This window comes from Bradyrhizobium sp. URHC0002 (assembly GCF_054059515.1).
Genome location: NZ_JBSSCF010000001.1, coordinates 523,154 through 579,688, shown reverse-complemented (window position 1 = coordinate 579,688; position 56,535 = coordinate 523,154). Strand labels below are relative to the sequence as shown.

Below are 56,535 nucleotides of genomic sequence, written 5' to 3'. Positions count from 1 at the left end.
CTCGCGATCTGCTTTGCGTTTCACTGGCTGCTCGGCGTCACCGCTCTGGCCGGCGCCGTCATTCTGGTGACGCTGACGCTGATCACCGAGTTCCTGTCGCGTACGCCGGCGAAAGAGGCGATGACGCTGGCCGCGCGGCGCAACGATCTGGCCACCACCAGCCGGCGCAACGCCGAAGTGCTGGTCGCGATGGGCATGTCCGGACGCCTGACCAGGCGCTGGAGCGAGGCCAACGAGACCTATCTGGCGGGCAACCAGCGCGCCAGCGACATCGCGGGCGGCTTGGGGGCGGTCGCAAAAGTCTTGCGCATGATGCTGCAATCGGCGGTGCTTGCGGTCGGCGCCTATCTCGTGATCCACCAGGAAGCCACCGCCGGCATCATCATCGCGGGCTCGATCCTGAGCGCACGGGCGCTGGCGCCGGTCGATCTCGCCATCGCCCACTGGAAGGGTTTTGTCGCCGCGCGCCAGAGCTGGCATCGCCTCGCCAAGCTCCTGCAGCAAGTGCCGGCGGCGAATGAACAGACGCTGTTGCAAGCGCCGTCGAAGCGGCTGTCGGTCGAGGCCGTCAGCATCGTGCCACCGGGTGACCAGCGCGTCATCGTGCAGGACGTCAATTTCGCCGCCGAGGCCGGTACCGGCATTGGTGTCATCGGTCCGAGCGGATCGGGTAAATCGTCGCTGGTTCGCGCGCTGGTCGGCGTCTGGATGCCGGCCCGCGGCAAGGTACGGCTCGATGGCGCGGCGCTCGACCAATGGTCGTCGGACGTGCTCGGCCGCCACATCGGCTATCTGCCGCAGGATGTCGAATTGTTCGCCGGCACCGTGGCGCAGAACATCTCCCGCTTCGATTCCGAAGCGAAGTCGGAAGCGATCATCGCCGCCGCCAAGGAGGCCGGCGTGCATGAGATGATCATCAAGATGCGCGAGGGCTACGATACCCAGATCGGCGAGCAGGGCACGGCGCTTTCCGCCGGCCAGGCCCAGCGCGTGGCGCTGGCCCGCGCGCTCTACGGCAATCCGTTCCTGGTCGTGCTCGACGAGCCGAACTCCAATCTCGACAGCGAGGGCGACGAGGCGCTGACACGTGCGGTGCGCGGCGCGCGCGAGCGGGGCGCCATCGTGGTCGTGGTGGCGCACCGGCCGATCGGCATCGAGGCGGTCGATCAATTGCTGGTCTTGAAGGACGGCCGCATGCAGGCGTTCGGGCCGAAGGAAACCGTGCTCGGCCAGGTGCTGCAGCGCGTGGCACCCCCGACGCCGATCAAGATCGTGTCCGAAGCGGGAGCTGCGAAAAAATCATGACCGCCGAGCTGAAAGGCGCGCATCGCTCGATACGCGGGCATCTGATCGTCGGCCTCTCGCTGATGCTGGTGCTCGCCGGCGGATTCGGCGGCTGGGCGTCGACGGTGCAGATTTCGGGCGCGCTGATTGCGCCGGGGTCTGTGGTGGTCGATTCCAACGTCAAGAAGGTGCAGCACCCGACCGGCGGCGTGGTCGGCGAGGTCAGGGTGCGCGACGGCGATATCGTCAAGGCCGGCGACATCGTCGTGCGGCTCGACGAGACCGTGGTCAAGGCGAGTCTGGCCATCGTCGTCAAGACGCTGAACGGATTGTGGGCGCGCGCGGCGCGGCTGGAGGCCGAGCAGCGCGGTCTCGACCAGATCAAGTTTCCCCCACAGCTGACCGATCGCGTCGACGACCCCGATGTCCGTGACGTCATGGCGAGCGAAACCAAGCTGTTTGAGGTCCGCGTGTTCGGGCGCGCTGGGCAGAAATCGCAGTTGCGCGAGCGGGTGGCGCAGCTCAACGAGGAAATCGCGGGGCTGACGGCGCAGGAACAGGCCAAGGACAAAGAAATCGCGCTGGTGGAAAAGGAACTGATCGGCGTCCGCCTGCTCTACGAGCAGCGGTTGATCCAGATCTCGCGCCTGACGGTGCTGGAGCGCGACCTCGCCCGGCTGGCGGGCGAGCGTGCGCAATACATCGCCTCGCGTGCGCAGGCACGGGGCAAGATCACCGAAACCGAACTGCAGATCATCCAGGTCGACAAGGACGTGGTCAGCGAAGTCTCCAAGGATCTGCGCGAGACCAACGACAAGATCGGCGAGTTCGTCGAGCGCAAGGTCACCGCGGAGGATCAATTGCGCCGCATCGACATCCGCGCGCCGCAGGACGGCGTCGTGCTGCAGTCGACGGTACACACCGTGGGCGGTGTGATCACCGCCGGCGACGCCATCATGATGGTGGTGCCGCGGGCCGACGACCTCTCGGTCGAGGCCAAGGTCAATCCGCAGGACATCGACAAGCTGCAGATCGGCCAGAAGACGCTGCTGCGGCTATCCGCCTTCAACCAGCGCACCACGCCGGAATTGAACGGCGTCGTCACCCGCGTCTCTGCCGACGTCACCACCGAGCAGCGCACCGGCCAGAGCTACTACACCATCCGCGTCTCGCTGCCGCCGGCCGAAGTCGCCCGCCTCGGCGACAACGTCAAGATCATCCCGGGCATGCCGGTGGAAGCCTTCGTGCAAACCGGCGACCGCACCATGATGTCCTATCTCATGAAGCCGTTCAGCGACCAGTTGATGCGTTCGTTCAGGGAGAGGTGAGGGCGTCCGCCGCTGTTAAAGCAGCTCTCCGCTGTCATCACCCGCCTTGTGCGCAATTGCGCACTGGGGCGGGTGATCCAGTGTTCCAGAGCCGGCAGCTATTGAATCGAGGGGCCGCGGCGTACTGGATACCCCGCCTTCGCGGGGTATGACGGCCGTTGTATGGGAAGCGACGATCCCTACCTTCTGTCATATTCATCCGGCCCCATCGCCCACGCCCACTGCTCATGGCCGGGCGCGTAGGTGCGGTTGGTCTCGGCCGGGCTGCGGTTGACCAGCGGCCGCATGAACATCGGGTGCGTGGCGCTGCGCACCTCGTGCTCGACCGTGAACAGATGCCTGCCGCCATCGAGGTCGATGATGTCGCGAAAGCGGTATTGATACTGGTTGTCCTCCTGCGAGATCAGGCCGCGCTCCCGCAGGCGACGGTAGGGGCCCGAAAAGTCCGTGATGTAGATCTGCACGTGATGCCCGTCGAACTCCGGCTGGCGCTGGTCGGTCTCGCGGAACTGCAGATACTGATCCTTGCCGACCGTGACCCGCGCGACAGTGCCGTCGCCGTTCAGGAGTTCGGCCTGCATCCCCATGATCGCGGGATAGAAGGCGCAGATTGCTTTCGCGGTACCTGCCGGCACATCGAACTCGACATAGGGAATGCCGAGCGTGATGCGCCCGAAGCGCGCGGCGTCCGGCTCATAGCAGCGCACGCGGTTGCCCCAGGGGCAGATGGCCTCGACGTGGTCGTTATGCTCGGTGAATGCGAAGGCGGTGCCTTCGAGTTTCTTCGCGACCGACGCCAGCCGCTCCAGCAGCGCCTCGCGGCCGGCGATGACGATGCCGGTATGGCCGCGCAGCACCTGCGGCGCGCCGTCGGGCAGATGAAACTGGCTCCTGCCGACATTGACCCACATGTTGGTGTCCGACACCATCAGGTAGGGATCGCGGGTCAGCCCGAGGCCGGCGATATAGAACAGCGTCGCCAGCCGTTGATCGGGGATGGTGACGTTGACATGCTCGAAATGGATCGAGTTGCCGAGATCCTCGGCGGCGCGGTCGAATTGTTGCATGACGATTCCTCGACATTCGTAGGGTGGGCAAAGCGTAGCGTGCCCACCATTCATTCAACGGATCAAGATGGTGGGCACGCTTCGCTTTGCCCACCCTACGAATCTACTTCGACAAATTCTCCAGCAGCAGGTTCAGTGCCGTCTTCGCAAATGCCTGCATGTTGGCTTGCCGATCATTGTTGCCGGTTTCCAGTGTGAACACCGTTAGTGACGGCCCTGCCACCGCCATGCAGCTATGCCCGGCGGCGTCGCCGTAACGGTTGCCGGTCGGGCCCGTCGCGCCCGTCTCCGATAATCCCCAATCCGTCGCAAATCGCTGGCGGACCTGGCCTGCCAGCAGTTTCGCGTAGGGCTCCGACGCCGAACGGATGCCCTTCATCGCTTCATCCGGAATATCCATCAGCAGCCGCCGCGCGTCGCGGGTATAGACCACAGCACCGCCGAGGAAATAGGCCGATGCGCCCGGCACCGACAACAGCGCCGCCGAGATCAGGCCGCCGGTTGAGGATTCCGCAACTGCAATCGTCTGTTTGCGCGCGATCAGCTTTGCGGCAATCTTTTCGGCGATGGTCACAAGCTCATTCATGTTCTTTCAACCCCGGCGCAGCATTCGTTTCAGCACTGTCTTCTTGTCGGTATTGTCCGCGAGCGAATGATAGACGACGCGAATAAAATTCTTGGAGGCCAACTCCGTCGGCGCCCATTTCTTGTCGAGATCGGCGAATGGCTTGGCCGCCACCACATCGTCTTCGCTCTTGCCTTGCTTCACCAGCGCCGCCATGCGGTCGCGCGCGGTAATGAGCATGGTGCGATATTCGGTCAGCGTCGCCTTGTCGGCGATCGGGCCGTGGCCCGGCACGATGCGGCTCTTGGCGTTGGTCAGCTTGAGATAGGCGTCGGTCGCCGCGATCATGCCTTTGATGTTGCCGCCATTGGCGAAGTCGATGTTGGGATAGCGGCCGTTGGTGAAGGTGTCGCCGGTCGCCAGCACATTGGCGGTCTTGAACCAGACGTAAGTGTCGCCGTCGGTATGGGCGTTCGCGATGTGGTGGAGATCGGCGACGCGGCCGGGAAGCCTGATCTTGAACATCTTGCCGGCATAGGTCTTGGTCGGCAGCGCGCCTGCCGCGGCCGGTGGCGTCTTGACGCCGGTCAGTCCGTTGGTGGTTCCCTCCGCCAGGCGATTCTTCACGTTAATGTCGGAAACGACGACGGCGCCGTCCTTGGCAAAGCCTTCATTCCCGCCGGTGTGGTCGCCGTGATAATGCGTGTTGATCAGATATTTGATCGGCAGGTTCGAGATGGTTGTTATCGCGGCCTTGATCTTGTCGTGCAGCGGCGCGAACTGGCCGTCGACCATGATAATGCCGGCTTTCCCCACCGCCACGGTGATGTTCCCGCCCTGGCCTTCGAGCATGTAGACGTTGTCGCCGAGGTCGGTGGTCTTGATCTCAACCTTGGAGAAATCGACCGGCGGGGGCGCTGCGGGCGGGGCTGGGGGTTGTTGCTGCGCGAATGCGCTGCCGGCCAGCAAGAGGGTTAAGACAATCGCCGTACGTCCCATCCTATTCATCGAAAATCTCCCCAAAGCCCTTACCCATGTTTTCCTAGCACAGGGGACCAGCGTTTGCCGAGTTGCGGGCTGCAGACCAGCCTGCTTGAATACGGTTAGCGAACCAAGCGGCGAGGTCTACAAGATGCCGTGAGACCGCGCTCGCGAACGAGGAAACATCATGACGTCGCCGCTTCCCGGCGGCGTGGATTGCGATCTGCATCCCGCCGTTCCTCATCTGACCAGTCTGTTGCCCTACATGAACGACTACTGGCGCGACCAGGTGACGACGCGCGGCATGACCGACCTGGTGTCGCAATCCTATCCGACCAATTCGCCGATCTCGTCACGGCCGGACTGGCGGCCCGGGCAGGGCAAGCCGGGTTCAGACCTCGCCGACATGCAGAAGCAGGCACTCGACCGGTTCGGCACGGCCTACGGCATCTGCAATCCCCTGTATGGCGTGCAGATGGTGTTCTCCGAAGACATGCAGGATGCGTTCTGCCGCGCCTTGAACGACTGGCTGGCCAGGGAGTGGCTCGACAAGGATGCGCGGTTGCGGGGTTCGATCGTGATCCCCACCCAAAGCGTCGAAAAATCGGTCGCCGAGATCGAGCGCTGCGCCGCCGACAAGCGCTTCGTCCAGGTGCTGATGCTGGTCATGGGCGACATGCCGCTCGGCAAGCGCGCCTACTGGCCGATCTACGCGGCCGCCGAACGGCTGGGGCTGACGATCGGCATCCATGCCGGCAGCGCCTATCACAACCCGCCGACCTCGGTCGGTTGGGGCTCCTACCATATCGAGGACTATGTCGCCCAGGCCACCGCGTTCCAGACTCAGTTGACCAGCCTGATCGTGGAAGGCGTGTTCGCCCGTCACTCTGGTCTGAAGATGGTGATGCTGGAATCGGGCTTCACCTGGCTGCCGGCCTATCTGTGGCGGCTGCACAAGTTCTGGCGCGGTATACGGATGGAAACGCCGTGGGTCGATCGCGCGCCGCTGGAGATTGTGCGCAGCAACATCCGTTTCTCGCTGCAGCCGGTCGATGCGCCGCCCGATCCGGCAACCCTGAACCGCCTGTTTGACCATATGCAGTCGGACGAATTGCTCCTATTCTCGACCGACTATCCGCACTGGCAATTCGACGGCGACGAGGTGCTGCCGCCGGGGTTGTCGCCCGATCTTGTGCGCAAGATCATGATCGACAATCCGCTCGCGACCTATGGCCGCCTCGGTCAGGCGGCGATGAAGGAGACGACGCCATGAATGTGCAGTTCCGTCCCGAGCCGTCAGCGTCCGTCAGCGTCAAGACCGCGATCGCCGATTGCGACATCCATCCGGCGCGCGCCACCAACGCCGAACTTTTTCCATTTATGGCCAAGCGCTGGCATGAGCACCTCGAGGTCTATGGCAAGCAGGCCTATCACGGCATGATGGAGGGCCCGCCCTATCCGAAGGCGCAGCCGAACGCCTCGCGCCGCGACGCCTGGCCGCCGGAAGGCGGACCACAGGGTTCCTCGCTGTCCTTCATGCAGAAGCAGCTGCTCGATCCCTACAACGTCGCCCTCGGCGTGCTCAATCCTCTCAACAGCGGGCAGGGGCTGCGCAACCAGGATATGGCCGGCGCGATCTGCTCCGCGATCAACGACTGGCAGATCGAGAAATGGACAGCCAAGGATTCCCGCCTGAAAGGCTCGATCGTCGTCGCCAATGAAGACGGTGTTTCCGCCGCCGCCGAAATCCGCAAGCGCGCCGGTGACAAGAACTTCGTTCAAGTGCTGCTGCTCAGCCGCAACGTCGAGCCGCTCGGCCAGCGCCGCTACTGGCCAATTTACGAAGCGGCGCAGGAGATCGGCCTGCCGGTCGGTATCCATGCCTTCGGCTTCGGCGGCAATCCGCTGACCCCGTCGGGGTGGCCGAGCTTCTACATTGAGGAGATGGTCGGGCACGCGCAGTGCCAGCAGACCGTCCTCGCAAGCCTGGTGCTCGAAGGCGTGTTCGAGCGCTATCCGAAACTAAAGATGGTCATGATCGAGGCCGGCTTCGGCTGGGCGCCGTCGCTCGGCTGGCGGCTCGACAAGAGTTTCGAGCGGCTGCACAGCGAGGTGCCGTATCTCAAGCGCAAGCCGTCGGAATACATCCGCGACCACATCTGGTGGACCACGCAGCCGATGGAAGACCCGGAGCGACGCGATCATCTGTTCCAGGTGATCGAATGGATCGGCTGGGACAAGCTGTTGTTCGCCACCGATTACCCGCATTGGGATTTCGATGAACCGTCGCGCGTGTTGCCGGCCGGTGTCAGCGATGCCAACCGCGAAGCGTTTTATCTCGGCAACGCGAAGAAGCTGTACGGGATATCTTGATGGTTCGACACGTCATTGCCCCGGTGGACGAGTTGCCGCCGGGGTCGCGAAAATTCCTCACCATCGACGACCGGCCAATCGCGATCTTCAACATCAAGGGCGAGTTTTTCGGCCTGTTGAACCGCTGCCCGCACCAGGGCGCGGCCTTGTGCGAGGGCCCGCTGATCGGGCTCGCGCAATCCTCCGATCCCGGCGAGATCGAATACACCAGACTCGGCGAGATCATCCGCTGCCCCTGGCACGGTTGGGAATTCGACATCCGCACCGGCCAATCCTATTGCGACCCCAAACGCTTTCGCGCCCGCGCCTATCCGGTTAATGTCGAGCCGGGATCGAGCGTGGTGAAGGGGCCGTATGTGGCGGAGACGCTCGCCGTGTCGGTCGAGAGCGATTACGTGGTAGTGGATTTGTAGCCGGGCGTCATTGCGAGATTCGCAGGGTGGGCCAAGGCCACGTCCGATTCACCCGAACTGGCCAGTGGCGCTGCCGCCAGTGCTGAATTGACTTCCGCTTTCGGTGACATGGCGGACATCGCCGGGCCTGTCGTCGACTCGCGCCTGTTGCGAATGATCCATAACGGAACCTCGAGACGGATCACCCGGAGTTGTGACCAAGCTCACATCAAACGCTCGACTTCTGGCGCAGTGTAATGGTGTTATTGATATCCGCGAGGTCCGGATGTACTGCACGAATTGCGCAGCCGAAGTCCCGGAGCAAAGGGAATTTTGTGGGCACTGCGGAGCGGCGGTGGTGCGGCGCTGTGCGGCCTGCGGCGCGGCAAACCCAGCCCTCAACAAGTTTTGCGGCGACTGCGGGACCAAATTGCGCGTCGATTCTCCCGCGGTAGTACCGACGGTGCGGGCCTCGCGCCCGATCGAGCGCCGGCAGCTTACGGTACTGTTTTGCGACCTGGTCGGATCGACTGCGCTCTCCGCGAGGCTCGACCCCGAAGACTTCAGCGCAATCATCGCCGGCTACCGGCGCTGCATCACTGAAACCGTTGCCCAGTTCGACGGCTTTGTCGCGCGACATCACGGCGACGGTGCGGTGGCATACTTTGGCTATCCCCATGCGCATGAAGACGACGCGGAGCGCGCTGTTCAAGCCAGCCTCGCACTGGTGCAGGCGGTCGCCGCCCTCCCCATGAAAGAAAAATTGAACGCGCGCGTCGGTGTTGCCACGGGCGTCGCGCTTGTCGGCGATATGTCGGACAGCGCGATTTCCGAGGAGCACGGCATCCTCGGCGACACCCCGAATCTTGCCGCCCGGCTGCAGTCGCTCGCACAACCCGGCGGCGTCATTATCTCGGATCGCACAAAGACGATCGCGGGACGACAATTCGAGTATCTCGATCTCGGTAAAGTCGAGATCCAGGGATTCGTAAAGCCAGTCGCTGCCTGGCAAGTCGCAGGCAGGACAGCAGTGACCAGCCGATCGCATGCGCTCCAAGGTAGCGATTTGCTGCCGCTGATCGGTCGTGATGAAGAAATAGAGCTGCTTCTGCGCCGATGGGAGCGGGCCAAGAGTGGCGAAGGTCAGGTGGTGCTGCTTTCCGGTGAAGCGGGAATCGGCAAATCACGGCTTACCGTCGCGCTGCTGGAGCAGCTTGCTCGCGAGCCGCACATCCGCCTGCGTTGCTTCTGCTCGCCGCAGCATACCGACAGTATGCTCTATCCGGTGATCGGCGAGATGTTGCGCGCCGCGCGCTTTGCTCACGACGACAGCCAGCAAGTGAAAGCGGACAAGCTTGACGCGCTGCTGGCGCAAAGTTCGACGCCGCCCCAGGATGCGGCGCTGTTTGCCGAAATGCTGTCGCTGCCCAACGATGGACGCTACCCTCCGGTTGAAGTTGAGCCGCAGCTCCGTCGCCAGAAGACGCTGAAGGCGCTTGATTCGCAAATCGAGGCGCTGGCGCGGATCAATCCCGTGCTGGTGATTTTCGAGGATGCGCATTGGGCGGATCCAACCAGCCTCGAATTGTTCGCGCGGACGGTGGACCTAGCCGTGAACCACCGACTCTTGATACTGGTTACTTTCAGGCCGGAATTCAGACCGCCCGTGATTGGACGGCCGCACGTGACCGAACTGAGCCTCCATCGGCTGGCGTCGAGCGACGTCCACTTCCTGATCGAGGGGGTCGTCGGCAGCCGATCGTTGCCGGCGGCGATCCGCCAGGACATCATCGAGCGCACCGACGGCATTCCGCTGTTCGCCGAGGAGATGACCAAGGCGGTGCTGGACGCGGAGGGCGAGAGTGACGCACAGCGCGTCTGCGCAGGGGCGCCGACGCCTGTAGTGGCGGTTCCGGCAAGCCTGCAGGCTTCGCTGATGTCGCGGCTCGATCGGCTCGGGCCGGCGAAGAACGTGGCGCAGGTTGGCGCGGCGATCGGCCGGGCATTTCCCCACATGTTGCTGGCCGCGCTTGTGCGAAAGCCAAAGGAAGAACTGGACTCCGACCTCGACCGGCTCATTGCGGCGGGCTTGCTGTTTCGACACGGCACCCCGCCTTACGCGAACTACCTGTTCAAGCATGCGCTGGTGCAGGACGTCGCCTACAGTACGCTGCTGCGGGAGCAGAGGCGCACGCTGCATGCGCGCATCGCCGAAATCCTCCAAAGCCAGTTCGCAGAAATCGCCGAGAGCCAGCCCGAGCTGCTGGCGCGTCACTACACAAAGGCCGACCTCATCGAGAAGTCAGCGCGCCTGTGGGGCAAGGCGGGACAGCGCTCACAGGAGCGTTCGGCGCTGGTCGAAGCCGCAGAACAACTTGGCCAGGCTCTGGCGCAAATCGCAACCTTGCCCTCTACGTCCGACCTGCGCCGCGAGCAGATCACATTACAAGTCGCGCTCTTGAACACGCTCATGCATGTCAAAGGCTATGGCGCGCCTGAAACGAAAGCTGCCGTAGCCCAGGTGAGAGCGTTGATCGAGCAAGCGGAACGGCTCGGAGAACCTCCCGATGACCCTTCGTTGCTGCTCTCAGCTCTCTTTGGCCAGTGGATCGTCAATTTCATCAACTTCAATGGTGACGTTGCGCGAGAGCTCGCAGCGCGGTTTCTGGCGCTTGGCGAGAAGCAGGGAGCGACGGTGCCGCTGATGATCGGACACCGCACCATGGCGAGTACGCTCGCGCTGATGGGGAACCTCGTTGAGGCCAGGGCGCACTACGATGAAGCGCTCGCCCTTTACCGCCCCGCCGAGCACCGGCGATTGATGACGCGATTTGGTCAGGACCTCCGGGTAACGTGCCTGGCCTTTCGTTCAATGGCCTTGTGGCTGCTCGGTTATCCCAAGGCTGCGCTCAGGGATGCCGACCGCGCACTCATGGAGGCGCGCCAGATTGAACATGCTGCCACTTTGATGTTCACGCTGAATTTCCCCATTCTTGTTAACACCTATTGCGGGAATTACCACTCGGCAGACGAACATCTCAAAGAGCTTGTTGCGTTAGCCGAGGAGAAAGGTGCCACGTTCCGAAAGGCGGAAGGCGTGTTGCGGCGGGGCTATATCCTGACCCTCACGGGGAAAGCCACGAAGGCGGTCGAGATCGTCACGTCGGGTATTGATTTATGGCGATCGGCCGGATCGACGATATTTACGCCGGAGCAGGAATTCATGTTGGCGATCGCCCACGCCGATTCAGGCCAATTTGATGACGCCTGGCGCTGCGTCGGCGAGGCAATGACGGCGATGCAGGCAACCAAGGAAAGATGGTGCGAGGCTGAGGCTCATCGTGTTGCCGGTGAAATCGCGCTCAAGTCGCCGCAGCGGGACGTCGCGAAAGCGCAGGCGTATTTCGAGCATTCCCTGAGCCTTGCGCGCGCACAGCGGGCAAAGTCATGGGAGTTGCGCGCGGCCATGAGCCTGGCGCGGCTCTTGGGCGAGCAGGGTAAACGGCAAGCGGCACGTGACCTTCTCGCCCCCATCTACGATTGGTTCACCGAAGGTTTTGACACAGGCGACCTTCGAAAGGCCAAGGCGTTGCTCGGCGAGCTTCATTGATCAGGCCATCCGGTGATGCGTCCTAGGCCGCTGCCACGAGCATCAGCCCTGCGCCGATCAGGCTGACGCCGATCCAGCCGCGCAGCGGCACCTTCTCCCCAAGGAAGAGCCAGGCGCTAGCCATCAGGAAAACCGGCGCGAGACCCTCGAAGGCGTAGAGTTGACTGAGCTCATATTTGCCCAGCAGATCCAGCCACAGGAAGAACCACAGGCTGAACAGCGCGATGCCGGCGAAGAGCCACAAGCCGGTCTGAACCCGTGATCGGTCTTGTCCGTCCATGCCGGCCATCGCATGCTTGAGCAGGAGGTTTCCGGCAACGACGAGGACCTGGCAGAACAGGCAGAGGAAAAGCGTGAAGGCGGTCATAGGCGTTCATCCGCAACTGCCGACGGCGCCGCCGCTAGGACGCGTTTGGTGATGTCCGCTTACGCAGGTTCGATTGGGCGGATGGCTCGTTGATGCATGCGGAGGTCGGAATAGACGGCGGGGCCGTGATGATCGGTGGCGGCACGGCTGAATTTCACACGCAGGGACGCATAAGCTTGTTCTGCACTACCGCTACCGTGAGCCAACGAAGAGATGTCAGACGCGCGCTGGAATTTGGTCGCTATCGGGGCATGGCGGGCATCGATCAAGCCGCATCAATCAGCCTCGATTAATGAGTGTGCGTCTGACCCGTTGTAGGCATCGCCTTACCGGCAAACACGCTCGGCGTGCAGAGCCGGCAACCGCGAGCCTGCCTATTGGCTTTCGTGTCCTTCCGCGGAGTGCTAGCGTTCAGGCCGAACCCACTCTTCTGGGGGGAACGTTCCACGAGCGGGTGGGCTTACTTTGCTGTTTCCGACGGATCTGACCTCGTTCCTCGACCTCATCCGCCAACACGGCGATGCGGCCTACAGCTTCATGTTTGCCTACGCGGCCTCGCATAGCCTGCTGCTTGCGCTGTTCGCGGGTTACGCGGCGCATTCGGGCGCGCTGGATCTTGGCACGCTTATCGTGGTGTGCTGGTTCGGCAGTTTCGCAGGCGATGTCATTCGCTTCTGGATTGGACGGCGCTATGGCGCTCGTTTGCTCAAGCGGTTTCCGCGGTTCGAGCGCACCGTGCAGACCGTCGTTCGTCTGACGGACCGTCACTATGTCTGGATGATCCTGTTTCATCGTTTCCCGCACGGTGTCCGCGGGCTGGCGGGGTTTGCCTACGGGATATCGCGGCTGCCCTGGTCCACTTTCCTGGCGCTCAACTTCGTGGCTGCCGGCCTTTGGTCCGGCGCCGTTGTCTCGGCCGGCTATGCCTTCGGTCAATTCTCGGAGGCATCCATCAACAATGCCTCCTCGGGCCTGGGCATCGTGATGCTGGTCGCGTTTCTGGGCCTGTCCTGGTTGCTCAGCAGGAAGCTCGATCAGATCGTGCAGCGATACTGAGCGGCTGCTGATAGCCGCAGGGTGGGCGAAGGCGCATCTGCGCCGCGCCCACCCTATGTCCGCTATTCCTCGATTGGGCCGGCAAGGGTGCGACGAAGGCGCTGCGTTTCGCGCCACGTCTCACCGACCTCTTTCCCAAAACGTGCGAGCTTGATTGCTACGTGGATGATGATGAGTGTGACCATGGCTATTGACCCGCCTTGACAAGCAAGCGGCTGATTTGTCGCTCTGCATCGTCAGACATCTTTTGCAGCCCGTGGGTGGCAATGTACTGCTCGACGACGCGGTCAGCCCGTCGCCGATTCGATTCGGCGTAGGCGCGCAATAATCGTGCGACTAATGAGGATTTTTTGTTCGGAGCAGAAAGCCAGGCCCCAGTGGTTAGTACGTTCGCCATTAGATGGCTCCTTTATCGGAGTTATCCTTGGGGCGAATTTCCTACCTGTATCACAGATAGGTACTGGTGAGCGCCAATGCGAGATCAAAAGCGCGCATTCGTGCATCAATTCGCACCCTGCGAAGCGCAACGCGGTCACGTTCCGGTGAGTCAAATTAGCGGCTGAGGAACAGATGTTGTTCGGCCTTCAGTCAGCCTGCTGCGAGTTTCATGATTTCGTCTGGATGGGACCCGGCGGACGGACATCCGGGGTTCGCTGGGGATCACGGTCAGTTACGCTCAGCGAGAAGTATTTTCTCGCGACGACATCGAGCAGCGTTGCTATCAACTCCTGGTCTGATTTTTCCTCGCGCTGTTTGGCTTCCAGTAAAACCTTTTCGACCTGCCCGTCGAAATAGGCGGCCGTGACCTCGTCAACCGCCGGCGCGATCAACGCCAGTCGCGCTCGCGCACGAGCGCGTTCGAATTTTGCATTGGCCATTGTCGCCTCGATGCTTACGGATTTCCGGACTTCTGTTTCGCTCTCTGAGATCAGAAACGCTCAGGGCTAACCGGGTGATTTTCAGTCCGTTCCGGCTGCAAACACGAAAACTGGGCCGTTGCCGAACGTTTTGCTGCGACTCGAAAGGGCCGCGAACGACGGCCCATGATGGTTAAGGACCGACATTCCGGACCTGCCGAGGTTCTGCGCCGACTTTGAGCCGTGAGGACGGCGCTTCATAGGAACCGGCCGATCGTGACCACGTTTCCCTCTCGGCCAGGGAGAGACCGGAAGATGGATAACCTGACGAAGAGAGATCAGCCCGATCGCAGCAAGATCAACATGAGCCAGAATTTCGAGGTCAAGTGTTGGCTGAAGGCGCTCGGTGTTTCAAAGGACCAACTGCAACGAGCTGTAGAGAAGGTCGGAAACTCGGCCGCTGCCGTTCGCAAGGAATTGGGAGTCTGACGAGCGAAGCTGTACGGCATGGGATACCGCGGGGCCGTTGTCGCTCGGCGGAGTGGGCGATCACGCCGGGAACGGGTTAGATGTCAGCGCGTACCGATGCGTTGATGTCGCAGCAAGAAGCCGGCAAAATTGCCGCGTTCATCATTCTCCGCTGTGGCCGGTTGTCACCCGGCATGAGCCGTTGCTTCAACGCGCGGACCGACGTTTGTTTCCTCGCTCTCCCGATGAGACGGTGGCTTGGCAGCAGAGGGACGGGCGCCATGACGAAAGCGTCAATCTCGTGGAACATTCATCATTCTGACCCGTTCTCCGAAAACACAGTCACTTTTTCTGGAGGACTAACATGAAGAATCTCGTTGCCGTCGCACTTCTCAGCACCGCGATCGTTGGCGGCGCGGCTTATGCGCAGACGGCCCAGCCTGTCGATCGTACTGCACCGGCCGCGACCACCAGCCCGGCTGCAAGTTCCGACAAGATGATGCTCAAGGGCAAATGGCGCGCGTCCAAGCTCATGGGCCTCGACGTCTATAATGAGGCCAATGAAAAGCTCGGCGACATCAATGAACTGATCCTGGACAAGGACGGCAAGGTGAACGCCGTGGTTATCGGCGTCGGCGGCTTCTTGGGGATGGGCGAGCACGACATCGCCGTTACCATGGACAAGCTGAAGTTTATCGAGGAACCCGTCCGCACCAGCTCCACCACGACCACGACACGCGAAACCACGACCGGCACAGCCACGGCGCCGGCCAGCACCACCGCGACCACGACGGCACGTGCGAACACGGCGAATGACTGGACTCCCGATCATGCCGTGATGAGCGGCAACAAGGACCAGCTCAAGGCACTGCCGCAGTTCAAATATTCGGACTACAACTAAGCTCGTCTAGCGGCTTCGTTGGAAATGAAAGGCCCCGTTGCGACGGGGCCTTTTTCGTGAGCCGCGGCATATTCAGCCGTCATCACCCGCGAAGGCGGGTGATCCAGTATTCCAGAGACAGCGATGATCGACCCGACAAGCCGCGGCGTACTGGATCCCCGCCTGCGCGGGGATGACGGTGGAGTATGCGTCGCAACTTCGCAATGACTTCGAGAGGCCGCCGGCCTTACTCGGGCGCCCCATGCATCGCCTTGCGCTCCCTCGCGTATCGCACCAGCGCGACGAAACGGTAGATGCCATGCACGAACTTGCCATAGGGCATGGTGATGAACAGCGAGAACACCACGCCGAGATGCAGTGCCAGCAGCGGGCCCATCACGGCCGTCTCGCGCAGGATCAACAGCGCCAGACCGGTCAGGCCGGTGAGAAGCAGCATGACGATAAACGCGATATCCATGCCGTAGCGGGCTTCATCGACCAGCACGGGATCGCGCTTCCATCGTTCACGGAGCAAGCCGATCGGGCCGATCAAGAGCCCGATGCCGCCGAGTGTGCCGAGCACCACGGGCAGATCCCACCATGCATACGGCGCCGCGCGCGCCAGCAGATAGTGATAGAGCGTCGCCACACAGGTCGAGGCGAAGCACAGCGCAAACCCGTAGAACGTCAAATGGTGATACAGCTTGCGACGATCGGTCGGGCGGTCGTCCTCGTTGAAGCAGCCGACCCCGCCACCATCGAGATAGCGCAATTCGCCGGCATCGCGGATCGCCTGTAGCAGCGAGCCCATATCGGTCTTCATGCCGACGGGCTCGCCGATATCGCGCCAGAACGCGCGCACGCCCATGATCAGCGCGACGATCGCATAAAGGAACGCCGCGCCGAACAGGGCAGCCATCGTGTTGTGTGGCATCAACTTGTAGAACGCGCCGGGGCCGGTATGCGTACCGAACAACACCTGCCGGTCGTGCAGAGCGGCAAAGCCGATGATGAACGCGGCGACGCTGAGCGCGGCAACGAGGCTGATGACGAGCCCGTTGCGCGCGAAGGCGCCCGCGAAGGCGCGGGGCCAGGCATAGGCCGCGTAGGACTCGGCCCGCGCCACTGCAAGCGTCTTCGGCACATTGACGTTGAATTCATGCGGCGGCGAGAACTGGCAGTCGGTGTAGCAGGCGCCGCAGGAATGGCAGAGATTGGCGAGATAGTTGAGGTCGCCGTCGGAAAACGCGCGGCGCATTTCCATCGCCGGAAACACCGCGCACAGCCCCTCGCAATAGCGGCAGGAATTGCAGACCGTCATCAGCCGGTCGGCCTCTTCCAGAATTCGCGTTCCGTGCATTCGCTGCTTCCTGCTCCGATCGACCCCGACTACTTCGTCAGCCCCTTGCCTTCGAGCCACTTCTGGATCAGGGCGGCGACCTCGGCATTGTTCTTGTCCATCATCACCATGTGCGAGTTGCCCTTGATGCCGGCCTGCGGCAGGTCGACGACATCGACGCTGCCGCCGGCGGCCTTGATGGCGTCCGCAAAGGCGATGCCGTTGGCGCGGATTTTCGGCCAGCGCGAGTCCTTCTCGATGTAGTCGCCGTAGACGATTAGCGTCGGGATGTTTTTCAAGACATCGACCTTGGCGGGATCGCCAAGGCCGGCCGGCTCGATTGCGATCAGCGCCTTGATCTTGTCGGGCCGCGCCTGCGCCACCTTGAAGCCAAAGCTGCCGGCCTGGCTGTGGAACAGGATGATGGAGGGACCGACGCGGTCGATCTCGGCGATGTAGGCGGCGATGATCGCGTCGTCGGTGGTGGTCCAGCGCGGCACGTTCTGCTTGACGAAATTCTCATAGCCCTCGTTCGGAAACTGGCTGCCCGGCGCCAGCTTGCGCTTGGCCGGATCGGGGTCGTAAGAGCCCGCGCCGTCGCCAATACGAAACCGCTCGAAGGGATTGGCGGTCGTGAGGAACACCGGCTCGCTCTTGAAGATGTCGGGGTATTGCGCCCAGCCGGCGCGGCCGCGCTCGACCGCGTCAGAATTGTAGACGGCCCAGCCCCTGCGCAGGAAATAGTTCAGCCAGCCCTCGCGTCCGTCCGGCGTCGTCTCATACGTCACACCGGTGAGGCCACCGCCGTGCCACATCAGAAGCGGATACGCGCCCTTCTCGTTGGCGGGCAGAAAATACTGCACGTACATCTGCTCGACCTGATAGGTGCCGTTGGGATCGACTTTTGCAGGCACGCCGCCGGGGGTGAAGGTGACTTCCTTGACCGGCTTGCCCGAGATTTCGACGAGGCGCCCGCCGACATGGAACGAGCCCATATCGCGCAGCGCGATCGGCTCGGCGGCGTGGGCCAGGGTTGCGCCCATCAAAACTGCCGCAGCAGAAACAATCGCAAGCCGCATCATCAATCCTCCCATCGTTGTTGTCTCCCGCTCCCCGCAAGCGGGGCGAGGTGATCCGAACTCCGCGTCAATTCTTCGCATTCCGCGCCGCTTCCCGTCCCGCCACCCGGCCGAACACGCTGCCGATGGTCATGCCGATGCCGGCCGCATAGCCCTTGCCGAGCACGTTGCCGGCCATGATCTCGCCGGCCGCAAACATGTTGGCGGAGGGCTTGCCGTCCTTCATCACCATGCGCGACTGCCTGTTCACGCGGGTGCCGAGATAGGTGAAGGTGATGCCGGGCCGCACCGGATAGGCGAGGTAAGGCGCCGTCTCGATCCTGCGCGCCCAGTGCGTCTTCGGCGGCGTGATGCCTGCGGTGCGGCAGTCGTCGAGGATGGTGTGATCGAAGGTGCCGGGCTGCACCGCGGCGTTGAATTCGGTGATGGTCTTTTCCAGCGCGGCCGGATCGAGCCCGAGCTTGCCGGCGAGTTCGGCAGGCGTCGCGCCCGCGATCGGCGGAAACAGCGTCGGCATGAAGCTCGTAACGACCGTCGAGTCGAAAATGATGTAGGCGATCTGGTCCGGCTGGGCTGCCACCAGCCGGCCCCAGATTGCATAGCGCTTCGGCCAGATGTCCTCGCCCTCGTCGTAGAAGCGCTCGGCGTGCTTGTTGACGACGATGCCGAACACCACCGAGTCGTGCCGCGTGATGATGCCGCCGTCGAATTTCGGCGCGCGGGCGTCGATCGCCACCGCATGGCATTGGGTGGGATCGCCGATGTCCTGCACGCCCTTGTCGAGCAGCATTTTGAGGATCGAGCCGCGGTTATAGGGCGTGCCGCGGATCAGGAAATTGTCGGCCGCCTCGCCCCAGTATTCCTTCAGCCATTCGATGTTGGCTTCAAAACCGCCGGCCGCCGCCACCAGCGCCGCGGCACGGATTTCGCTCGCGCCGTCGATCGGCTGTTTCAGCTTCGCGGAAAGGAACATGCCGTGCTCGATCTGAAGGTCGGTCACCTCGGCATCGTAAACGATCTCGACGCCAAGCTTTTCGGCGGTCAGGTAGAGCGCGTTCAGCATCGCCCGTCCGCCGCCGAGGAAAAACGAGTTGGTGCGGCCGAGGCTCAGCGTGCCGCCGAGCGAGGGCTGCCAGCGCACGCCCTGTTCGACGATCCAGTTCAGGATGTCCTTGGACTCGGCGATCATGAACTTCGCCAGTTCCTCGTCGGTCTGCCCGCCGGTCAGGCGCAACAGATCGTCCCAGAATTCCTCTTCCGTGTAGGGACCGGTGAGAATCTCGGTCGCCGCATCATGCGCGCAACGCATGTTGCGGGTGTGGCGGGTATTGCCGCCGCGATAGAACTTTGGCGCGCCTTCCAGCACCAGCACGGAAGCGCCGGCCCGCCGGGCGCTGATGGCAGCACACAAAGCGGCGTTGCCGCCGCCGATCACCACCACATCGAATTTTTTTGTCAGATCGGCCATGCGCTCTTGTTGTCGTTTGTTGGCCTGGAGATCAAACCGGCGCTCGGCCAGGAAAATCCATCCGCCCTGCGATTTTCTAGCCTGATGAAGCGGCCGCGTCACGCGTCTCGTGCTCGAACTTCGTCAATCAGTGCAACCGCATGCGACGATGTCGCATGCACTTCGCATCGCGGAATATCCGCGAGGTCAGGCCTTGCCCTGCACGGAGGCGAGCAGCCATTGCCGGAAGGCCGCCAGTTTGGGCGGGTCGGTTCTGTCCGTGGGCGAGACCAGATAAAAGCCTGCGTCGACCGGAAATGCGATGTTGAACGGAACGACCAGCCGCCCCTTGGCGATGTCTTCCTGCACATAGGCGGTGCGGCCCATCGCGACGCCGAGGCCGTCGATCGCGGCCTGCACGGTCATGAAGATCATGTCGAAGGTGACGCCCGGCTGTTTGGAAAAATCGGCCGGCAGGCCGGCCACCGTCAGCCACAGCCGCCAGTCGTCGTAGTTGGCGTTGCTGGTGTGCAGCAGCACGTGATCCCGGAGGTCTTCGGGGCATTTGAGCGGCTTGCTTCCCTTGAGCAGCGCGGGGCTGCACACCGGGAACAACTCGTCTGCCATCAGCCAGTCGGCGCGGACGCCCGGCCACTGTCCGCGACCGTAGCGGATTCCGGCGTCGACATTGTCGCGCTGGAAGTCGACCAGGTTGGTCGAGGTGGTGATGCGCACATCGATGCCGGGATGGGCTTCCTGAAACGCGGTCAACCGCGGCAGCAGCCATTTGGCGGCAAGCGAGGCCAGGGTCGACACCGTCAGCACGTGGTCGTCGTCCTTGCGCAGCAGGCGGTCGGTCGCAAGCCTGAGATCGTTGAACGCGGCGCGGATGCCGGGGAGATATTCCTGCGCCTGCTGCGTCAGCGTCAGCGAGCGGTTCTGGCGGACGAACAGGCGGACGCCGAGCTCCTCCTCCAGCCGCTTGATCTGGTGGCTGATCGCGGTCTGCGTGACGTTCAGCTCGGACGCCGCCTGGGTGAAGCTCAGATGCCGGGCCGCAGCCTCGAAGGCGCGCAATCCATTCAGCGACGGCAGCCTCGCAGTCATTCCACAATCCCCAAATGTATGAGTTTATATCATCCGAAACGGTACAAAGTGTCGCTTGTGGAAGGCTCAGATAGCGCAGATATTAGCACCAACAGAATACTACAGGAGCCGAAAATGTCCACTTACACCCATGAATCGATGATAAATCATCATGAATCCGGGATTTTGAGCCAGATTGGCGAGACCCTGCATGTCTGGCGGCAGCGCTACCAGGCGCGCCGCGAACTGGCGAGCTGGTCCGAGCGGGAGCTCCACGACATCGGAATCTCCTGGAGCGATATCGCCTACGAGACCGAAAAACCGTTCTGGCGGGCTTGATGGCAGCCAGGCTGGCGACGCCCGATCACGGGGACGCCAGCCGCTTTTTTCCAGCTCCGCGGGAGCGACCCATGACCACGATGCGTCTCGACGACCTCAGGCAATATTCCGACGTGCTGCGCGCGCGGAATGGCGAGGTGGTGACCGTGCGCTTCGTTGAGCCGCGCGATGCCGGGGCGTTGCAGAACTATTTCCGCTCGCTGACCACGGGGTCCCGCTACAACCGCTTCCTCGGTGCGATCCGCGAACTGCCGGCGTCGCTGCTTGAGGATTTCATCCATATCGGTGAAGCGGATCGGTTCAGCGTGATCGCGACCATGCTGGTCGACGGCCGCGAGACCATCGTCGGCGAGGCGCGCTATGCCTTCGACAGCGATACGGCCTCAATCGAATTCGGCCTGTCGATCGACGACCGTTGGCAGGGCCACGGCATCGGCAGGGCGCTGATGAAAAACCTCGAATGCCGCGCGGCTTCGTTCGGCGCGACGCGCCTGTTCGGCGACACGCTGCGGTCCAATGATGCGATGATCTCGCTCGCCCGCAAGGCCGGCTACGCCTTCACCAATACGCCGAACGACTGGAAGCTGACGCGCTTCCAGAAGCAGATTTATGTCGAACCGCAGGAAATCCCGTGCGCCAGTTGGCGGCTCGCCGCCGTCTCTCCCAGCGCAATGTCCTCGCTTGCGGTCTGACCACTGAGCCCGGTTCTGGCCGCACCAGAACCGGGCTATTTTCTCACCTCCCGCCACGGCGTTGATAATCCCCGTATCCCGGTCTAGCCTCCGCGTCACTGACGAGAGGGCCGGTCATGACAGTCGACGCGGGTTTCGTGCGGCGGATTTTCGCAGGTCTCGAGCATGGCGACGGCGCGGGCTTTTTCACCCACGTCGCCGATGACGTCGACTGGACCGTGATGGGCACGCATCCGCTCGCCGGCCACTACAAATCCAAAGCCGATTTCGTCGCCGGTACCTTCGCCAAGCTCGGCAAGGTGTTGCCGAACGGGGCACAATTGCACGTCGATAACCTGATCGTGCAGGACGATGTCGCGATCGTGGAGCTGCATTCCGAAGCGACCGCCAAAAACGGCTTTCGCTTCGACAATCATTATTGCTGGGTCTGCTACTTTGGAAATGACACCATCGTGCGCGTGCGCGCCTATCTCGATTCGGTGATGGTGGCGCGGCTGTTCGCGGAAAACCCGATCGGCTAGCTCAAAGATCCTGCAGATCAATTGCCCTTGAACACCGGCTTGCGCTTGTCGATAAAGGCTTGCACGGCCTCCCTGTGATCGGCCGTCACCTGGGCTCGGACCATGCGCTCGGCCTCATGATCGCGCGCGGTGGCGAAGTCGAACATCAAGGCTTCGTCCAGATTATCCTTCATGTAGCGGATCGCGATCGTTGGTCCTTCGGCAATCGATTTAGCGAGCGCGAAGGCTTCCGCCTGCAGCCTGTCGTCCGGGACCACGCGGTTCACCAGGCCGATCGCCTCGCACCTGGCCGCATCGACCCTCTCGCAAGTGAACATCAATTCCCGAGCCCGCGATGTGCCGACCAACCGTGTCAGGAGCCAGGCGATGCCGTAATCGCCGCTCAGGCCCACCTTGAGGTAGCCAGTGGAAAGGAATGCCGATTGCGCGGCGATACGCATGTCGCAGGCCATCGCCAGAGCTAATCCGGCGCCGACCGCTGGGCCGGGCAGGGCGGCAATGGTCGGCTTGCGCACCGAGACCAGCGCGCCGGTCAGGAGACGCTGTCGCTCCTGCAAGTCGGCGACCCGCTCGTCATGGGACATTGCGAGCTTTGTCTTGTCGCGATTGGCCCCCATGCCCTTGACGTTGCCGCCGGCGCAGAACGCCGTGCCCGCGCCGGTCAGCAGCAGTGCGCCGACATCCGGATTCTCGCCGCAGGCCTTGATCATGCTGCGCAGCGCCGGGGTCAGATTATCCGACATCGCGTTGCGGGCCTCGGGCCGGTTCAGTGTGATGACGGCGACGCGGTCGCGGATCACGCACAGCAGTTCGTCGGTGCCGGTGTCGATTTTGGTTTCGGTGGTCATCGTTCCCCCTGTTGTTGTTGTTTCGTCATTTGCGATGAACCGTAGGGTGGGCAAAGCGAAGCGTGCCCACCATCGGGCAACGCATTCGATGAGAGATGGTGGGCACGTCGCTTCGCTCCTTTGCCCACCCTACGCATCTACGCGTTCATGTCGTCAAAACTTCTCCACCCACGGCCGCAATTCGACCTCCCAGGTCCAGGCGCTGCGCGGTTGCTGCAGCACGCTCCAGTAGCTCAACGCAATGGCGTCGGGGTCGAGCATCGAGTCCGGCCTGTCGGCAGGCTCAGTACGGGCCGCACTACGGATGCCGCCGTCGATGACGAAATGCGCAACGTGAATACCCTGCGGCGACAATTCGCGCGCCATGCTCTGGGCCAGCCCGCGCAGTGCGAACTTGCCCATCGCGAACGGCGCCGATTGCGGATAGCCCTTGACGCTGGCGGAAGCGCCGGTGAACAGGATCGCGCCGTGCTTGTTGGGCAACATGCGCGTGGCCGCCTGCTGTGCCACCAGAAAACCGCCAAAGGCCGAAACGGCAATCGCCTGCGCAACATCCGCTGGAACCAGGTCGGTAAAGGCGCCGCGCGCCCGTCCGCTGGCGTTGTAGACCACGATATCGGGCGTGCCGATCTCGCGCTCGACCATGCCAAAGAGACGTTCGACATCCTCGGCCTCGGTCGCATTGCAGGCAAAGGCACGGGCGCCCGTCTCGGTGCAGAGCGCCCCGAGTTTTTCGATCTTGCGCGCGGCGAGCGCAACTTTGATGCCTTCGCGCGCGAACAGCCGCGCCAGCGATGCGCTCAATCCTTCGCCGGCGCCGACGATCAGGGCAATCTTGTATTTTGGCAATTCCATGGGCGAGATCCTCGGATGGTGGGACTCGGTATCTAGGAACCGGATTCCGCCTGGCAATCGTCCGCCATGGGGAGGCCCCTCCAATTATGCTTGTTGACGGCACCTCCGCCTGCGCTATCGGTAGTTGACCAACATCGGGCGGAACGAACAAGGGCTAAAAATGCAGCCACGCATGCATGATCGCGCGACAGGTTCGGCCAATCAGCCGGGATTGCTCGCGCCCGATACGACAGGGATGAATTTTTACCGGGCCGATCCGGCGCTGACCGATCTGCTGCGGCTGCATCTTCCCGATGCGCTGTTCCGCCATATCGAGCCGCATCTCGATCGCCTCGGCGAATTGGCCGGAGGCTATCTCGACGAATGCGCGCGGCTCGCCGACCGCCATACGCCGGTGCTGCATCAGCGCGACAAGTTCGGCCGCGATACGCAGCACATCGAATATCACCCGGCCTATCGCGAACTGGAGAAGGCCGCGTTCGGCGAGTTCGGCATTCACGCGCTGTCGATCCGCAAGGGTATCATGGGCTGGCCGGACAAATACCCTGTGGTTGCCAAGCACGCCTTCACGTTCCTGTTCAATCAGACCGAGTTCGGCATGGGCTGTCCGATCAACGTCACCGACGGCTGCGCCAAACTGCTCAACAATTTCGGCAGCGAAGCGCTGAAAGCCAAATATCTCGACGGCCTGACGCAGACCGACATGAGCAAGCTGACCCAGGGCGGCCAGTTCATGACCGAGAAGGATGGGCGGCTCCGACGTCGGTACGCTGACGACGAGCGCCGTGCAGGACGGCGAGCATTGGCGGCTCTATGGCGAAAAATGGTTCTGCTCCAATGCGGACGCCAAGGTGGTGATGCTGCTGGCGCGCCCGGAAGGAGCGGGGCCGGGCACGCGCGGCGTCGGGCTGTTCCTGATGCCGCGGTATCTCGACGACGGCTCGCAAAACCACTACCGGATCGTTCGCCTGAAGGACAAGCTCGGCACCCGCTCGATGGCGTCGGGCGAAATCAAGTTCGAAGGCGCGATCGCCTATGCCGTCGGCAAGCTCGACCGCGGTTTTGTGCAGATGGCCGAGATGGTCAATTCGTCGCGGCTCTCCAACGGCGTCAAGTCGACCGCGCTGATGCGGCGCGCGCACCATGATGCGATGACGGTGGCGCGAAACCGCGTGGTGTTCGGCAGCCGCATCATCGACTTGCCGCTGGCGCGGCGGCAATTGATGAAGATCATGCTGCCGACCGAGCAGGCGCTCTCCATGAGTTTTCTCACCGCGGACGCACTCGATCGTGCGGAAGCCGGCAGCCAGGATGCCGCGGCGCTGTTGCGGATTTTGACGCCGACTTTGAAATTCCGTGCGACGCGCGATGCGCGCAAGGTCTGCGGCGATGCGTTGGAGATGCGCGGCGGCATCGGCTACATCGAGGAATTTGCCACCGCGAGGCTGCTGCGCGATGCCCATCTCGGCTCGATCTGGGAAGGCACTGGCAACATCGTCGCGATCGATGCGCTGACGCGCGCGGTCGGCCGTCACGGCGCGGATGCGGCGCTGGCGGCAGATTTGCACGCCCGCCTCGACGACAGCGCCAACGTGCCGCAGGCCTGGCGCGACCGCTTGCGGGAATTGACCGACCACGCCGTCGGTTTCGCCCGCGAGGTCGCCAGCCGAAGCGACAATGAGGGCGATGCGCGGCGCGCCACCAGCCTGCTCTATCATGTCGCCAGCGCCGTCGCGTTGGCCTGGGAGGGCGGGCGTATCCACGAGATGCGCGGCGACGCCCGGCGGCTGTTGCTGTCGCGGATGGTAATCGATCATCGCGTCGCGGCGGGCGATCCGTTCCGGCTTGCGGAAAATGCCGCCCAGCGCGCCATCACCGATCATTTGCTCGGCGAGCGCAACGTCGGCATGGCCGAGGTTGGCGAATTGCTTGTCGCGGCGTAGGCTGGCTACAATTCCGGTTCAAAAAACATAAACTACAGGGAGTACCCGATGAAGGCCGCCGTCCTGCATGAAGTCAACAAGCCGCTCGTGATCGAGGATGTCAGCGTACCGAATCCCGGCCCGCGCGAAATCCTGATCCGCACGCGCGTCGCCGGCCTCTGCCATTCCGACCTGCATTTCATGGAAGGGCTCTACCCGCATCCGCTGCCGGCCGTGCTTGGGCATGAATCCGCCGGCGTGGTCGAAAAAGTCGGCTCCGACGTCACCTATGTAAAACCCGGCGATCACGTCGTGACCTGCCTGTCGGTGTTCTGCGGCACCTGCGACAACTGCACCACCGGCCGCACGGTGCTGTGCACCGACACGACCGTGAAGATGCTGCCCGGCCAGTCCAACCGGCTGTCCTGGGCGCGCGAGGAGAAGCTCCATCAGTTCCTCAACCTCTCGTCTTTCGCCGAGCAGATGCTGGTGCACGAAAACGCCATCGTCAAAATCCGCAAGGACATGCCGCTGGAGCTGGCGGCCTTGATCGGCTGCGGCGTCATCACCGGCTATGGCGCGGTGGTGAATACGGCCAAGGTTCAGGCGGGCGAAACCGTCGCCGTGATCGGCTGCGGCGGCGTCGGCATGGCGGCGATCAATGGTGCTGCGATCGCAGGTGCCGGCCGCATCATCGCGATCGATACCAACCCGGTGAAACTGCAGCTTGCCACCAAGCTCGGCGCCACCGACATCGTCGATCCCGCCAGGGGCGACGTGGTGCAGCAGGTGCGCGAACTCACCGGTGGCGGCGTGCATCACTCCTTCGAGGTGCTGGGCCGCAAGGAAACCGCCGAGCAGTCCTTCTCAATGCTGGCGGCCGGCGGCACCGCGACCATCGTCGGCATGATCCCGTTCGGCCAGAAGATCGAGCTGCACGGTTTTGACTTCCTGCGCGAGCGCCGCATCCAGGGCTCATCGATGGGCTCCAACCATTTCCGCGTCGACATGCCCCGCCTCATCGAATTCTACATGCGCGGCAAGCTGCATCTGGAAGACTGGATCTCGGCCAAGCTGAAGCTAAGCGAGATCAACGAAGGCTTTGCCAACATGAAAGCCGGCAAGACGCTGCGCAGCGTGATCATGTTTGATGCGTGAGGTGTAGTTCAAGCGTAGCCATATCCGTCGTCCCTGCGTTCGCAGGGACGACGTCGTGAAAGCTTCTCTTACCGCGACACATGCGCCGAGACCGCGAGCCACTTGCCGTTCTGCTTCGCCCAGCAGTCGGTATAGCGGCCGTGGGCTTGCTGACCGTCGGTCGTGGTGTAGCTGGTGGCGGCGTGGATGATCGCGAAGTCGCCCAGCACGCGGATCTTCACGTCGTGTGCGGTGAGGTTCCTGATCGTTACCGGTACTGCCGTCTGTTTCAGGAACGCCGCGCGGTCGACCAGCGACTTGTCGGGGTTCGAGCAGTAGAAATCTTGCGCCAGGATTTCATCGAAGCGTTTGACGTCGGAGTTCTGGACTGAGTCGACGTAGTCGCGATTGAGCGCGGTCAGCTCTTCGATATCCTTGCTCATGGTTGTCCCTCCGGTCTGGCTTCCCCGCCATTTCGAGGAGCGGGGCGGCGAAGCAATCCGCTTCATTTCTGAGGTGATTATGGATTGCTTCGCGTCACACGCAATGACGTCGCGGGTAAGTTTCGCCTCTCAATCATCAAACATCGGCGGCGGCTTGAAGCCGCCGAATTCGCGTTCGATCAGTTCGGCCAGCCTCAAGGGCGTACGGTCTTCCAGCCAGGGGCCGACGATCTGCACGCCGACCGGCAGTCCATCCGGCGAAAAGCCGGTAGGGATCGCGGTGGAGGGCAGGCCGGGCAAGGTGGCGATGCTGGGCCAGGAGAGCTGATCGGTATAGACGTGATCCTTGCCGTCGATCCTGATGCGGCGCGTCTCCTGGTCCTCGGAGTGATCGTGCGGATAGGCCGGCGTCGGCATGATCGGGCAGATCACGGCGTCGTAGGTCTTGAACAGCTCGCGCCATTGCGCGCGCAGGCGGGAGCGTCCGCCATCGGCCATTAACCAGTCGCGGTGACTGAGCGCGATGCCGCGCAGGCGCTCGGCGGCGAGGCTGTTGTCCCCGGCCGGCAGCGCGGCCGCGGCGGCCTGTGCGCCGGCATAGGTTTCGGGCGCAAAGGAAGCCGCGAGGAACGACATCAGCATCCGCATATAGAGCCGGCTTGACGCTGCGAAATCGGGCAGCAGCGGACTGGTGCGGTCGACCTTGACGCCGGCCCTGGTGAGATTTGCGGCAAGCGATTCCAGCGTGCCGCGCACCACGCCGTCGGTCGGCATGACCGGATCGGTATCGATCAGGAGCACGCGAAAGTTCTTCAGCTCCGTGTGGCGCGGCGGTGGTAATGCGAGGCTATAGGCCTTGCCGGATTCGAGCGGATCGGGCCCCGCGATCACGTCGAGCAGCAGCGACAGATCGGCCGCGCAGCGCGCCATTGGCCCGATCACGCTGAGATCGCGCGTGGAAGGCAGCGGCGGCATGGGCGGCGGCGTGTGGCCGCGCATGGCGACGAGGTCGAACGTCGGTTTGTGGGCATAGATCCCGCAATGAAACGCGGGCACACGCAGCGAGCCGCCGATATCGGAGCCGAGCGACAGCGGGCCATAACCAGCCGCGACCGCCGCCGACGATCCGCCGGAAGAGCCGCCCGGCGTGCGGCCGAGATCGAAGGGGTTGTTGGTGGTGCCGTAAATCTCGTTATAGCTCTGCCAGTCGGCGAGCCCGAGCGGGACGTTGGTCTTGCCGAGGATGACGCCGCCGGCATCCTTAACCCGCGAGACCGGCAACGCGTCTTCCTTCGGCGTAAAATCCTTCTGCGCCGGAATGCCCCAGGTCGTCGGCAATCCCGCGATATTGTAGGATTCCTTGAACGTCACGGGCAGGCCGAGCAGCGGCTTCTTCACGCCGCGCGCGAGTTCGGCGTCGGCGGCGCGGGCGGCCGCGAGGCCGCGCTCGAAATCGCGAACACAGATCGCATTGATCTTCGCGTCGTGCCGTTCGATCCGGCCGATCGCGTCCTCGGCCAGTTCGACGGCGGAAACTTTTTTGGCAGCGAGGGCTGCCGACAATTCAACGGCGGTCTTGAAACTCCATTGCGACTTGGCCAAGGCGTACTCCCGATCTGTCCTTCGATGCGGCGCGGATGATGCTCAGTTTGGGCGCGCGCGGCAAGAGCAATGGCTGTACAGCGGCGATCCCGTGATGTTGCCAGCCGCTTGGCGAAGCGCCGGTTGGGCGCTAATCTTCCGATCAACAAAAATGAAAACAGCGCGGGAGGCTCCGATGAGAGCGGCGTGGATCGCTGGCGCGGTGATTGCCGTCGCAATCGGCGGCCCAACGGCGACGGCCGGTGCGGCCGAGATCAGGTTGGCCGAGCAGTTCTCGATGGGCTACCTGCAGTTCAACGTCATGAAGCGTGACAGGCTGATCGAGAAATACGCTACCCAACGCGGCCTGAAGGATTTCAAGGTTTCCTGGCAACGCTTCAACGGCCCGGTGGCGATGAACGAAGCGCTGCTGTCGAATTCGACCGACATCGTCAGCGGCGGCGTGCCCGGCCTCATCACGCTGTGGGACAAGACGCAGGGCACCTCGTTCGAGGTCAAGGGAATCTGCGCGCTGAGTTCGCAGCCGTTCCTGCTCAACACCGCCAATCCTGACATCAAGTCGATCAAGGATTTCACCGAACGCGACCGCATCGCGGTGCCCTCGATCAAGGTATCGGTGCAGGCGGTGTTGCTGCAGATGGCGGCAGCGGCGGCCTATGGCGAAGAAAACTACGCAAAACTCGATCCGCTCACGGTGTCGATGTCGCCGCCGGATGCGACGATTGCGCTCCTGAGCGGCGCGGGCGGCGTCAGTTCGGCCTTCAGCGTGCCGCCGTTCCAGTTCCAGCAACTGGAGCAGAACAACATCCACACCGTGCTGTCGTCATTCGACGTGCTCGGGCCGCACACCTTTACGGTGGCATGGACCTCGGCGCGGTTTCGCAAGGACAATCCCGAACTCTACGGCGCTTTCCTCGATGCGGTGAAGGAGGCGACCTCGATCGTCGCGGCCGATCCGAGAGGGACCGCGCAAAGCTGGATCAACGACAGCAATTCCAAGCTGCCGCTCGAGATGGTGACCAAGGTAGTGACGGCAGCCAATGTCGAGTGGACCATGACGCCGGCCGCCACGATGAAATTTGCAAAATTCATGCGCCGGGTCGGCACCATCAAGCACGAGCCCGCGTCGTGGAAGGACATGTTCTTCCCGGAGATCGGTGGGCTCAACGGGAATTGAGATCCTACGCCCCGCCGATCAATATCCCGACCGCGAGCACGATGCCGCCCCCGAGCACGATCTGGAACGCCGCCTGCAGGAACGGTGTGTCCATGTACCGCGCGCGAATATAGGCGATGGCCCAGAGTTCGAAGAACACCACGATGCCCGCGATCCCCGTCGCGATCCAGAACGCGTTCGCCCAGGAATCCGGCACCAGATAGGGCAGGGTGTGGCCGAGGCCGCCGAGCGCGGTCATGATGCCGCTGGCGGCGCCGCGCAGCCAGGGCGAACCGCGCCCGGTCAGCGAGCCGTCGTCCGACAATGCCTCGGCAAAGCCCATGCTGATGCCGGCGCCGATCGAGGCGGCTAGTCCGACCAGAAACGTCGGCCAGTTCTGATGCGTGGCAAAGGCGGCGGCGAACAGCGGCGCCAGCGTCGAGACCGAGCCGTCCATCAGTCCGGCTAACCCTGGTTGCACATATTGCAGCACGAACATGCGCCGCCGCGTCTTGTCCTCTTCGGCGCGCACGTCGGGGCTTAGAATTTCGCCGGTCAGCTTGGCCGCGAGTTGTTCGTGGCCCTTTTCTTCCTCGGCGAGGTCGCCGAGCAAGCGGCGTACGCCGACATCCTCGGCCTGCTCCGCGGCCTTGATGTAGAATTGCTCGGCCTGAAGCTCCATCGTCTCGACCTCCTTGCGGATGGTGTCGAGCGACAGGTTCTTCGTCAGCCAGATCGGGCGCCGCTTCAGGAATCCCCTGACGTCCTCGCGGCGGATCGGCGGCAGATGCGCGCCGAACCGCTGCTCGTACATTTCCAGCAGCCGATGGCGGTGGCCGCGTTCTTCCTCGGCCATCTCCTCGAAGATCTTGGCCGAGTCCGGATAACGTTCCGCGAGGTCTTCCGCGAAGGTCATGTAGATGCGGCTGTCTTCCTCCTCGGAAGAGATCGCTACAGCCAGCACTTCGCGCTCGGTCAGATCGGCGAATTTCTTCACGGGACAGCGCCTTTTCTTACTTTAGAATCATTCTAATATTGGCTGTCGCCGGGGTCAATTGCCGTGCCTGGCCTGGTTCGCCTTCTACGCGCTCGCCTGCGCCCCTCGCAGGAATTGCACCAGCAACCAGCTCACCTCGTTAGCCTTCTCCTGCTGCACCCAGTGGCCCGCGCCATCGACGAGATGGCAGCCGATCATGCGCGTGCAGGCCTTCTGCATGGCCTCGTACACGCCGGGGCGCTGATAGGTCCCCCAGTCCTGCTTGCCCGAAATGAAGGCGGAGCGCACGTCGATGGTGCGGCCCGACCAGGTCTGCAATTCCGGCGTGAACGTGCCCGAGGTGCCGCAGCGATACCATTGCAGCCCGCCCTGGAATCCGTTGCGTTGGTACTCCGCGCTGTAGAAGGCCAACTCGCTGTCCGGCAGCCATGTGTTGGCGGCGACTTCCGCCGCCGACGGCATTTCTTCCGCGACGGTCGCGGCCATGTCCTTGGCGAGGTCCATGACGTAGTAGGTCGGCAGCTTTTCGATTTCGCTCGCCGTCCAGGATTTGAGCGGGTAGGGCGTGTTGGCTTTCCAGTCCGCGCTCTTGTGGTGGTAATAGGCGCGCAGGAAATCATGCACGCCCTGCGGCGCGTGGTGCATGTCGTCGTTGGCCTCGCGTGTCGAGTAGTACCATTGGTAATGTTTTCGCGGGCGCAGCAGCCCCGCCAACTCGCGATGAATGGGATCATCGACGGGCTTGGCGGGTTCGTGCACCGTGTTGAAGGGCAGCGCTGGCGGGCCACCGAACGGCGCGCTCATCATGACAACGGAGCGAAACACGTCCGGCCGGATCAGCGCGCACCACGCCGCGACCGACGAGCCGAAATCATGCCCGATGACAGCGTCGACGCTGCGGTAGCCGAACGCCGACACCAGCCCGAGCGCATCGCGCACCAGATTGGTGAGCCGGAACGAGGCGAGGTCGCCATCGTAATCCGCATCCCATCCGGTGGTGCGGCCATAGCCACGCTGGTCCGGCGCGATCACGTGATAGCCGGCCGCCGCGAGAACCGGCATCACCTTGCGCCAGCTAAAGGCAAGTTCGGGGAAGCCGTGCAGCAGTAGCACGCAGGGCCGGCCTGAAGTCTCGAAGCCGGCCTCCAGCACGTGCATGCGCAGGCCGTTGATGCCATCGACGTAGCGCGAGCGGACGGTTGATGGCAGCGGGATGTCGGGGAGGGTTGTCATCGTTTGCGCCTCTCTTCCCCTCTCCCCTTCTTGTGGGAGAGGATGGATCGAATGAGCGTAAGCTCATTCGAGACGGGTGAGGGACCTGTCTCCGCAGATAGAGACCCCTCATCCGCCTTCGCGTTCCGCGAAGGCACCTTCTCCCACAAGGGGAGAAGGGAAGGAAGGACGAAAACATTCGCAGCATTCCGTAGGGTGGGCAAAGCGCAGCGTGCCCACCATTCAAAGCAACGATCTGGAGAGATGGTGGGCACGGTTCGCTTTGCCCACCCTACGATTCATGCCTTCGCCGCAGGCTTCGGCCAGTACTTGTCGCGCAGATGCCGCTTCACCAGTTTCCCGGTCGGCGTACGCGGCAGCTCTGCTTCGAAGTCGATGCTTTTTGGGCATTTGATCGGCGACAAATGCTTGCGGCAGAACACGATCAGTTCGGCCTCGAGCGCCTTGCCGGCCTTGGCCATGTCGTGCGGCTGCACCACGGCCTTGACCTCTTCGCCCATTTCCTCGTTCGGCACGCCGAATACAGCGACGTCCGAGACGTCAGGATGGGTGATCAGGACGTCCTCGGTCTCCTGCGGATAGATGTTCACGCCGCCTGAGATGATCATGTAGCTCTTGCGGTCGGTGAGATAGAGAAAGCCTTCCGCGTCGAGATAGCCGACGTCACCGAGCGTCGACCAGCCCTTTTCGTTGTAGGCCTTCTTCGTTTTTTCGGGATCGTTGTGATAGGTGAATACCGGCGCATCGGCGAAATAGACCGTGCCGATCTCGCCTACGGGACGCTCCTCGTCGTTCTCGTCCAAAATCTTCACCTTGCCGACGACGGCGCGGCCGACGGTGCCGCGGTGGGTCAGCCATTGCTGCGAGGTCGATACCGTGACGCCATTGCCTTCGGAACCGGCGTAATACTCGATCAGGATCGGTCCCCACCATTCGATCATTTTTGCCTTCACGTCGACGGGGCAGGGCGCGGCGGCGTGGATCGCGCCCTTCAGCGTCGAGACGTCGTAGCGCGTGCGCACTTCATCGGGCAGTTTCAGCATGCGCACGAACATGGTCGGCACCAGCTGCGACTGCGTGGCCTTGTATTTCTCGACCAGTTTCAGAAATTCCTCGGCGTCGAAATGCTCCATGATGATGGAGGTGCCGCCCAGCGTGATGGCCATCATGTTGAAGCGCAGGGGAGCTGCGTGGTAGAGCGGCGCCGGCGACAGATAGATGCTGTCGGACGACATGCCGCACATGTCGGCGCACAGGATCTTCAGGAACGCGTTCGGCTCGTCGATCGCCTTGCCCTCGAAATCCTTCTTGATGCCCTTGGGCCGCCCGGTGGTGCCGGACGAATACAGCATGTCGTAGCCCGCCACTTCATCCGATATCGGCGTGGCCGGCTGCGCGGTGGCTTCCTTGTCATAGGAACGGAAGTAAGGCTCGGGCTCGTCCATCATGTAGAGCAGCGGGCCGTCGACCTGGCCGACGAGGCCCTTGACCTGCTCGGCGCATTTCGGCGTGGTGATGAAGACCTTTGCGCCGCAGTCTTTCACGATGTAGGCGATCTCATCCTGCGTCAGATAGCGGCTGATCGCGGTGTAATAGAGACCTGCGCGCTGCGCGGCCCAGCAGATCTCCATGAAAGCGAGGCGGTTTTCCATCAATAGCGCGATGTGGTCGCCGGCCTTGAGGCCGAGCGAACGAAACAGGTGCGCGCCCTGGTTCGAGAGCTCGTCGAGCTCGCGATAGGTAATCGCCTTGCCGGTCGCCGCCATCTGGTAGGCGATCTTGTTCGGTGTGTTGCGGGCGTGGATGGACGGGTGGGTCATGGGGTTTCCTCAATATGAAAATGGCGAGCAGGAAGCGCACTTCCTGCTCGCCAGTCGCCAAACGCTTTTCTTGCTTTTAGAGCCGCTCGACGATGGTCACGTTGGCCATGCCGCCGCCTTCGCACATGGTCTGCAGGCCGTAACGCTTGTTGTTCTGCTTGAGTGCATTGACCAGCGTGGTCATCAGCTTGGTGCCGGAGCCGCCGAGCGGATGGCCGAGCGCGATCGCGCCGCCATTGACGTTGAGCCGTGCCGGATCGGCACCGGTGGTCTTCAGCCACGCCACGGGCACCGCCGCGAACGCTTCGTTGACCTCGAACAGGTCGATATCGTCGATCGACATGCCGGCCTTCTCCAGTGCCCGCTTGGTGGCGTGCAGCGGGGCGTCCAGCATGATGACGGGGTCGCCGCCCATCATGGTCATGTGATGGATGCGCGCCAGCGGCTTGACGCCGAGCGACTTCAGGCCGCGTTCGTTGACCACCATCACACCGGAAGCGCCGTCGCAGATCTGGCTGGCGCTGGCGGCGGTGTGCTTGCCGTTCTCGGCGATCAGCTTGACGCCCTTGATGCCGTCGAGGCTGGCGTCGAAGCGGATGCCTTCGTCGACATGATGGGTGTCGGTCGAGTTGTCGGCGCGGGTGATCTGCAGCGAAACGATCTCGTCCTTGAACTTGCCGGCTTGCGTCGCGGCAATCGCGCGCTGGTGGCTCTCATAGGAATAGGTGTCGAGCTGTTCCTTGGAGAGCCCGTACTTCTCCGCCATCATTTCCGCGCCGGTGAACTGGCTGAACACGATGTTCGGGTATTTCGCCTCGAGGCCCGGGCTCTTGTAATGGCCAAAACCGTTCTTGGCGGGGAGCTGTGAAGCAAGGCCCATCGGAACCCGTGTCATCGATTCCACGCCGGCGGCGATCACGATGTCCATTGAGCCGGCCATCACCGCCTGCGCCGCGAAATGCAGTGCCTGCTGCGACGAGCCGCACTGACGGTCGACCGAGGTGGCGGGCACGCTCTCGGGAAGCTTCGAGGCCATCACCGCGTTGCGGGCGATGTTGTTGGACTGCTCGCCGGCCTGCATCACGCAGCCCATGATCACGTCCTCGATCTGGGCCGGATCGACGCCTGAGCGATCGACCAGCGAATTCAGCACGGAAGCGGCCAGATCGGCCGGATGCCAGCCTGCGAGACGTCCGCCCTTGCGGCCGCCCGCGGTACGCGCGGCGGCGACGATATAGGCCTCGGCCATGTCTGTTCTCCCTTGGATTGTTTGTTGGTGGGTGTCGGTAGGTTGGGCCGGATTTAAGGGGTGCTCCGGGATTTAGTCAATCAATCAATTAACTCTTGAGTGCAGGCGCGGCATGCGCTTATGTGCGGCCCGGATTTCCGGCAGGTGAGGGAATGGGATCACCGTTGAATACCAGCGTACCGACAAGGCTTCCGGGCGGTAAGAACGGCACCGCCGAGAAGCTGCTTGTCGCGGCGAGCGAGCTGATGATCGAGCGCGCCTCGATCGAGGTGTCGCTGTCCGACATCGCGCAGAAGTCGGGTGTCAACGCAGCCTTGGTGAAATACCATTTCGGCAACAAGGACGGGCTGTTGCTGGCGCTTCTGGCGCGCGACGCCGCGACCGAGATGTCGCAGCTCGAATATCTCATCAGCCAGCCGATCTCGCCGACTGCAAAACTCAAACTGCATATCGGCGGCATCATCCGCGCCTATTATCAGTTCCCGTATATGAACCGGCTGATCCACTACCTGCTGCATGAAAGCAGCACGGAGGCGGCCGACGAGGTGTCGAAGTTTTTCGTGGCGCCGCTCCTGGAATTTCAGCGGCGGCTGCTTGCGGAGGGCATCAAGGCCGGCGAGTTCCGCAACATCGACCCTGTGATGTTCTACACCAGCCTGGTCGGCGCCTGCGATCACCTGTTCTTCGGCCGCCACGCGATGTCGCGGGCGACCGGCGTCGGCCCGGTCACCGATGAAGTCTGCCGCGAATATATCAAGCATATGGAAGCGCTGATCTGCGGCGGCATGTTGAGCGGGAAAGGTGCCGCCGCCGAATAACGATCGCGGACACTCAGTAGTCTACCAACCCAGAGAAGAAACTCCCAAGGAAAGGTTGTTACCATGCAGTTGCAAGACGTAGCCGTTCTCATCACCGGCGGTGGCTCCGGCCTCGGCGCCGCGACCGCCCGCGCCATGGCCGCCAAGGGCGCGAAAATCGGTGTGATCGACCAGAACAAGGAAAACGCCGAGAAGGTCGCCGCCGAAGTGAAGGGCGTTGCCCTCCACGCCGACGTCACCGACGAAGAGGCGATCAAGGCGGCGATCGCAAAGGCCGAAGCCGCGCACGGCATCGCGCGCGTGCTGATGAACTGCGCCGGCATCGGCGGATCGCAGCGCACCGTCGGCAAGGACGGCGTCTATCCGCTGGCAAAGTTCGTCCGCATCATCAATGTCAATTTGATCGGCAGCTTCAACGTGCTGCGGCTGTTTGCCGAACGGCTGGCGACCGAAGCCCCGATCGGCGAAGAGCGCGGCGTAGCGATCAATACGGCGAGCGTCGCTGCCTATGAAGGCCAGATCGGCCAGATCGCCTATTCGGCGTCGAAGGGCGGGATCGTCGGCATGACGCTGCCGGCCGCACGCGACCTCGCCAGCCTCAAGATCCGCGTCAACACCATTGCGCCCGGCCTGTTCCTGACGCCGCTCTTGATGGGCCTGAACGAAGAAGCCCGTAAGAGCCTCGGCGCCCAGGTGCCGCATCCGGCCCGCCTCGGCGATGCCTCGGAGTACGGCAACCTCGCGGTCCACATCGTCGAGAACCCGATGCTCAACGGCGAGACCATCCGCCTCGACGGCGCCATCCGCATGGCGCCGCGGTAGGCTGTACTGCTCTTCCTTCTCCCCTTGTGGGAGAAGGTGGCGCGGACGCAGTCCGCGACGGATGAGGGGTTCTATCCGTCTGGCAACCCCTCACCGTACTGAGCATGCGGCCGACGGCGGTGATGCCCTCTCCCACAAGGGGAGAGGGCGCAGCAACTGGCACCGCGTTCGCGGATGTAGGAGTTCGACGTGACTCAACCGCTGCTGATCGAACACAATGACGGCGTCGACCGGGTCACGCTCAATCGCCCGGACGCCCTCAACGCGCTCGATCCTTCACTGATCGACGCACTCAACGCCTATTTCGAGGGGCTGCAGCGCAATCGCTCGACCCGCGTGGTGGTATTGAAGGGCGCGGGCGCCTCGTTCTGCGCCGGCCTCGATCTCAAACAGGCAATGAAGCGCCGCGCAGGCCAGCAGGAGCCACCAGGGGTGACCGAGTCGCTGGATTCGCAGCGCCGCATTGCCGACATCGTAATGCTGATGCGGCGCTGCCCGCAGCCGATCATTGCGCTGGTTCAGGGTGCTGCGGCCGGCGGCGGATTTGCGCTGGCGCTCGCCGCCGACATCCGCATCGCCACCAAATCCGCACGGATGAACTGCGCCTTCATCAAGCTCGGCCTCGGCGGCTGCGACATCGGCACATCCTATTTTCTTCCGCGGCTGGTCGGCGTGTCGGTGGCATCCGAACTGATCCTCACCGGTCGCTTCATCGGCGCAGAACGTGCGCTTGCGGTCGGTCTCGTCTCCGAAGTCGTCGAGGAAGGCGGGCTCGACGCGGCAGCGGAGCCTTACGTCGATGCGATGATGACGGCTTCCCCGGTGGGCTTAAGGCTGTCGAAGGAATGCCTCAACATGAGCGTCGATGCCGGCTCGATCGAAGCCGTGATCGCGATGGAAGACCGTAATCAGGTGTTGTGCAGCCGTTCGGAAGAATTCAACGAAGGCATCAGGGCCTTTCTCGAAAAGCGAAAGCCTGTCTATATCAAGCGATGACGACAAGATCCGCAAAGGACTGAATTCCGGGAGACGCAATATGAGTGGGAGTGCAGCCGCAGTGCTGACCAAGCCGGCCTTTCGCAAGATCGAATGGCTGGCGCGCGACATCGCGGTCGAGCGTCGTCCGGATGGCGTCATCATCCTGAAGTCGCGCATTCCGCTGCAGCCTTACGAAAAGCATATTCCGGCGTCGCTTGCGAAATGGGCGAAGCAGGCGCCTGAACGCATCTGGCTGGCGCAACGTGGCGGCGCAGATCGGCAATGGCGCAAAGTCTCTTACGGCGAAGCCAAGCGCATCGTCGACGGGCTGACACAGGGCCTGCTCAATCTCGGCCTCGGGGAAGGCCGTCCCGTTGCGATCCTCTCTGGCAATTCGATCGAGCACGCACTGATGACGCAGGCAGCGATGCAGGCGCGCTTGCCGGCCGCACCGGTGTCGCCGGCCTATTCGCTGATGAGCCAGGATCATCTCAAGCTCAAATATCTCTTTGACCTGATCAAGCCTGCCGTCGTGATGGTGCAGGATGGGCCGACATTCGAGAAGGCGTTGAAGGCTCTCGATCTGACCGGCGTCACCGTCGTTCACGTCTTGCGGCCCTGCGAAGGCATCAAGAGCGTGTCCTTTGCCGATCTCGCCGCGACGCCGGTGACGAAAGCGGTCGAGGACTCGATTGCGAAGATCACGCCCGATACCGTCGGCAAGCTGCTGTTCACCTCGGGCTCGACCGGGATGCCGAAGGCCGTCATCAATACGCAGGAGATGATGTGCGCCAATGCGGCGATGATGATGCAGGTGCGGCCGCGCGATCCGAACGGGCCGATTGCGACCGTGCTGGACTGGATGCCGTGGAACCACACCATGGGTGGCAATGCCGCGTTCCATCCGATCCTGGTCGATGGCGGCACGCTGTATATCGACGACGGCCGGCCGATGCCCGGCCAGCTCGAAGAGACCATCCGTAATCTGCGCGAGGTGTCGCCGACCTATTATGCCAACGTGCCCGCGGGTTACGCGGCGCTCGCGGCCGCCATGGAGAAGGACGACGCGCTGTGCCGCAGCTTCTTCAAAAACCTTGGCATCATGGCCTATGGCGGGGCGCGGCTGCCTGACGATCTCTACGACCGCATGCAGGCGCTGGCGGTGAAGACCACCGGCGAGCGCATCGTCTTTTACACCGGCTGGGGCTCGACGGAGACCGCGCCGACATCCACCGGCACCTATTGGGATACCGAGCGCGTCGGCCTGATCGGCCTGCCGTTCCCCGGCGTCGAACTGAAGCTGGTGCCGTGCGGCTCGAAATACGAGCTGCGCCTGCGCGGCGTCAACGTCACCCCGGGCTATTTCGGCCAGCCTGATCTCACGAAGAAGATGTTCGACGAGGAGGGTTTCTACTGCATCGGCGATGCCGGCGTGTTCGTCGATGACAACGATCCGCTGCAGGGCATCATTTTCGCCGGCCGCGTGGTCGAGGATTTTAAACTCACGACCGGCACCTTCGTTCATGTCGGCTCGCTGCGCACCGACGCGATCGCGGCCGCGACGCCTGTTGTGCACGATGCGCTGGTAGCCGGGCAGGACCGGGAATTCATCGGGCTGTTGGCCTGGCCCAATCTGCACGCCTGCCGGCAGATGGTCGGCAATCCCGATGCGACGTTCGAAGATGTCGTCAGGCATCCCGAGGTGATCGCCTGCCTCAAGCGCGGGCTGGAAGCGCATAACGCCTCCGCCACCGGCAGCAGCATGCGGATTGCGCGCGCCATGCTGATGGCCGAGCCGCCCTCGATCGACGGCAACGAATTGACCGACAAGGGCTACATCAACCAGCGCGCCGGCCTGGAGCGCCGCGCGGCACTGGTGGAGAAGCTATACGCCGACAAACCCGGCGAAGACGTCATCATCCTGAACTGAAAACGCAAGCACCAACGCGAGTAACCGCCATGAACTTCGATTTTTCCGACGAACAAAAACAAATGCGCGACGAAGCGAGGAAGTTTCTCGCCGAAAAATGCCCGCCGAAGGCCGTGCGCGAGGTACTCGACGGCAAGGCGCCGTATGACAAGGCGCTGTGGCAGGGCCTTGCCGAGATGGGCTTTCTCGGCGTCGCGATCCCGGAAGAATTCGGCGGCGCCGGTGCGGGCCATCTTGAACTCTGCGTAATCGCGGAAGAGATGGGCCGTGCGAATGCGCCGGTGCCGTTTTCCTCCACCGTCTACCTCGCCGCCGAAGCGCTGCTGCTGGCAGGCTCCGACGCGCAGAAGCAAAAATGGCTGCCGAAGATCGCAAGCGGCGAGGCGATCGGCACGCTGGCGCTGTTCGAAGGCAAGGGCAATCCGTCGCCGAAGGCGATCAAGCTGCAGGCCTCCGGCGGCGCGCTCAATGGCGTGAAGACGCCGGTGTTGGATGGCGCGATCGCCGATTTCGCGGTGGTCGCCGCACGCACCGGCTCCACGGGGCGCGATTCCGATATCTCGCTGTTCCTGGTCGACCTCAAGGCCGGCGGCGTCGAAGTCAAGTCGCTGACCAATCTCGATCCGACCCGGGGGCAAGCCGAACTCACCTTCAAGAACGCCAAGGCCGAGCCGCTCGGCGCTGCAGGCGACGGCTGGAGCATTTTGACCCAGGTGCTCGACCGCGCGGCCGTGCTGCTCGCGTTCGAACAGGTCGGCGGCTCCGACCGCGCGCTCGAAATGGGCCGCGACTATGCGCTGGATCGAATTGCCTTTGGCCGTCCGATCGGCTCGTTCCAGGCGGTGAAGCATATCCTCGCCGACATGTATGTCTCGGCAACGCTGGCGCGCTCGAATTGCTACTACGGCGCCTGGGCGCTCTCCACCAACGCGTCGGAATTGCCGGAAGCGGCAGCGGCTGCGCGCATCAGCGCGACGCAGGCATTCCAGCACTGTTCCAAGAACAACATCCAGGTTCACGGCGGCATGGGTTTTACGTGGGAGTTCGACTGCCACATGTACTACCGCCGCGCCAACACCACCGCGCTGACGCTCGGCAGCCTGTCGTATTGGGAAGACCAGTTGATCGACCGCATGCGCAAGAAGAACGCGGCTTAAGAAATTGTGCGCACTAGGCAGGGACGACCGGTTGAATTTGAAGGACCACGCTTATGAACTTCGACGACACCCCGCAGGAAGCCGCGTTCCGCGCTGAGGCCAAGGCGTGGATCTCCGCCAACGCGCCGAAGCAATATGAGGAGGAACTTCGAAAGTCCTCGCTCGGCCGCACCGTGCTCAAGGGCGCCAACATTCTGGAGGTCGCAAAGGCCTGGCAGAAGAAGAAGGCGGATGCCGGCTGGGCCTGCCTGCACTGGCCGAAGGAGTATGGCGGCCGCGGATCGTCGCCGATCGAGCGCGTGATCTGGCAGCAGGAAGAGGGCCCGTTCGGCAAGCTTAGCGGCATGTTCATCATCGGCCACGGCATGTGCGGGCCGACCATGATGGCGTTCGCCGGTGAGGAGCAGAAGCGCAAATACCTGCCGCCGCTGGCCTCGGGCGAGAAGGTCTGGTGTCAATTATTCTCCGAACCCGCGGGCGGCTCCGACGTCGCGGGCTTGCGCACCCGCGCCGAGAAGAAGGGTGACGACTGGATCATCAACGGTCAGAAAATCTGGACCTCGGGTGCGCACTACTCTGATTACGGCATTCTGCTGACGCGAACCGATCCTAATGTCGCCAAGCACAAGGGCCTCACCATGTTCTTCCTGGACATGAAGAGCCCGGGCGTCGAGGTGCGGCCGATCAAGCAGGCCAGCGGCCAGTCTGATTTCAACGAGGTCTACTTTACCGATGTGAAGATTCCGGATTCGCAGCGGCTGGGCGCCGTCAACGACGGCTGGAACGTGTCGCTGACCACGCTGATGAACGAGCGCATGTCGATCGGCGCAGGTGTTTCGACCGGTTTCCCCGAACTGTTCGACTTCTGCAACAGCCTGATGCTGGAAGATGGTCCCGCGATCGAGGACCGCAGCGTTCGCTCAAAGCTTGCGAACTATGCAGTGAAGGCGAGCGGCCTGCGATACACCAGCATGCGCGCGATCTCGGCGCTGTCGAAAGGCGAGCGGCCGGGGCCGGAAAATTCGATCGGCAAACTGGTCGCGGGATCGATGGTCCAGGAAGTCGCGATGTACGCGCTCGACCTGCAGGGCGCCGCCGGCGTGCTGAGCGGGCCGGAGGACGCCGAAGTCGCCGGCAAATTCCAGGCGATGCTTTTGCGTGCGCCGGGCACCCGCGTCGAGGGCGGCACCGACGAGATCATGCGCAACATCATCGCCGAGCGCGTGCTCGGTCTGCCCGGCGATATCCGTGTCGACAAGGACGTGCCGTTCAACAAGATCCCGACCAAGGGAAGGGCGTAACAGATTCGTAGGATGGGCAACGCGCAAGCGTTGCCCACCGCGTCAAACTCAAATGGTGGGCTCGCTTCGCTTAGCCCACCCTACGCAGAAAAAAAGGAAGCCGCCATGAACTTCGACGACACCCCGCAGGAAGCCGAATTCCGCGCTACCGCCCGCAAATGGATCGAGGCCAACGCGCCGAAGAAATATGAGGCGGAGCTGTCAAAATCCTCGCTCGGCCGCATCCGGCTGGAGAAGGAAGAGATCGTCGATGTCGGCAAGGCCTGGCAGAAGAAGAAGGCCGAGGGCGGCTGGGCCTGCCTGCACTGGCCGAAGGAATATGGCGGCCGCGGCGCCACGCCGATCGAGAAGGTGATCTGGCAGCAGGAAGAGGGCGTCTATGGCAAGCTGACGCAGCCGTTCCAGATCGGCGAAGGCATGTGCGGCCCGACCGTGATGGCGTTCGGCAGCGAGGAGCACAAGCGCCACTATCTGCCAAAACTCGCCTCCGGCGAACATATCTGGTGCCAGCTCTTCTCCGAGCCGGCCGGCGGCTCCGACGTTGCGGGCCTGCGCACCCGCGCGGAAAAGAAGGGCGACAACTGGATCGTCAACGGCCAGAAGATCTGGACCTCGGGCGCGCACTACTCCGATTACGGCCTTCTGATCACGCGCACCGATCCCAATGTGCCCAAGCACAAGGGCCTGACGATGTTCTTCCTCGACATGAAGAGCAAGGGCGTCGAGGTGCGACCGATCAAGCAGGCCAACGGCATGCAGGAGTTCAACGAGGTCTATTTCACCGACGTCGTGATTCCCGATCATCAACGCCTCGGCGCTGTCGGCGACGGCTGGAACGTGTCGCTGACCACGCTGATGAATGAGCGCATGTCGATCGGTTCGCGGCTCGCCACCGGTTTCCCGGAAATGTTCGAGTTCTGCGCGAACCTGATGACCGACGATGGGCTCGCAATCGACGATCCCGCCACGCGCTCAAAACTTGCGAGCTGGGCGGTGAAGGCGAGCGGCCTGAAATACACCAGCTACCGCGCGATTTCGTCGCTCTCCAAGGGCGAGCGGCCGGGCCCGGAGAATTCCATCGGCAAGCTGGTGTCCGGCACGATGCTGCAGGATATCGCGACCTATGCGATGGATCTGGAGGGCGCGGCGGGCGCACTCACGGGCGCGGATGAGCAAGTGGCGAGCGGCCAGTTCCAGCAGATGCTGCTCTCGTCACCCTCGATGCGCATCGCCGGCGGTACCGACGAAATCCTGCGCAATATCATCGCCGAGCGCGTCCTCGGCCTGCCCGGCGACATCCGCGTCGACAAGGACGTGCCATTCAACAAGATCCCGACCAAGGGGCGTTGACCATGGATGTTGCGGCAAAGGCGCGTTACGCGACGGAAGATCGTATTGGCGTGTTCGAGGAGCTCCTGAACGAGCGCTATTCCGTTCGCGCGTTCCTGCCGCAGGAGGTGCCACGCGAGACCATCGAGCACGTTCTGAGCGTGTCGCAGCGCACCGCGTCATGGTGCAACAGCCAGCCATGGCAGGTGCTGATCGCGAGCGGCGAGGCCAAGGAGAAATTTCGCAAGGCGATCTATGCCGAGGCCGCGTCCGGCGCCAAGGACGATCACGACTTCACGCCGCCGCGCGAATATCTCGGCGTCTATCTCGAACGCCGCCGCGAGAGCGGTTTTCAGCTCTACAACACGCTCGGTATCGTCCGAGGCGACAAGACGGCGTATGCGAAGCAGGCGCTGGAGAACTACAACTTCTTCGGCGCGCCGCATGTCGCGATCATTCACACCGACGAGCCGCTCGGCATCTACGGCGCGGTCGATTGCGGCGCCTATGTCTCCAACTTCATGCTCGCGGCGCAGGCGCTCGGTCTCGGCACCATTCCGCAGGCCGCGCTGGCGCGGCATTCCGGGCTGATCCGCCGGCACTTCAGGCTGGCCGACGATCGCCGTGTGGTTTGCGGCATTTCCTTTGGCTTCGCCGACCACACCCACAAGGTCAACAGCTACCGCACCTCGCGGGCGAGCGTTGCCGATACCGTTACGTTCGTCGACTAGGGCCGGAAACAAAAAACGCTCCACATGCTGGAGCGCTTGAAAAAAGTTTGCGACGGAACGGCTTCAGTTCAGCGGGCCGTCCGGCGGCTATCCCGTTCAGGTTTAGCACAGACGGAGGCTCATCTGCAGCGGAACGTGCTTCGGAAGTCCGTGGAATACGTGTTCTGATGCAGCATGTCCGGACATCCGCGGGCTTGACCCGGGCATCCATCGGCTTCAAAGCAGGCTGCCATCTTTTCGATGGATTGCAGGATCATCCCCGATCAGGTCGGGGACCGGCGCCCGGCAATGACGAGATGGAAAAACGAAAGGCATCCAATGAAATTTGGACCCGCAAAGCACTTCATCGCGCTCCTGCTGGCAGCCCCTTTGCTCACCGGCTGCCTCGAACGCGGTCAGCCGACCATGGTCGACAGCAGCGCCGACGACGACGCATTCTGCCGCGCCAACAATGTCGCCGTGGGCTCGAACGACTATGTCAACTGCCGCAAGAACCGCGACGTGCAGCGCGGCAATGCCAATGCCCGCGCCGACCGTTCCCAACGCAATATGGCCGAGCAGATGCTGAACAATCCGGTCAGGCCCTAACCAGGAGGCCCTCATGAACGAAGACGTTTTCAACGCCAGCCTGCGCAAGTTCCTGAAGAAAGTCGGCATCACCTCGCAGCGCGAAATCGAAAAGGCCGTGCGCGACGCGATTGAGGCCGGAAAGCTCAAGGGCAATGAAAAGCTGCCAGCGAAGATGGTGCTGATCATCGGCGGTGTCAGCCTCTCGCACGAGATCACCGACGAGATCGAGCTGGGTTAGGCGCGATCTCTTCCCTTCTCCCCTTGTGGGAGAGGGGGGATCGAAGGAGCGTAAGGTCGTTCGAGACGGTGAGGGGTCTGTCTCCGCGGAGAGAACCCGCACGGAGTTTTTGAGGAAGGCGTGAACGTGAGCATTATGGTCGGGCTTGACCTAGCCACCGGCTTACAAGCTCCCGGACGCGCTGTGGCGCGCATGCACTGCACAAGAGAGCCGGTTTCTACTTGTCAGGCCATCTCAGACACTAAATACTGAGTGGGCAAGTGATCTCATTCCAAAAACGGGCCGACGAAGAAGCGAAGTTCCGGCAGTTCACCATAATCGCGTACGCTCAGTGAGTGTGCATAATGAGTTTGGAGTTGGCCAGAGCTGATGCCCCCCCGGCCCGCTCCTCTATTGGATGGCCGCCGTGGGCCGCCACGATCGCAGTCGGAATCGTCTTTTTTCTCGCAGCGCGCCTTAGCCTTGCTCTGCTCGACAAGGCAGACGGCGTCGCGGTGTTCTGGCCGGCGGCGGGCGTAGCCTCCGGCATCCTGGTGGCGTTCGGGTCGAGCGTTCGGTGGCCGGTCGTAATCGGCGTAGTCGCCGCCACTTTTGCAGCCAATCTGCTTAGCGATCGCAATCTTGTCAGCACGACTTTTTTTGCCGTGGCCAATGCCGGTGGTCCCCTCATTGTCGCAGCGCTCATCCAGCGATTTTTTGGCGCCCCATTTGAGCTGAATGAGCTACGTCGTGTCTTTGGATTGTTCGGCGCCACGATCATTACCGCTATTTTCAGCGGTATCGTGGGCACGCTTGGATTTGCGCTCTTTCATCCCTCGGTCGCACCGGCCACGACGATATGGCGTCACTGGTTCGTTTCGGAGGCGCTGGGTACCATTACAGTCGCGCCGCTTGTAATCGGGCTTGCTTCATTCTTGCGCAATGCTCCGCCCCGGCGCGAAGTTGCGGAGGGGATCTTTGCGCTCGCGCTCGCGGGTACATTGTGCTTGCTCCTGGTCTTTCTGCCGAATGAGCCGTGGATACTCGAACTGGCGATTGCCTCGTTCTGTCCGCTGTTCGTGTGGATCGCTGCCCGTGTTCGCCCTGCCTTTACGGCTGTCGCAACGTTCATGTGCGCGATCACGATTGTGTGGACAACGATATTTGGCGTTGGCCTTTTCGGCGATGCGCGTTTGCCTCTCGAAGAGCGTGTGCTTTCTGCTCAGGCGACCATTCTGGCCACGTCGTTCGGTGCGCTCGTTTTGGCGGCCCTGTTCAGCGAGCGGCGGACACACGAACTCGCGATACTCGAAAGAGAGCAGCGGCTGGAAGAAGCGCTCCGGGCCGGCGACGTGATAACCTTTGATTGGGACCTTCGCGCCGGGCTGGTACGGCTGAGCCAGAATGCGGCGGAAATCCTGGGCCTTGGGCCGAGAGAATCGCTAAGCAGCGAGGAATGGATAAGACAAATCCACCCTGACGATCGCGCGTCGATCACAGCCCGCTTGAGCACTGCCGGTCCGGACCAGCACCCGCACTCGATGACATTCCGATTTTCGCGGCCGGATGGCCGCGGCGAAGTGTGGCTGGAGCAGGTTGCAGTTGCGCACTTTGGCTCAAAGGGAAAGCCCACGCGCATCAATGGGCTGACGACCGACGTCACGGAGCGGAAGCGATTTGAAGAAGAGATTTCCCGCGCCTGGAGGTCGGCGGAATTGGCTGATCGGGCAAAATCCAGCTTCCTTTCAGCCGCCAGTCATGACCTGAGACAGCCAATGCAAACCCTCAGGTTCCTGCAGGCGTCCCTTGAGCCACACCTCCCGGATGGTGAGGGACGCCGCCTGGTCGACGGAATAGCGAGATCTCTCGACACGATGTCCAGCATTCTGTCGAGCCTGCTCGACGTCAATCGCCTGGAGGCCGGGAATCTCCATCCGTCGAAGAGCGACTTCGCGATCAATGAAGTATTTGATTCCCTGACAGCCGACTTCGCCGATTCCGTTGCTGACAAAGGATTGCGGTGGCGCATGGTCGGATCGAGGTTGCTGGTTCGTAGCGACAAGGGAATGCTCGAAGCAATGTTGCGCAATCTGCTGTCGAACGCAGTACGATATACGGATCGGGGAAAGGTTCTGCTCGGCTGCCGCCGTGCGGGTGACAAGATTCGGATTGAAGTCTGGGATAGCGGAATCGGTATCGCACGGGATCAGCTGCCTCATGTATTTCAGGAGTACTACCAGGGCGCTCATGGCGCGGAGCGCGGTGGCTTCGGATTAGGTCTGGCGATCGTCAGGCGCCTAGGGGAGATGCTCGGCCACAGGATCGATGTACGATCCACACCCGGCAAAGGCACCGTGTTCTTGATTGAGGTCCCGCGGGGAGACTCAAGCCGTGACACTACTAAAAGGACGCAAAGGCCGAGATATGAGAGCGACCTTCCCAATATCATTCTTGTTGTTGAAGACGAGACGAGCGTCCGGTCCTCACTCAGTCGGCTGCTGAAAGCGAGAGGTGTGGAGGCGATCGCGGTTGCAACGGCGAATGACGCGCTCGCTCGGATCAGCCGACAAGAAGTCCGTCCCGACTTGCTGATATGTGACTACAATCTTCGCGGATCGCCAAACGGCCTTGACACTGTGAAAGCTCTGCGCGCGGAACTTGCCTGGAACATCCCGGCCATTGTTATGACCGGTGATATCCGATCGGAAACGGTGAACTCAATTGCTGCGCACGGCGTTGCCGTCCTGATCAAGCCGTTCGTGGCAGACGACCTGCTGCAACACATTGCACGGCTTCACAAGGAAGCGATTTCCGGCAGTTCAACCAGCCTGCCCGGGTAGCGCTTGTGGACGCATTGGGACGCAGTCTCCGCAAAACTCGCGGTTCTTATCGGCTCGCCCGGTCGTCCTTCAAATCCATCTTCGAATCGATGCTATAAGAGCGGCATGGAACAACTTGCAATCAAGCTGCTGGGGTTTGCCGCCGCTGCGTGTACGACCCTCGCTTATGCACCGCAGTTCGTGAAGGTCTGGAGAACCCGCTCCACCGAAGACATTTCGCTTGGAATGTTCCTCGTCATGCTCCTCGGCCTGCTGCTCTGGCTGTTGTACGGCGTGCTTTCCGGAGATGCGCCGCTGATCGTCGCGAATGCGATTACGATCGTCCTGGCCGGCGGAATCCTCTGGATGAAGCTGAAGTACGGTTGAAGCGAAGCCAGCAAACAAAAACGCGGCGGGATGAACCGCCGCGTTCGAAATTCATCAATCCGAATCGGGAAGCCCCTTACTCCTCCTCGTCGTCCTGCTTCTTGCCGCCGATCGTCTTCAGCTTGGCGAACACGGCGTCGACGTTGAGGTCGTCTTCGGTCTTCTCGCTCGGCTCGAATTCCGGCTCCTTCTTGGTGGTCTCGGAGGCCGGCAGCAGGGTGGCGCCGCCGTAGGCTGCGGGCACCGGCTTTTCCTTGGCGGCGCGCTGCACTTCGAAATCGAGCTCGATCTGCGAGCACAGGCCGAGCGTCACCGGGTCCATCGGGGTCAGGGTCGAGGCATTCCAATGGGTGCGGTCGCGTACGCTCGCGATGGTCGTCTTGGTGGTGCCGACCAGGCGCATGATCTGCGCGTCCTTCAGCTCGGGGTGGTTGCGGACCAGCCACAGGATCGCGCTCGGCCGCTCGTGGCGGCGCGACACCGGGGTATAGCGCGGGCCCTTCTTCTTGGCGGCCGGCGGCAGGACAACCTTGCTCTCGCCGAGCCTGAGGCGGTAATTCGGGTCTTTTTCGCCCTTTTCGATCTCGTCGCGGCTCAATTGGCCGGTCGAAATCGGGTCCATGCCCTTGATGCCCTGGGCGGCGTCGCCATCGGCGATGGCGCGGACCTCAAGGGGGTGCATTTTGGTGAAATCGGCCACCTGGTCAAAGGTCAGCGCGGTATTGTCAACCAGCCACACGGCAGTCGCTTTTGGCATCAGCGGTGCATTGCTCATGGCAAATCTCCTTTGTGCCTCGCCCACCCCTTTTTGGAGGGCGAAGCCTATGGTCATCGGTGATGACGGGAATTAGGGGGCTATATACGCCTTCCAACCCCTTTGGCGCAATGGTCTGCTAAAGTGCCTTGACAGAGCCCGAAAGCAGTCCCAAGTCCTTATACGAATTGGCCGTTCCCAGCCCGCCGGCTAGGGGTGATTCGGTCCCCGAGATAGCCCCATGCCAGCTAAACCAGACCTCAGAATCGTGCTTTGTTCTCCCCGGGGCTTCTGCGCCGGGGTGGTGCGGGCCATCGATACCGTCGAGCGGGCGCTCGCCATCTACGGCGCCCCGGTCTATGTCCGTCACGAGATCGTGCATAACCGCTACGTCGTCGACAGCCTGAAGACCAAGGGCGCGATCTTCGTCGAGGAACTCGCCGAAATCCCCGACAATACCAACGCCCCGGTGGTGTTTTCGGCCCATGGTGTCCCCAAATCGGTTCCGGCCGACGCCCGCGCCCGCAATTTCTTCTCGCTGGACGCGACCTGCCCGCTGGTCACGAAAGTGCACCGCGAGGCCGCGATTCATTTCAAGCGCGGCCGCGAAATCCTCCTGATCGGGCATTCCCACCACCCCGAGGTGGTCGGCACGCTCGGCCAATTGCCGGCCGGCGCGGTGACGCTGATCGAGACCGCGGAAGACGCCAAGACGTTCGGTCCGAAGGACCCGGACAACCTCGCTTTCGTGACCCAGACGACGCTGTCGATCGACGACACCGCCGAGATCGTTGCCCTCCTCAAGGCGCGTTTCCCGAACATCAACGGGCCGCACAAGGAAGACATCTGCTACGCGACCACCAACCGCCAGCTCGCGGTCAAGAAGGTGGCACCGGTGGTCGATGCCTTGATCGTCGTCGGCGCGCCGAACTCGTCGAACTCGCAGCGCCTGCGCGAAGTCGCCGAGCGCGAGGGCTGCAAGGTCGCGATCCTGGCGCAGCGCGCGAGCGATCTCGACTGGTCGCGCTTCGAGGGCATCAGGAGCCTCGGCATCACGGCCGGCGCCTCCGCGCCGGAAGTGATCGTCGAGGAAATCATGGGCGCCTTCGCCGAGCGCTATGAGCTGCATGTGGAGACGGTCTCGGCCGCGGAAGAGAACGAGTTCTTCCCGCTGCCGCGTTCGCTGCGACCCGACGCCGCCTGAGGCTCTTCATGGCGGTTTACACCGACGTCGCCGCCGAAGACCTCGCGGAGTTCATGAAAGGCTACGACATCGGCGAGTTGCTCTCCTACAAGGGCATCGCCGAGGGCGTCGAGAATTCCAACTTCCTGCTGCATACCAGCAAGGGCGCGTTCATCCTCACGCTCTATGAAAAGCGCGTGGCGGTGGATGATTTGCCGTACTTCCTGTCGCTGATGGCGCATCTGGCCGAGCGCGGCGTGCGTTGCCCGGAGCCGGCGAGGAATCGCAAGGGCGAGGTCTACAGCGAACTGGCCGGGCGTCCCGCGGCGATCATCAACTTCCTCGAGGGCGTGTGGCCGCGGCGGCCCAACGCCGCGCATTGTTCTGGCGTGGGCGAAGCGCTCGCCAAAATGCATCTGGCAGGCCGCGACTTCCCGATGTTCCGCAAGAACCCGCTGTCGGTCGAGGGCTGGCGGCCGTTGTACGATCTTGCCGCGCCGCGTGCGGACAGCGTCGCGCCCGGCTTGCAGGATTTCATCGCGCGCGAACTCGATCACCTCGAAGCGTGCTGGCCGAAAGATCTGCCGCCCGGCGTCATCCATGCCGATCTGTTTCCCGACAACGTGTTCTTCCTCGCCGATAGATTGTCGGGCCTGATCGACTTCCCGTTTTCCTGCAACGACATGCTGGCCTACGACGTCGCGATCTGCCTGAACGCGTGGTGCTTCGAGCCGGACCATTCCTTCAACGTCACCAAGGCACGCGCACTGCTCAACGCCTATGGCCGCGAGCGGCCATTGTCGGAAGCCGAGCAGGAGGCGCTGCCGCTTTTGGCGCGCGGCGCGGCGCTGCGGTTCCTGCTGACGCGGCTGGTCGATTTCCTCAACGTGCCGCCTGGCGCGCTGGTGAAGCCAAAGGACCCGCTCGAATATGTCCGCAAGCTGCGCTTCCATCAGAACGTCGCGAGCGTACGCGATTACGGCCTGACCCAGCCGGGATGCGTCGCTTGAGCGAACTGCCTCACGTCACGGTCTTCACCGACGGCGCCTGCTCGGGCAATCCCGGCCCCGGCGGCTGGGGCGCCATCCTGAGATTCGGCGACAAAGAGAAGGAACTGAAGGGCGGTGAGGCCCACACCACCAACAACCGCATGGAGCTGATGGCGGCGATCTCGGCGCTGGAAGCGCTGAAGAAGCCGTGCGTGGTCGACCTCACCACCGACAGCCAGTACGTCCGCCAGGGCATCACCGGCTGGATTCACGGCTGGAAGAAAAACGGCTGGCGCACCGCAGACAAGAAGCCGGTCAAGAACGTCGAACTATGGCAGCGGCTCGATGCCGCGCTGAAACCGCATCAGGTGAGCTGGCACTGGATCAAGGGCCACGCCGGTCACGCCGAAAACGAACGCGCCGATCAATTGGCTCGCGAGGGTGTAGCGATGGCGAGGTTGAAGTAACCCCGGCCGTCATCACCCGCGAAGGCGGGTGATCCAGTATTCCAGAGACATTAGCGATGGAAACGAGAGGCCGCGGCGTACTGGATCGCCCGGTCCCAGTGCGCAATTGCGCACAAGGCCGGGCGACGACAGTTTTGTTGGGCGCGAGCGCCAACAACCGTCATTGCGAGGAGCGAAGCGACGAAGCAATCCATGCTTCAGCGCGTGCGGAGCGATGGATTGCTTCGCTGCGCTCGCAATGACGATGTCAGCTTACAGCTGCCCCAGCAGCGTATCGCCGCCGGAGACCTCGACCTTGCCGGGTGCCGGCTCGAGGTTGAGCTTCTTGACGACGCCGTCGTCGACCAGCATCGAATAGCGCTTGGAGCGGATGCCGAGGCCGTTGCCGGAGGCGTCGAGCTCCATGCCGATCGCCTTGGTGAAATCGGCATTGCCGTCGGCGAGGAACACGGCTTCGTCGCGCTGGTCGGTGTCGCGCTTCCAGGCGTTCATGACGAAGGCGTCGTTGACCGAGACGATGGCGATGGTGCTCACGCCCTTGTCCTTGATGGCATAGGCGTTGAGGAAGATGCTCGGCAGATGCATCTTGTGGCAGGTGCCGGTATAGGCGCCGGGCACCGCGAACAGCGCCACCTTTTTGCCCTTGAAAATATCGTCGGTGGTTTTGACCTGCGGACCTTCCGCCGTCATCACGCGAAACTTGGCTTCCGGCAGCTTGTCGCCAACTTGGATCGTCATCGTCAATTCTCCCTCAATGAGCGGATAGTTTCTTAGACTGGGCGGGTGATCGGCACAATATTCGCGGGGGTTGAAACGGCAACGATAGCGGCCGTTCACGCTTCCGTCATCAGGGCGAAAAGCCCCCTTCGTCCAGGAAGGCCTGCTCGTCCGGTGTGGTCGCACGGCCCAAAAGGCGGTTGCGATGGGGGAAGCGGCCGAACCGCCGGATGATGTCGGCGTGGTGCTCGGCCCACTTCGCACTTTCGGCAAGGCCGGCCTTTTGCGACAGCTCAATGCAGCGCATCTGGTCGGCGAGATGCTCCGAATGCATGAAGGGCAAATACAGGAATTCAAGCAAAGCGCCATCGATCCGCGCGTCGACGCCGCGATCGATGGCGCGGTGCGCCACCTCGCGTGCCTGGGCATCGCTGGCATAGGTCCTGATATCGCCGCGGAACATGTTGCGGGGAAACTGGTCGAGCACGATGACGAGCGCTAGCGCGCCGTCATCGCTCGTTTCCCATGAGGATAGTTCGCCGGCGGCTGCGCGCTGCCACAGGCTGAGAAAGCGCTGGCGCACCCCCGCGTCGAAGGCGTCGTCGGGCATGTACCAGCGGTCATGGCCGGCGTCGCGCCAGAAAGCCAAGATATCGGCCGGCGCGACGTGAGGTTCACCCATCGTCAGATTGTCCGCGTGGCCTTTAGGCCGCGGCCTTCTTCTCGTCGCGCAGTTCGCGGCGCAGGATCTTGCCGACATTGGTCTTGGGCAGGTCGGTCCTGAACTCGATCTGCTTGGGGACCTTGTAGGCGGTGAGCTGCGTGCCGCAGTACTTGATGACTTCCTCGGCGGTGAGGTTCGGGTCCTTCTTGACGATGAAGGCTTTCACCGCCTCGCCGGACTTGGAGTCCTGCACGCCGATGACGGCGCATTCCAGCACGCCGGCATGGCTCGCGATCACTTCCTCGATCTCGTTCGGATAGACGTTGAAGCCCGAGACCAGGATCATGTCCTTCTTGCGGTCGACGATCTTGGTGTAGCCCCGTTCGTCCATCACGCCGATGTCGCCGGTGCGGAAGAAGCCGTCCGGGGTCATCACGTTGGCGGTCTCTTCCGGCCGATTCCAGTAGCCGGCCATCACCTGCGGGCCCTTGGCGCAGATCTCGCCGGCTTGGCCGAGCGGCACTTCCTTGCCGTCGTCGTCGCGGATCGAGAGGTAGGTTGACGGCACCGGGATGCCGATCGAGCCGGAGAACTGGTCGGTGTCGGCGGGGTTGCAGGTCAGCGTCGGCGAGGTCTCGGACAGGCCGTAGCCTTCCGACAGCGCGCAGCCGGTGACTTTCAGCCATTTCTCGGCGACCGGCTTCTGCGTCGCCATGCCGCCGCCGAACGAGGTCTTCAGCTTGGAGAAGTCGACCTTGTCGAAACCGGGCGAGTTCAACAGGCCGTTGTAGAGCGTGTTGACCGCCGGGAAGCTGTTGACCTGATATTTCATCAGCTCCTTGATGAAGCCCGGCATGTCGCGCGGGTTCGGGATCAACAGGTTGACGCCGCCGGCCCGCATCGCGAGCAGGAAGCACGCCGTCAGCGCGAAGATGTGATAGAGCGGCAGGGCGCAGACGATGAAGATCTGATCGACTTGCGGCGGCTTCTTCAGCGCCGGCTGCAGCCAGGCGTCGTTCTGCAGCACGTTGGCCAGGATGTTCTTGTGCAGCAGCGTCGCGCCCTTGGAGACGCCGGTGGTGCCGCCGGTGTATTGCAGGAAGGCGACGTCATCGAGCGTGAGCTTCGGCTTGTTGAGCTTCAGGCTGCGGCCGGCGGCGAGCGCATCGTTGAACGAGACCGCGCCCGGGATCGACCAGGCCGGCACCATTTTCTTCACCTTGCGGATGACAAGGTTGACGATCACGCCCTTGAAGCCGAGCAGGTCGCCCATGCTGCCGACGATGACATGCTTGACCGCGGTCCTCGCGATCACCTGCTGCACCGTAGTGGCGAAATTCTCCAGAACGACGATCGCTTCCGCGCCGGAATCCTTGAGCTGATGCTCGAGTTCGCGCGGGGTGTAGAGCGGGTTGACGTTCACCACCGCATAGCCGGCGCGCAGCACGGCGGCGGTCGAGATCGGGTATTGTAGCACGTTCGGCATCATCAGCGCGACGCGCGCGCCCTTCTGCAGGCCCTTGCTCTGCAGATAGGCGCCGAGTGCTGCCGACATATCGTCGAGGTCGCGGTAGCTGATCGACTTGTCCATGCAGATGAACGCCTTGCGGTCGGCGAACTTCGCAAAGCTTTCTTCCAATAGCTCGACCAGCGATGAGTACTGGGTGACGTCGATATCGGCTGGCACGCCGGCCGGATATTGCTTGAGCCAGATCCGCTCCATGGTATTTCCCCTCTGGTTCCGAGCCCGGATCCGATGTGCATCAGATCCGTGCTCTAATTTTTGTTTCTGACGCGTTTTCTGCGCAGATAAATCTACGCAATCCGCGCGAGCTTGATTGCTATGCGAACCGGTACCCACTTCGCGCGACAACGCTACGGGTCCCGTTCCTGGCCGGGCACGCCTTGTTTTTGGCAGTATTGTGAATGCTGCCGCCGATGGCAAGCGGCTGCGCGCTATCGACGCATTCCGGCGATCTGGAATAATTCGGCCAAACGGCCGGAAAACTGCCTAATTACGTGGCTTCGCGGCCCGTTAACCAGCCGGCTTGTTTTCGCCCTTGGGTTTAGCGGCAGCGTTCGGCTTGGCCGGCTTCGGCGCGGGCTTGTCTGTGGCGGCGGCGGGTTTGGCGCCTGGCTTCTTTTCGGCTGCAGCGGCCGGCTTGGCGGCAGTCTCCGGTCTGGCGTTCGCATGCCTGACTGTCGCAGGCTTGCCTGGCTTCGCGCCGGCTTCAGCCTTGGGCGCCGCGGCGGCGGGCTTCTTTGCTGCAATCTTCGATTTCTTGCCGCGCTTGGCCGGCGTCTGCTGCTCGACATCAGCTGCAACGGCCGCGATCAGTGCAGGGCCGGTCTTGGTCGGGCCGGTATAGACCGGAACGGGCTCGGACGGCTCCGCCGCGGCAGCCATCATCTCCGACGGCTTGACCATCGGCGGCTGCAGCCCGGCGGTGAAGAACGTGACCGCGGCTTCGCCGGTCGACGCGCTACCGTTGGCGGCGACGACGTCGGCGTCCTCGTCGGTGGCCGGTCGCTTGCGCTTGCCGCTGCACATCTCCTCGCGCAGGTTCGGTGGCGTCGCATCGATCGGAACCAGATTGTCGACAGTGCCGAGGGCGGGCTTCAGCCAGCCCAGCCCGTTGCCGCCGAAGCCACGCTCCAGCAATTGCGCCGCGCGAACCGCGCGCGCCTGTCCCGAGGAGGCGCCGAGCACGACGGCGATCAGCCGCTTGCCGTTACGCGTCGCGGAGGCCACCAGATTGTAACCGGAAGCGCAGATGAAGCCGGTCTTGAAACCGTCGGCGCCCGGATAGCGTCCGATCAGCTTGTTGAAATTCTGCGTCACCCTGCGGCCGTAGCGGATCGAGGGAATATGCATGAAGTATTCGTATTCCGGCAGGTCGCGAATCACCGCGCGCGCCAGGATCGCGAGATCGCGCGCCGACGTGATCTGTCCGTCCGCCGGCAGGCCGTTCGGATTGACGTAGCTCGTCTGCGTCATGCCGAGCTTCTGCGCGGTCTGGTTCATCATGCCGGAGAAACCGTCGATCGATCCGCCGACGCCTTCGGCGAGCACCACGGCCATGTCGTTGGCCGACTTCACCATCATCATCTTGAGCGCGTTGTCGACGGTGACCTGAATGCCCGGACGGAAACCCATCTTGGACGGCGACTGCGAAGCCGCGACCGGCGATACCGTCAGCACCGTATCGAGCGACAGACGCCCTTCCTTGACCGCCTTCAGCGTGACGTAGGCGGTCATGATCTTGGTCACCGAGGCGGGGTACCAGGGCATGGTGGCGTTGTCGGCCTGCAGGACCTTGCCGGTATCGGCTTCGACGACCAGAAGCGCCTCGGCGTGCACGGCGCGCGGCGTCACGACGGCAAGCGCCGCCACGAGGAAAATCCAGTTCAACGACGAATGACGAGGCAGCAGGCGATGAAAATGCACTTTTGCGTTCCGGTTCTTTGAGACCCGCCTTCGAAAAGGAGGTCCTTGGGATCTAACGATCGGGTTTCAAGCGTGTCCGGCGCCGTCGCTTTGCGGCAAGGCGCAAACCTATACCGGCTTGGCGGGCCAGAACAGAGGCAGGGCGATTAATTCGTGGATGAAATCATCGCAAATTCGGCCATGTCCATACCGTGATCGCGCTCACGCTGGGCCTAATTGCCTTCGATTCCAGCTCGCGCGCTCTCCTGCACCATGAACTGG

At 62.8% G+C, this 56,535-nt stretch carries 53 protein-coding genes and 1 pseudogene (2 of these 54 only partly in view); 30 read left to right on the top strand and 24 right to left on the bottom strand.

All coding sequences use genetic code 11. The features are described 5' to 3' along the window. Both ACVWVY_RS02885 and ACVWVY_RS02880 read left to right on the top strand, forming a co-directional pair. Nucleotides 1-1,305 carry the 3' portion of a type I secretion system permease/ATPase gene (locus tag ACVWVY_RS02885; RefSeq protein ID WP_456624959.1) on the top strand. Its footprint begins 441 nt before the window's first position, so only the last 1,305 of its 1,746 coding nucleotides appear in the window; its start codon lies off the left edge, out of view; its stop codon occupies nt 1,303-1,305. Next, entirely contained in the window at nt 1,302-2,612 is a 1,311-nt protein-coding gene (locus tag ACVWVY_RS02880; RefSeq protein ID WP_456624958.1) for an HlyD family type I secretion periplasmic adaptor subunit, read from the top strand. Before ACVWVY_RS02885 ends, ACVWVY_RS02880 begins: the two co-directional genes overlap by 4 nt. A gap of 179 nt (nt 2,613-2,791) precedes the next feature. Here the strand turns inward: ACVWVY_RS02880 and ACVWVY_RS02875 are convergent, their stop codons facing one another. The 3 genes from ACVWVY_RS02875 to ACVWVY_RS02865 form a co-directional block, all read right to left on the bottom strand. Next, nucleotides 2,792-3,679, bottom strand: coding sequence for a hypothetical protein (locus tag ACVWVY_RS02875; RefSeq protein ID WP_456624957.1), 888 nt, complete (start codon nt 3,677-3,679; stop codon nt 2,792-2,794). Nucleotides 3,680-3,782: 103 nt separating this feature from the next. Beyond that, nucleotides 3,783-4,265: a CinA family protein gene (locus tag ACVWVY_RS02870; RefSeq protein ID WP_456624956.1), complete on the bottom strand. Its 483-nt coding sequence runs from the start codon at nt 4,263-4,265 to the stop codon at nt 3,783-3,785. A gap of 6 nt (nt 4,266-4,271) precedes the next feature. Then, nucleotides 4,272-5,252, bottom strand: coding sequence for an MBL fold metallo-hydrolase (locus ACVWVY_RS02865; RefSeq protein WP_456624955.1), 981 nt, complete (start codon nt 5,250-5,252; stop codon nt 4,272-4,274). Between the two features lie 160 nt (nt 5,253-5,412). Here ACVWVY_RS02865 and ACVWVY_RS02860 point away from each other — a divergent pair, with 160 nt between their 5' ends. From ACVWVY_RS02860 to ACVWVY_RS02845, 4 genes are all read left to right on the top strand, one after another. Then, a complete protein-coding gene (locus tag ACVWVY_RS02860) occupies nt 5,413-6,498 on the top strand; it encodes an amidohydrolase family protein (RefSeq protein ID WP_456624954.1) in 1,086 nt (361 codons plus the stop codon). Next, nucleotides 6,495-7,598, top strand: a complete 1,104-nt coding sequence (locus tag ACVWVY_RS02855; RefSeq protein ID WP_456624953.1) for an amidohydrolase family protein — start codon at nt 6,495-6,497, stop codon at nt 7,596-7,598. Before ACVWVY_RS02860 ends, ACVWVY_RS02855 begins: the two co-directional genes overlap by 4 nt. Continuing rightward, nucleotides 7,598-8,011, top strand: a complete 414-nt coding sequence (locus ACVWVY_RS02850) for a Rieske (2Fe-2S) protein (protein ID WP_456624952.1) — start codon at nt 7,598-7,600, stop codon at nt 8,009-8,011. Before ACVWVY_RS02855 ends, ACVWVY_RS02850 begins: the two co-directional genes overlap by 1 nt. Nucleotides 8,012-8,204: 193 nt before the next feature. Continuing rightward, nucleotides 8,205-11,600, top strand: coding sequence for an AAA family ATPase (locus ACVWVY_RS02845; protein WP_456624951.1), 3,396 nt, complete (start codon nt 8,205-8,207; stop codon nt 11,598-11,600). 22 nt (nt 11,601-11,622) lie between these two features. Here ACVWVY_RS02845 and ACVWVY_RS02840 read toward each other — a convergent pair whose 3' ends face one another. Next, nucleotides 11,623-11,967 (bottom strand): EamA family transporter, encoded by a 345-nt coding sequence (locus tag ACVWVY_RS02840; RefSeq protein ID WP_456624950.1) that lies wholly within the window; start codon nt 11,965-11,967, stop codon nt 11,623-11,625. Between the two features lie 465 nt (nt 11,968-12,432). Between ACVWVY_RS02840 and ACVWVY_RS02835 the strand changes: the two genes are divergently transcribed. After that, nucleotides 12,433-13,023 (top strand): DedA family protein, encoded by a 591-nt coding sequence (locus tag ACVWVY_RS02835; RefSeq protein ID WP_456624949.1) that lies wholly within the window; start codon nt 12,433-12,435, stop codon nt 13,021-13,023. A gap of 187 nt (nt 13,024-13,210) precedes the next feature. Here the strand turns inward: ACVWVY_RS02835 and ACVWVY_RS02830 are convergent, their stop codons facing one another. Both ACVWVY_RS02830 and ACVWVY_RS02825 read right to left on the bottom strand, forming a co-directional pair. After that, entirely contained in the window at nt 13,211-13,420 is a 210-nt protein-coding gene (locus tag ACVWVY_RS02830; protein ID WP_456624948.1) for a hypothetical protein, read from the bottom strand. Between the two features lie 208 nt (nt 13,421-13,628). Next, nucleotides 13,629-13,901, bottom strand: a complete 273-nt coding sequence (locus ACVWVY_RS02825) for a hypothetical protein (RefSeq protein WP_456624947.1) — start codon at nt 13,899-13,901, stop codon at nt 13,629-13,631. A gap of 294 nt (nt 13,902-14,195) precedes the next feature. Between ACVWVY_RS02825 and ACVWVY_RS02820 the strand changes: the two genes are divergently transcribed. Together ACVWVY_RS02820 and ACVWVY_RS02815 are read left to right on the top strand one after the other, a co-directional pair. Further along, nucleotides 14,196-14,369, top strand: coding sequence for a DUF3606 domain-containing protein (locus tag ACVWVY_RS02820; RefSeq protein ID WP_456624946.1), 174 nt, complete (start codon nt 14,196-14,198; stop codon nt 14,367-14,369). A gap of 343 nt (nt 14,370-14,712) precedes the next feature. After that, entirely contained in the window at nt 14,713-15,249 is a 537-nt protein-coding gene (locus ACVWVY_RS02815) for a PRC-barrel domain-containing protein (protein ID WP_456624945.1), read from the top strand. 226 nt (nt 15,250-15,475) lie between these two features. Here ACVWVY_RS02815 and tcuB read toward each other — a convergent pair whose 3' ends face one another. From tcuB to ACVWVY_RS02795, 4 genes are all read right to left on the bottom strand, one after another. Then, a complete protein-coding gene (tcuB, locus tag ACVWVY_RS02810; protein ID WP_456624944.1) occupies nt 15,476-16,588 on the bottom strand; it encodes a tricarballylate utilization 4Fe-4S protein TcuB in 1,113 nt (370 codons plus the stop codon). Between the two features lie 29 nt (nt 16,589-16,617). Next, the gene (locus tag ACVWVY_RS02805; RefSeq protein ID WP_456632082.1) at nt 16,618-17,649 is read right to left on the bottom strand and encodes an esterase; all 1,032 of its coding nucleotides are present in this window, start codon (nt 17,647-17,649) and stop codon (nt 16,618-16,620) included. Between the two features lie 64 nt (nt 17,650-17,713). After that, nucleotides 17,714-19,105 (bottom strand): FAD-dependent tricarballylate dehydrogenase TcuA, encoded by a 1,392-nt coding sequence (gene tcuA, locus ACVWVY_RS02800; RefSeq protein ID WP_456632081.1) that lies wholly within the window; start codon nt 19,103-19,105, stop codon nt 17,714-17,716. A gap of 195 nt (nt 19,106-19,300) precedes the next feature. Continuing rightward, on the bottom strand, nt 19,301-20,200 hold the full coding sequence (locus ACVWVY_RS02795) for a transcriptional regulator GcvA (protein ID WP_456624943.1): 900 nt from the start codon (nt 20,198-20,200) through the stop codon (nt 19,301-19,303). A 114-nt stretch (nt 20,201-20,314) separates the two neighbouring features. On the opposite strand from ACVWVY_RS02795, the gene ACVWVY_RS02790 reads away from it, so the two are divergent. From ACVWVY_RS02790 to ACVWVY_RS02780, 3 genes are all read left to right on the top strand, one after another. Further along, entirely contained in the window at nt 20,315-20,518 is a 204-nt protein-coding gene (locus ACVWVY_RS02790) for a DUF1127 domain-containing protein (protein WP_456624942.1), read from the top strand. 71 nt (nt 20,519-20,589) lie between these two features. Then, entirely contained in the window at nt 20,590-21,210 is a 621-nt protein-coding gene (locus tag ACVWVY_RS02785; protein WP_456624941.1) for an N-acetyltransferase family protein, read from the top strand. Nucleotides 21,211-21,326: 116 nt separating this feature from the next. Beyond that, on the top strand, nt 21,327-21,731 hold the full coding sequence (locus ACVWVY_RS02780) for a nuclear transport factor 2 family protein (RefSeq protein ID WP_456624940.1): 405 nt from the start codon (nt 21,327-21,329) through the stop codon (nt 21,729-21,731). A 17-nt stretch (nt 21,732-21,748) separates the two neighbouring features. Here ACVWVY_RS02780 and ACVWVY_RS02775 read toward each other — a convergent pair whose 3' ends face one another. Both ACVWVY_RS02775 and ACVWVY_RS02770 read right to left on the bottom strand, forming a co-directional pair. Continuing rightward, nucleotides 21,749-22,579, bottom strand: a complete 831-nt coding sequence (locus tag ACVWVY_RS02775; RefSeq protein ID WP_456624939.1) for an enoyl-CoA hydratase — start codon at nt 22,577-22,579, stop codon at nt 21,749-21,751. 153 nt (nt 22,580-22,732) lie between these two features. After that, nucleotides 22,733-23,434, bottom strand: coding sequence for an SDR family NAD(P)-dependent oxidoreductase (locus ACVWVY_RS02770; RefSeq protein ID WP_456624938.1), 702 nt, complete (start codon nt 23,432-23,434; stop codon nt 22,733-22,735). 160 nt (nt 23,435-23,594) lie between these two features. Here ACVWVY_RS02770 and ACVWVY_RS02765 point away from each other — a divergent pair. Both ACVWVY_RS02765 and ACVWVY_RS02760 read left to right on the top strand, forming a co-directional pair. Beyond that, nucleotides 23,595-25,377 (top strand): annotated as a pseudogene (locus tag ACVWVY_RS02765) (acyl-CoA dehydrogenase family protein). 48 nt (nt 25,378-25,425) lie between these two features. Next, a complete protein-coding gene (locus tag ACVWVY_RS02760) occupies nt 25,426-26,514 on the top strand; it encodes a Zn-dependent alcohol dehydrogenase (protein ID WP_456624937.1) in 1,089 nt (362 codons plus the stop codon). Nucleotides 26,515-26,582: 68 nt separating this feature from the next. Here the strand turns inward: ACVWVY_RS02760 and ACVWVY_RS02755 are convergent, their stop codons facing one another. Further along, nucleotides 26,583-26,936: a nuclear transport factor 2 family protein gene (locus ACVWVY_RS02755; RefSeq protein ID WP_456624936.1), complete on the bottom strand. Its 354-nt coding sequence runs from the start codon at nt 26,934-26,936 to the stop codon at nt 26,583-26,585. A 129-nt stretch (nt 26,937-27,065) separates the two neighbouring features. Beyond that, the gene (locus tag ACVWVY_RS02750; protein WP_456624935.1) at nt 27,066-28,538 is read right to left on the bottom strand and encodes an amidase; all 1,473 of its coding nucleotides are present in this window, start codon (nt 28,536-28,538) and stop codon (nt 27,066-27,068) included. Between the two features lie 175 nt (nt 28,539-28,713). Between ACVWVY_RS02750 and ACVWVY_RS02745 the strand changes: the two genes are divergently transcribed. Continuing rightward, nucleotides 28,714-29,715: an ABC transporter substrate-binding protein gene (locus ACVWVY_RS02745; protein WP_456624934.1), complete on the top strand. Its 1,002-nt coding sequence runs from the start codon at nt 28,714-28,716 to the stop codon at nt 29,713-29,715. A 4-nt stretch (nt 29,716-29,719) separates the two neighbouring features. Here the strand turns inward: ACVWVY_RS02745 and mbfA are convergent, their stop codons facing one another. From mbfA to ACVWVY_RS02725, 4 genes are all read right to left on the bottom strand, one after another. After that, nucleotides 29,720-30,691 carry an iron exporter MbfA gene (mbfA, locus tag ACVWVY_RS02740; RefSeq protein WP_456624933.1) on the bottom strand — a complete coding sequence of 324 codons (972 nt, stop codon included), beginning with the start codon at nt 30,689-30,691 and terminating at the stop codon, nt 29,720-29,722. 84 nt (nt 30,692-30,775) lie between these two features. Next, nucleotides 30,776-31,924, bottom strand: coding sequence for an alpha/beta fold hydrolase (locus ACVWVY_RS02735; RefSeq protein WP_456624932.1), 1,149 nt, complete (start codon nt 31,922-31,924; stop codon nt 30,776-30,778). A 278-nt stretch (nt 31,925-32,202) separates the two neighbouring features. Then, nucleotides 32,203-33,744 (bottom strand): acyl-CoA synthetase, encoded by a 1,542-nt coding sequence (locus ACVWVY_RS02730; protein ID WP_456624931.1) that lies wholly within the window; start codon nt 33,742-33,744, stop codon nt 32,203-32,205. Between the two features lie 76 nt (nt 33,745-33,820). Beyond that, the gene (locus tag ACVWVY_RS02725; RefSeq protein WP_456624930.1) at nt 33,821-34,993 is read right to left on the bottom strand and encodes an acetyl-CoA C-acetyltransferase; all 1,173 of its coding nucleotides are present in this window, start codon (nt 34,991-34,993) and stop codon (nt 33,821-33,823) included. A gap of 152 nt (nt 34,994-35,145) precedes the next feature. Here ACVWVY_RS02725 and ACVWVY_RS02720 point away from each other — a divergent pair, with 152 nt between their 5' ends. The 12 genes from ACVWVY_RS02720 to ACVWVY_RS02665 all read left to right on the top strand — a co-directional run bounded on the left by ACVWVY_RS02720 (nt 35,146) and on the right by ACVWVY_RS02665 (nt 48,052). Then, complete coding sequence (locus tag ACVWVY_RS02720) at nt 35,146-35,811, top strand: TetR family transcriptional regulator (protein WP_456624929.1); 666 nt, start codon at nt 35,146-35,148, stop codon at nt 35,809-35,811. 63 nt (nt 35,812-35,874) lie between these two features. Then, entirely contained in the window at nt 35,875-36,633 is a 759-nt protein-coding gene (locus tag ACVWVY_RS02715; RefSeq protein ID WP_456624928.1) for an SDR family NAD(P)-dependent oxidoreductase, read from the top strand. Nucleotides 36,634-36,822: 189 nt separating this feature from the next. Continuing rightward, nucleotides 36,823-37,629: an enoyl-CoA hydratase/isomerase family protein gene (locus ACVWVY_RS02710; RefSeq protein WP_456624927.1), complete on the top strand. Its 807-nt coding sequence runs from the start codon at nt 36,823-36,825 to the stop codon at nt 37,627-37,629. A 40-nt stretch (nt 37,630-37,669) separates the two neighbouring features. Beyond that, nucleotides 37,670-39,541, top strand: a complete 1,872-nt coding sequence (locus ACVWVY_RS02705) for an AMP-binding protein (protein ID WP_456624926.1) — start codon at nt 37,670-37,672, stop codon at nt 39,539-39,541. Between the two features lie 29 nt (nt 39,542-39,570). Then, nucleotides 39,571-40,698 carry an acyl-CoA dehydrogenase family protein gene (locus tag ACVWVY_RS02700; RefSeq protein ID WP_456624925.1) on the top strand — a complete coding sequence of 376 codons (1,128 nt, stop codon included), beginning with the start codon at nt 39,571-39,573 and terminating at the stop codon, nt 40,696-40,698. Between the two features lie 53 nt (nt 40,699-40,751). Next, on the top strand, nt 40,752-41,999 hold the full coding sequence (locus ACVWVY_RS02695) for an acyl-CoA dehydrogenase (protein WP_456624924.1): 1,248 nt from the start codon (nt 40,752-40,754) through the stop codon (nt 41,997-41,999). Nucleotides 42,000-42,104: 105 nt separating this feature from the next. Continuing rightward, nucleotides 42,105-43,349 (top strand): acyl-CoA dehydrogenase, encoded by a 1,245-nt coding sequence (locus tag ACVWVY_RS02690; protein ID WP_456624923.1) that lies wholly within the window; start codon nt 42,105-42,107, stop codon nt 43,347-43,349. 2 nt (nt 43,350-43,351) lie between these two features. Then, nucleotides 43,352-44,059, top strand: coding sequence for a nitroreductase (locus ACVWVY_RS02685; protein WP_456624922.1), 708 nt, complete (start codon nt 43,352-43,354; stop codon nt 44,057-44,059). Nucleotides 44,060-44,377: 318 nt separating this feature from the next. Further along, on the top strand, nt 44,378-44,647 hold the full coding sequence (locus tag ACVWVY_RS02680; RefSeq protein ID WP_456624921.1) for a hypothetical protein: 270 nt from the start codon (nt 44,378-44,380) through the stop codon (nt 44,645-44,647). A gap of 13 nt (nt 44,648-44,660) precedes the next feature. Continuing rightward, entirely contained in the window at nt 44,661-44,867 is a 207-nt protein-coding gene (locus ACVWVY_RS02675) for a DUF6494 family protein (RefSeq protein WP_456624920.1), read from the top strand. Nucleotides 44,868-45,211: 344 nt separating this feature from the next. Beyond that, on the top strand, nt 45,212-47,686 hold the full coding sequence (locus ACVWVY_RS02670) for an ATP-binding protein (protein ID WP_456624919.1): 2,475 nt from the start codon (nt 45,212-45,214) through the stop codon (nt 47,684-47,686). A gap of 105 nt (nt 47,687-47,791) precedes the next feature. After that, the gene (locus ACVWVY_RS02665) at nt 47,792-48,052 is read left to right on the top strand and encodes a SemiSWEET transporter (protein ID WP_456624918.1); all 261 of its coding nucleotides are present in this window, start codon (nt 47,792-47,794) and stop codon (nt 48,050-48,052) included. Nucleotides 48,053-48,128: 76 nt separating this feature from the next. Here the strand turns inward: ACVWVY_RS02665 and ACVWVY_RS02660 are convergent, their stop codons facing one another. Next, nucleotides 48,129-48,827 (bottom strand): DUF1013 domain-containing protein, encoded by a 699-nt coding sequence (locus ACVWVY_RS02660; protein WP_108512191.1) that lies wholly within the window; start codon nt 48,825-48,827, stop codon nt 48,129-48,131. A gap of 220 nt (nt 48,828-49,047) precedes the next feature. Between ACVWVY_RS02660 and ispH the strand changes: the two genes are divergently transcribed. From ispH to rnhA, 3 genes are read left to right on the top strand one after another with little or no spacing between them, the layout of a single operon-like run. Continuing rightward, nucleotides 49,048-50,010: a 4-hydroxy-3-methylbut-2-enyl diphosphate reductase gene (gene ispH / locus ACVWVY_RS02655; RefSeq protein WP_456624917.1), complete on the top strand. Its 963-nt coding sequence runs from the start codon at nt 49,048-49,050 to the stop codon at nt 50,008-50,010. 8 nt (nt 50,011-50,018) lie between these two features. Then, nucleotides 50,019-50,999: a homoserine kinase gene (locus ACVWVY_RS02650; RefSeq protein ID WP_456624916.1), complete on the top strand. Its 981-nt coding sequence runs from the start codon at nt 50,019-50,021 to the stop codon at nt 50,997-50,999. Continuing rightward, on the top strand, nt 50,987-51,445 hold the full coding sequence (gene rnhA / locus ACVWVY_RS02645) for a ribonuclease HI (RefSeq protein ID WP_456624915.1): 459 nt from the start codon (nt 50,987-50,989) through the stop codon (nt 51,443-51,445). The genes ACVWVY_RS02650 and rnhA overlap by 13 nt, the downstream gene beginning before the upstream one ends. Before the next feature lie 252 nt (nt 51,446-51,697). Here the strand turns inward: rnhA and ACVWVY_RS02640 are convergent, their stop codons facing one another. The 5 genes from ACVWVY_RS02640 to ACVWVY_RS02620 form a co-directional block, all read right to left on the bottom strand. Then, nucleotides 51,698-52,183 carry a peroxiredoxin gene (locus ACVWVY_RS02640; RefSeq protein WP_108512187.1) on the bottom strand — a complete coding sequence of 162 codons (486 nt, stop codon included), beginning with the start codon at nt 52,181-52,183 and terminating at the stop codon, nt 51,698-51,700. A gap of 109 nt (nt 52,184-52,292) precedes the next feature. Next, entirely contained in the window at nt 52,293-52,844 is a 552-nt protein-coding gene (locus tag ACVWVY_RS02635; RefSeq protein WP_456624914.1) for a DUF924 family protein, read from the bottom strand. Between the two features lie 22 nt (nt 52,845-52,866). Then, complete coding sequence (locus ACVWVY_RS02630) at nt 52,867-54,549, bottom strand: long-chain-fatty-acid--CoA ligase (RefSeq protein WP_456624913.1); 1,683 nt, start codon at nt 54,547-54,549, stop codon at nt 52,867-52,869. 312 nt (nt 54,550-54,861) lie between these two features. Beyond that, nucleotides 54,862-56,274, bottom strand: coding sequence for a D-alanyl-D-alanine carboxypeptidase family protein (locus ACVWVY_RS02625; RefSeq protein WP_456624912.1), 1,413 nt, complete (start codon nt 56,272-56,274; stop codon nt 54,862-54,864). Between the two features lie 212 nt (nt 56,275-56,486). After that, nucleotides 56,487-56,535: the final stretch of a glucan ABC transporter ATP-binding protein/ permease gene (locus ACVWVY_RS02620; protein ID WP_456624911.1), read on the bottom strand. Its footprint extends 1,730 nt past the window's final position; only the last 49 of its 1,779 coding nucleotides appear in the window; its start codon lies off the right edge, out of view — the gene reads right to left on this strand; it ends in the stop codon at nt 56,487-56,489.

Coding starts and splice junctions, on each gene's coding strand:
- ACVWVY_RS02850 (WP_456624952.1), top strand. CDS start 7,598: ATGGTTCGACACGTCATTGCCCCGGTGGACGAGTTGCCGCCGGGGTCG.
- ACVWVY_RS02690 (WP_456624923.1), top strand. CDS start 42,105: ATGAACTTCGACGACACCCCGCAGGAAGCCGAATTCCGCGCTACCGCC.
- ACVWVY_RS02735 (WP_456624932.1), bottom strand. CDS start 31,924: ATGACAACCCTCCCCGACATCCCGCTGCCATCAACCGTCCGCTCGCGC.
- ACVWVY_RS02760 (WP_456624937.1), top strand. CDS start 25,426: ATGAAGGCCGCCGTCCTGCATGAAGTCAACAAGCCGCTCGTGATCGAG.
- ACVWVY_RS02865 (WP_456624955.1), bottom strand. CDS start 5,252: ATGAATAGGATGGGACGTACGGCGATTGTCTTAACCCTCTTGCTGGCC.
- rnhA (WP_456624915.1), top strand. CDS start 50,987: ATGCGTCGCTTGAGCGAACTGCCTCACGTCACGGTCTTCACCGACGGC.
- ACVWVY_RS02875 (WP_456624957.1), bottom strand. CDS start 3,679: ATGCAACAATTCGACCGCGCCGCCGAGGATCTCGGCAACTCGATCCAT.
- ACVWVY_RS02745 (WP_456624934.1), top strand. CDS start 28,714: ATGAGAGCGGCGTGGATCGCTGGCGCGGTGATTGCCGTCGCAATCGGC.
- ACVWVY_RS02720 (WP_456624929.1), top strand. CDS start 35,146: ATGGGATCACCGTTGAATACCAGCGTACCGACAAGGCTTCCGGGCGGT.
- ACVWVY_RS02635 (WP_456624914.1), bottom strand. CDS start 52,844: ATGGGTGAACCTCACGTCGCGCCGGCCGATATCTTGGCTTTCTGGCGC.
- ACVWVY_RS02795 (WP_456624943.1), bottom strand. CDS start 20,200: ATGACTGCGAGGCTGCCGTCGCTGAATGGATTGCGCGCCTTCGAGGCT.
- ACVWVY_RS02755 (WP_456624936.1), bottom strand. CDS start 26,936: ATGAGCAAGGATATCGAAGAGCTGACCGCGCTCAATCGCGACTACGTC.
- ACVWVY_RS02715 (WP_456624928.1), top strand. CDS start 35,875: ATGCAGTTGCAAGACGTAGCCGTTCTCATCACCGGCGGTGGCTCCGGC.
- ACVWVY_RS02775 (WP_456624939.1), bottom strand. CDS start 22,579: ATGACCACCGAAACCAAAATCGACACCGGCACCGACGAACTGCTGTGC.
- ACVWVY_RS02685 (WP_456624922.1), top strand. CDS start 43,352: ATGGATGTTGCGGCAAAGGCGCGTTACGCGACGGAAGATCGTATTGGC.
- ACVWVY_RS02730 (WP_456624931.1), bottom strand. CDS start 33,744: ATGACCCACCCGTCCATCCACGCCCGCAACACACCGAACAAGATCGCC.
- ACVWVY_RS02825 (WP_456624947.1), bottom strand. CDS start 13,901: ATGGCCAATGCAAAATTCGAACGCGCTCGTGCGCGAGCGCGACTGGCG.
- ACVWVY_RS02790 (WP_456624942.1), top strand. CDS start 20,315: ATGTCCACTTACACCCATGAATCGATGATAAATCATCATGAATCCGGG.
- ACVWVY_RS02855 (WP_456624953.1), top strand. CDS start 6,495: ATGAATGTGCAGTTCCGTCCCGAGCCGTCAGCGTCCGTCAGCGTCAAG.
- ACVWVY_RS02650 (WP_456624916.1), top strand. CDS start 50,019: ATGGCGGTTTACACCGACGTCGCCGCCGAAGACCTCGCGGAGTTCATG.
- ispH (WP_456624917.1), top strand. CDS start 49,048: ATGCCAGCTAAACCAGACCTCAGAATCGTGCTTTGTTCTCCCCGGGGC.
- ACVWVY_RS02820 (WP_456624946.1), top strand. CDS start 14,196: ATGGATAACCTGACGAAGAGAGATCAGCCCGATCGCAGCAAGATCAAC.
- ACVWVY_RS02705 (WP_456624926.1), top strand. CDS start 37,670: ATGAGTGGGAGTGCAGCCGCAGTGCTGACCAAGCCGGCCTTTCGCAAG.
- ACVWVY_RS02665 (WP_456624918.1), top strand. CDS start 47,792: ATGGAACAACTTGCAATCAAGCTGCTGGGGTTTGCCGCCGCTGCGTGT.
- ACVWVY_RS02780 (WP_456624940.1), top strand. CDS start 21,327: ATGACAGTCGACGCGGGTTTCGTGCGGCGGATTTTCGCAGGTCTCGAG.
- ACVWVY_RS02630 (WP_456624913.1), bottom strand. CDS start 54,549: ATGGAGCGGATCTGGCTCAAGCAATATCCGGCCGGCGTGCCAGCCGAT.
- ACVWVY_RS02805 (WP_456632082.1), bottom strand. CDS start 17,649: ATGATGCGGCTTGCGATTGTTTCTGCTGCGGCAGTTTTGATGGGCGCA.
- ACVWVY_RS02725 (WP_456624930.1), bottom strand. CDS start 34,993: ATGGCCGAGGCCTATATCGTCGCCGCCGCGCGTACCGCGGGCGGCCGC.
- ACVWVY_RS02785 (WP_456624941.1), top strand. CDS start 20,590: ATGACCACGATGCGTCTCGACGACCTCAGGCAATATTCCGACGTGCTG.
- ACVWVY_RS02870 (WP_456624956.1), bottom strand. CDS start 4,265: ATGAATGAGCTTGTGACCATCGCCGAAAAGATTGCCGCAAAGCTGATC.
- ACVWVY_RS02880 (WP_456624958.1), top strand. CDS start 1,302: ATGACCGCCGAGCTGAAAGGCGCGCATCGCTCGATACGCGGGCATCTG.
- ACVWVY_RS02815 (WP_456624945.1), top strand. CDS start 14,713: ATGAAGAATCTCGTTGCCGTCGCACTTCTCAGCACCGCGATCGTTGGC.
- ACVWVY_RS02700 (WP_456624925.1), top strand. CDS start 39,571: ATGAACTTCGATTTTTCCGACGAACAAAAACAAATGCGCGACGAAGCG.
- ACVWVY_RS02680 (WP_456624921.1), top strand. CDS start 44,378: ATGAAATTTGGACCCGCAAAGCACTTCATCGCGCTCCTGCTGGCAGCC.
- ACVWVY_RS02675 (WP_456624920.1), top strand. CDS start 44,661: ATGAACGAAGACGTTTTCAACGCCAGCCTGCGCAAGTTCCTGAAGAAA.
- ACVWVY_RS02770 (WP_456624938.1), bottom strand. CDS start 23,434: ATGGAATTGCCAAAATACAAGATTGCCCTGATCGTCGGCGCCGGCGAA.
- tcuB (WP_456624944.1), bottom strand. CDS start 16,588: ATGCACGGAACGCGAATTCTGGAAGAGGCCGACCGGCTGATGACGGTC.
- ACVWVY_RS02840 (WP_456624950.1), bottom strand. CDS start 11,967: ATGACCGCCTTCACGCTTTTCCTCTGCCTGTTCTGCCAGGTCCTCGTC.
- ACVWVY_RS02660 (WP_108512191.1), bottom strand. CDS start 48,827: ATGAGCAATGCACCGCTGATGCCAAAAGCGACTGCCGTGTGGCTGGTT.
- ACVWVY_RS02695 (WP_456624924.1), top strand. CDS start 40,752: ATGAACTTCGACGACACCCCGCAGGAAGCCGCGTTCCGCGCTGAGGCC.
- ACVWVY_RS02860 (WP_456624954.1), top strand. CDS start 5,413: ATGACGTCGCCGCTTCCCGGCGGCGTGGATTGCGATCTGCATCCCGCC.
- ACVWVY_RS02830 (WP_456624948.1), bottom strand. CDS start 13,420: ATGGCGAACGTACTAACCACTGGGGCCTGGCTTTCTGCTCCGAACAAA.
- ACVWVY_RS02640 (WP_108512187.1), bottom strand. CDS start 52,183: ATGACGATCCAAGTTGGCGACAAGCTGCCGGAAGCCAAGTTTCGCGTG.
- ACVWVY_RS02670 (WP_456624919.1), top strand. CDS start 45,212: ATGAGTTTGGAGTTGGCCAGAGCTGATGCCCCCCCGGCCCGCTCCTCT.